47 protein-coding genes and 5 pseudogenes (1 of these 52 running past the window's edge) are annotated in these 57,671 nt (G+C 73.0%); 22 read left to right on the plus strand and 30 right to left on the minus strand.

Annotation, left to right across the window (positions count from 1 at the left end):
• Positions 1-616 (minus strand): maltotransferase domain-containing protein (locus IO33_RS0106005; protein WP_031161038.1); only part of this gene is annotated, 616 nt, incomplete at its 3' end.
• Positions 617-723: 107 nt separating this feature from the next.
• Entirely contained in the window at positions 724-1,023 is a 300-nt protein-coding gene (locus tag IO33_RS0106010) for a DUF5133 domain-containing protein (RefSeq protein ID WP_031161040.1), read from the minus strand.
• A 326-nt stretch (positions 1,024-1,349) separates the two neighbouring features.
• On the opposite strand from IO33_RS0106010, the gene IO33_RS0106015 reads away from it, so the two are divergent.
• Together IO33_RS0106015 and glgX are read left to right on the plus strand one after the other, a co-directional pair.
• Complete coding sequence (locus IO33_RS0106015; protein WP_031161042.1) at positions 1,350-1,862, plus strand: hypothetical protein; 513 nt, start codon at positions 1,350-1,352, stop codon at positions 1,860-1,862.
• On the plus strand, positions 1,859-4,039 hold the full coding sequence (gene glgX, locus IO33_RS0106020) for a glycogen debranching protein GlgX (RefSeq protein WP_107069241.1): 2,181 nt from the start codon (positions 1,859-1,861) through the stop codon (positions 4,037-4,039). Before IO33_RS0106015 ends, glgX begins: the two co-directional genes overlap by 4 nt.
• A gap of 15 nt (positions 4,040-4,054) precedes the next feature.
• Here the strand turns inward: glgX and IO33_RS0106025 are convergent, their stop codons facing one another.
• Positions 4,055-4,864 carry a VOC family protein gene (locus tag IO33_RS0106025; protein WP_031161047.1) on the minus strand — a complete coding sequence of 270 codons (810 nt, stop codon included), beginning with the start codon at positions 4,862-4,864 and terminating at the stop codon, positions 4,055-4,057.
• 128 nt (positions 4,865-4,992) lie between these two features.
• Here IO33_RS0106025 and IO33_RS0106030 point away from each other — a divergent pair, with 128 nt between their 5' ends.
• Entirely contained in the window at positions 4,993-5,307 is a 315-nt protein-coding gene (locus IO33_RS0106030; RefSeq protein ID WP_031161049.1) for an ANTAR domain-containing protein, read from the plus strand.
• Between the two features lie 78 nt (positions 5,308-5,385).
• Here IO33_RS0106030 and IO33_RS0106035 read toward each other — a convergent pair whose 3' ends face one another.
• Positions 5,386-6,177: an RNA polymerase sigma factor SigF gene (locus tag IO33_RS0106035; RefSeq protein ID WP_031161051.1), complete on the minus strand. Its 792-nt coding sequence runs from the start codon at positions 6,175-6,177 to the stop codon at positions 5,386-5,388.
• A 236-nt stretch (positions 6,178-6,413) separates the two neighbouring features.
• On the opposite strand from IO33_RS0106035, the pseudogene IO33_RS49225 reads away from it, so the two are divergent.
• The 3 genes and pseudogenes from IO33_RS49225 to IO33_RS0106045 form a co-directional block, all read left to right on the plus strand.
• A pseudogene (locus IO33_RS49225) lies at positions 6,414-6,533 on the plus strand (ABC transporter ATP-binding protein); the annotation flags it as partial.
• Positions 6,534-6,560: 27 nt separating this feature from the next.
• Positions 6,561-6,698: pseudogene (locus tag IO33_RS52235) on the plus strand (ABC transporter permease); the annotation flags it as partial.
• Positions 6,699-7,021: 323 nt separating this feature from the next.
• Positions 7,022-7,546, plus strand: coding sequence for a hypothetical protein (locus IO33_RS0106045; protein ID WP_031161053.1), 525 nt, complete (start codon positions 7,022-7,024; stop codon positions 7,544-7,546).
• A gap of 44 nt (positions 7,547-7,590) precedes the next feature.
• Here the strand turns inward: IO33_RS0106045 and hemC are convergent, their stop codons facing one another.
• The 3 genes from hemC to IO33_RS0106060 all read right to left on the minus strand — a co-directional run bounded on the left by hemC (position 7,591) and on the right by IO33_RS0106060 (position 10,610).
• Entirely contained in the window at positions 7,591-8,532 is a 942-nt protein-coding gene (gene hemC / locus IO33_RS0106050; protein ID WP_191878602.1) for a hydroxymethylbilane synthase, read from the minus strand.
• 42 nt (positions 8,533-8,574) lie between these two features.
• Positions 8,575-9,555 (minus strand): ATP-dependent DNA ligase, encoded by a 981-nt coding sequence (locus IO33_RS0106055; protein WP_031161058.1) that lies wholly within the window; start codon positions 9,553-9,555, stop codon positions 8,575-8,577.
• 242 nt (positions 9,556-9,797) lie between these two features.
• Positions 9,798-10,610 (minus strand): EamA family transporter, encoded by an 813-nt coding sequence (locus tag IO33_RS0106060; RefSeq protein WP_031161060.1) that lies wholly within the window; start codon positions 10,608-10,610, stop codon positions 9,798-9,800.
• 146 nt (positions 10,611-10,756) lie between these two features.
• On the opposite strand from IO33_RS0106060, the gene IO33_RS0106065 reads away from it, so the two are divergent.
• Positions 10,757-11,614 (plus strand): LysR family transcriptional regulator, encoded by an 858-nt coding sequence (locus tag IO33_RS0106065; RefSeq protein ID WP_031161062.1) that lies wholly within the window; start codon positions 10,757-10,759, stop codon positions 11,612-11,614.
• A gap of 221 nt (positions 11,615-11,835) precedes the next feature.
• Here IO33_RS0106065 and IO33_RS45820 read toward each other — a convergent pair whose 3' ends face one another.
• The gene (locus tag IO33_RS45820) at positions 11,836-12,621 is read right to left on the minus strand and encodes an XRE family transcriptional regulator (protein WP_051926461.1); all 786 of its coding nucleotides are present in this window, start codon (positions 12,619-12,621) and stop codon (positions 11,836-11,838) included.
• A 185-nt stretch (positions 12,622-12,806) separates the two neighbouring features.
• A complete protein-coding gene (locus tag IO33_RS51665; protein WP_051926464.1) occupies positions 12,807-13,382 on the minus strand; it encodes an SH3 domain-containing protein in 576 nt (191 codons plus the stop codon).
• Between the two features lie 292 nt (positions 13,383-13,674).
• Here IO33_RS51665 and IO33_RS0106085 point away from each other — a divergent pair, with 292 nt between their 5' ends.
• The 4 genes from IO33_RS0106085 (at position 13,675) to IO33_RS0106100 (ending at position 17,519) form a co-directional block, all read left to right on the plus strand.
• Positions 13,675-14,184, plus strand: coding sequence for a MarR family winged helix-turn-helix transcriptional regulator (locus IO33_RS0106085; RefSeq protein ID WP_037684992.1), 510 nt, complete (start codon positions 13,675-13,677; stop codon positions 14,182-14,184).
• A gap of 81 nt (positions 14,185-14,265) precedes the next feature.
• Entirely contained in the window at positions 14,266-14,646 is a 381-nt protein-coding gene (locus tag IO33_RS0106090) for a DoxX family protein (RefSeq protein ID WP_031161070.1), read from the plus strand.
• A complete protein-coding gene (locus tag IO33_RS0106095) occupies positions 14,643-15,110 on the plus strand; it encodes a peroxiredoxin (RefSeq protein WP_031161073.1) in 468 nt (155 codons plus the stop codon). The genes IO33_RS0106090 and IO33_RS0106095 overlap by 4 nt, the downstream gene beginning before the upstream one ends.
• Positions 15,111-15,188: 78 nt before the next feature.
• Positions 15,189-17,519, plus strand: coding sequence for an ATP-binding SpoIIE family protein phosphatase (locus IO33_RS0106100; RefSeq protein WP_031161076.1), 2,331 nt, complete (start codon positions 15,189-15,191; stop codon positions 17,517-17,519).
• Positions 17,520-17,629: 110 nt separating this feature from the next.
• Here IO33_RS0106100 and ligD read toward each other — a convergent pair whose 3' ends face one another.
• From ligD to IO33_RS0106115, 3 genes are all read right to left on the minus strand, one after another.
• Entirely contained in the window at positions 17,630-18,553 is a 924-nt protein-coding gene (gene ligD, locus IO33_RS43875) for a non-homologous end-joining DNA ligase (protein ID WP_078963339.1), read from the minus strand.
• Between the two features lie 88 nt (positions 18,554-18,641).
• On the minus strand, positions 18,642-19,247 hold the full coding sequence (locus IO33_RS0106110) for a DNA polymerase ligase N-terminal domain-containing protein (RefSeq protein WP_031161078.1): 606 nt from the start codon (positions 19,245-19,247) through the stop codon (positions 18,642-18,644).
• A 56-nt stretch (positions 19,248-19,303) separates the two neighbouring features.
• On the minus strand, positions 19,304-20,167 hold the full coding sequence (locus IO33_RS0106115) for an oxidoreductase (RefSeq protein ID WP_031161081.1): 864 nt from the start codon (positions 20,165-20,167) through the stop codon (positions 19,304-19,306).
• A 162-nt stretch (positions 20,168-20,329) separates the two neighbouring features.
• Between IO33_RS0106115 and IO33_RS0106120 the strand changes: the two genes are divergently transcribed.
• Positions 20,330-21,214 carry a helix-turn-helix domain-containing protein gene (locus IO33_RS0106120; protein WP_031161083.1) on the plus strand — a complete coding sequence of 295 codons (885 nt, stop codon included), beginning with the start codon at positions 20,330-20,332 and terminating at the stop codon, positions 21,212-21,214.
• A 21-nt stretch (positions 21,215-21,235) separates the two neighbouring features.
• Here IO33_RS0106120 and IO33_RS0106125 read toward each other — a convergent pair whose 3' ends face one another.
• Positions 21,236-22,066, minus strand: coding sequence for an aldo/keto reductase (locus IO33_RS0106125; RefSeq protein ID WP_031161084.1), 831 nt, complete (start codon positions 22,064-22,066; stop codon positions 21,236-21,238).
• Positions 22,067-22,111: 45 nt separating this feature from the next.
• Positions 22,112-23,060: pseudogene (locus tag IO33_RS49235) on the minus strand (glycoside hydrolase family 32 protein); the annotation flags it as partial.
• A gap of 30 nt (positions 23,061-23,090) precedes the next feature.
• Between IO33_RS49235 and IO33_RS43880 the strand changes: the two are divergent.
• Together IO33_RS43880 and IO33_RS0106135 are read left to right on the plus strand one after the other, a co-directional pair.
• A pseudogene (locus IO33_RS43880) lies at positions 23,091-23,997 on the plus strand (GH32 C-terminal domain-containing protein); the annotation flags it as partial.
• Positions 23,998-24,054: 57 nt separating this feature from the next.
• Complete coding sequence (locus IO33_RS0106135; protein ID WP_031161085.1) at positions 24,055-25,050, plus strand: TauD/TfdA dioxygenase family protein; 996 nt, start codon at positions 24,055-24,057, stop codon at positions 25,048-25,050.
• A gap of 12 nt (positions 25,051-25,062) precedes the next feature.
• On the opposite strand, the gene IO33_RS0106140 is transcribed toward IO33_RS0106135, so the two are convergent.
• From IO33_RS0106140 to IO33_RS0106160, 3 genes are all read right to left on the minus strand, one after another.
• Positions 25,063-26,247 (minus strand): WD40 repeat domain-containing protein, encoded by a 1,185-nt coding sequence (locus IO33_RS0106140; protein WP_157857805.1) that lies wholly within the window; start codon positions 26,245-26,247, stop codon positions 25,063-25,065.
• Positions 26,244-27,056 carry a hypothetical protein gene (locus tag IO33_RS45830; protein WP_157857806.1) on the minus strand — a complete coding sequence of 271 codons (813 nt, stop codon included), beginning with the start codon at positions 27,054-27,056 and terminating at the stop codon, positions 26,244-26,246. The genes IO33_RS0106140 and IO33_RS45830 overlap by 4 nt, the downstream gene beginning before the upstream one ends.
• Positions 27,057-27,399: 343 nt before the next feature.
• Positions 27,400-28,455 (minus strand): LLM class flavin-dependent oxidoreductase, encoded by a 1,056-nt coding sequence (locus tag IO33_RS0106160; RefSeq protein WP_031161088.1) that lies wholly within the window; start codon positions 28,453-28,455, stop codon positions 27,400-27,402.
• 381 nt (positions 28,456-28,836) lie between these two features.
• On the opposite strand from IO33_RS0106160, the pseudogene IO33_RS43885 reads away from it, so the two are divergent.
• A pseudogene (locus tag IO33_RS43885) lies at positions 28,837-30,940 on the plus strand (M4 family metallopeptidase).
• A gap of 50 nt (positions 30,941-30,990) precedes the next feature.
• Here IO33_RS43885 and IO33_RS0106170 read toward each other — a convergent pair.
• The 3 genes from IO33_RS0106170 to IO33_RS0106180 all read right to left on the minus strand — a co-directional run bounded on the left by IO33_RS0106170 (position 30,991) and on the right by IO33_RS0106180 (position 33,856).
• Complete coding sequence (locus tag IO33_RS0106170; protein ID WP_031161089.1) at positions 30,991-32,190, minus strand: glycoside hydrolase family 64 protein; 1,200 nt, start codon at positions 32,188-32,190, stop codon at positions 30,991-30,993.
• A gap of 172 nt (positions 32,191-32,362) precedes the next feature.
• A complete protein-coding gene (locus IO33_RS0106175; RefSeq protein ID WP_031161091.1) occupies positions 32,363-33,118 on the minus strand; it encodes a dienelactone hydrolase family protein in 756 nt (251 codons plus the stop codon).
• Between the two features lie 117 nt (positions 33,119-33,235).
• A complete protein-coding gene (locus IO33_RS0106180) occupies positions 33,236-33,856 on the minus strand; it encodes an L-threonylcarbamoyladenylate synthase (protein ID WP_031161094.1) in 621 nt (206 codons plus the stop codon).
• Positions 33,857-34,214: 358 nt separating this feature from the next.
• Here IO33_RS0106180 and IO33_RS0106185 point away from each other — a divergent pair, with 358 nt between their 5' ends.
• The gene (locus IO33_RS0106185; RefSeq protein WP_031161097.1) at positions 34,215-35,756 is read left to right on the plus strand and encodes a helix-turn-helix domain-containing protein; all 1,542 of its coding nucleotides are present in this window, start codon (positions 34,215-34,217) and stop codon (positions 35,754-35,756) included.
• A 120-nt stretch (positions 35,757-35,876) separates the two neighbouring features.
• Here the strand turns inward: IO33_RS0106185 and IO33_RS0106190 are convergent, their stop codons facing one another.
• The 4 genes from IO33_RS0106190 to IO33_RS0106205 all read right to left on the minus strand — a co-directional run bounded on the left by IO33_RS0106190 (position 35,877) and on the right by IO33_RS0106205 (position 41,387).
• Positions 35,877-37,109, minus strand: coding sequence for a cytochrome P450 family protein (locus IO33_RS0106190; protein ID WP_031161099.1), 1,233 nt, complete (start codon positions 37,107-37,109; stop codon positions 35,877-35,879).
• A gap of 119 nt (positions 37,110-37,228) precedes the next feature.
• Positions 37,229-38,476, minus strand: a complete 1,248-nt coding sequence (locus IO33_RS0106195) for a serine hydrolase domain-containing protein (RefSeq protein ID WP_031161101.1) — start codon at positions 38,474-38,476, stop codon at positions 37,229-37,231.
• Between the two features lie 1,094 nt (positions 38,477-39,570).
• Complete coding sequence (locus IO33_RS0106200) at positions 39,571-40,038, minus strand: hypothetical protein (RefSeq protein ID WP_031161103.1); 468 nt, start codon at positions 40,036-40,038, stop codon at positions 39,571-39,573.
• Between the two features lie 251 nt (positions 40,039-40,289).
• Positions 40,290-41,387 carry a PP2C family protein-serine/threonine phosphatase gene (locus IO33_RS0106205; protein ID WP_425347960.1) on the minus strand — a complete coding sequence of 366 codons (1,098 nt, stop codon included), beginning with the start codon at positions 41,385-41,387 and terminating at the stop codon, positions 40,290-40,292.
• A 346-nt stretch (positions 41,388-41,733) separates the two neighbouring features.
• Between IO33_RS0106205 and IO33_RS0106210 the strand changes: the two genes are divergently transcribed.
• The gene (locus IO33_RS0106210; protein WP_031161108.1) at positions 41,734-42,642 is read left to right on the plus strand and encodes a GNAT family N-acetyltransferase; all 909 of its coding nucleotides are present in this window, start codon (positions 41,734-41,736) and stop codon (positions 42,640-42,642) included.
• Positions 42,643-42,769: 127 nt separating this feature from the next.
• Here IO33_RS0106210 and IO33_RS0106215 read toward each other — a convergent pair whose 3' ends face one another.
• Genes IO33_RS0106215 through tgmA form a run of 3 tightly spaced genes read right to left on the minus strand, consistent with a single transcriptional unit; the run spans position 42,770 to position 44,885 of the window.
• Positions 42,770-43,657, minus strand: a complete 888-nt coding sequence (locus tag IO33_RS0106215) for a Gfo/Idh/MocA family protein (RefSeq protein ID WP_031161110.1) — start codon at positions 43,655-43,657, stop codon at positions 42,770-42,772.
• Between the two features lie 35 nt (positions 43,658-43,692).
• Positions 43,693-44,676 carry an ATP-grasp ribosomal peptide maturase gene (tgmB, locus tag IO33_RS0106220; protein WP_031161113.1) on the minus strand — a complete coding sequence of 328 codons (984 nt, stop codon included), beginning with the start codon at positions 44,674-44,676 and terminating at the stop codon, positions 43,693-43,695.
• 17 nt (positions 44,677-44,693) lie between these two features.
• Entirely contained in the window at positions 44,694-44,885 is a 192-nt protein-coding gene (gene tgmA / locus IO33_RS0106225) for a putative ATP-grasp-modified RiPP (RefSeq protein WP_020938095.1), read from the minus strand.
• A gap of 288 nt (positions 44,886-45,173) precedes the next feature.
• On the opposite strand from tgmA, the gene IO33_RS43890 reads away from it, so the two are divergent.
• Entirely contained in the window at positions 45,174-50,090 is a 4,917-nt protein-coding gene (locus IO33_RS43890) for a tetratricopeptide repeat protein (RefSeq protein WP_037684996.1), read from the plus strand.
• A gap of 106 nt (positions 50,091-50,196) precedes the next feature.
• On the opposite strand, the gene IO33_RS0106240 is transcribed toward IO33_RS43890, so the two are convergent.
• Positions 50,197-50,880, minus strand: a complete 684-nt coding sequence (locus tag IO33_RS0106240) for a DUF6338 family protein (RefSeq protein ID WP_031161118.1) — start codon at positions 50,878-50,880, stop codon at positions 50,197-50,199.
• Between the two features lie 727 nt (positions 50,881-51,607).
• Between IO33_RS0106240 and IO33_RS0106245 the strand changes: the two genes are divergently transcribed.
• Positions 51,608-52,318 (plus strand): cyclodityrosine synthase, encoded by a 711-nt coding sequence (locus tag IO33_RS0106245; protein ID WP_245235712.1) that lies wholly within the window; start codon positions 51,608-51,610, stop codon positions 52,316-52,318.
• A complete protein-coding gene (locus IO33_RS0106250; protein WP_051926468.1) occupies positions 52,315-53,526 on the plus strand; it encodes a cytochrome P450 in 1,212 nt (403 codons plus the stop codon). The genes IO33_RS0106245 and IO33_RS0106250 overlap by 4 nt, the downstream gene beginning before the upstream one ends.
• Positions 53,527-53,692: 166 nt before the next feature.
• On the opposite strand, the gene IO33_RS0106255 is transcribed toward IO33_RS0106250, so the two are convergent.
• Both IO33_RS0106255 and IO33_RS0106260 read right to left on the minus strand, forming a co-directional pair.
• Positions 53,693-54,559 (minus strand): SCO6745 family protein, encoded by an 867-nt coding sequence (locus IO33_RS0106255; RefSeq protein ID WP_031161124.1) that lies wholly within the window; start codon positions 54,557-54,559, stop codon positions 53,693-53,695.
• A 112-nt stretch (positions 54,560-54,671) separates the two neighbouring features.
• On the minus strand, positions 54,672-55,670 hold the full coding sequence (locus tag IO33_RS0106260; protein ID WP_051926470.1) for a Vgb family protein: 999 nt from the start codon (positions 55,668-55,670) through the stop codon (positions 54,672-54,674).
• A gap of 499 nt (positions 55,671-56,169) precedes the next feature.
• Between IO33_RS0106260 and IO33_RS0106265 the strand changes: the two genes are divergently transcribed.
• Both IO33_RS0106265 and IO33_RS0106270 read left to right on the plus strand, forming a co-directional pair.
• Complete coding sequence (locus IO33_RS0106265; protein ID WP_031161128.1) at positions 56,170-56,829, plus strand: hypothetical protein; 660 nt, start codon at positions 56,170-56,172, stop codon at positions 56,827-56,829.
• Positions 56,830-57,088: 259 nt separating this feature from the next.
• On the plus strand, positions 57,089-57,671 hold the 5' portion of the coding sequence (locus IO33_RS0106270; protein WP_031161130.1) for a class F sortase. Its footprint extends 89 nt past the window's final position; only the first 583 of its 672 coding nucleotides appear in the window; it begins with the start codon at positions 57,089-57,091; the stop codon falls past the right edge of the window.

Below are 57,671 nucleotides of genomic sequence, written 5' to 3' on the forward strand. Positions count from 1 at the left end.
ACTCGTACCAGGAGCCGAACAGCGCGCGTTCCCGCTCCACCAGCAGCGGCATCGGATCCGAGGCGGTGACCAATTCCCGCAACGGGTACCGGGCCAGGAGCGTCTCAACCTCGGGGGACAGGGCCGCCTTCAGGCGCTCGTGCACCGCGAGGGAGTCGTCGCCGAGAGCCCGGGCGGCGGCGAGGACGTCGTCACGCTCGGTACCCTTCGGCACTCCGGCGGCCGCACGCTCGTACAGCGCCGCGCCCTCCTCCAGCACCAGCCCGATGTCGATCCCGGCCGGCACCTTGACCGAGGCGGTGTGCCGCCAGGTCGCCAGCGGATGACTCCACGCCTCCACCCGGAAGGTCCAGCGGCCCGTGGTGTCCGGAGTGATCTCCGCGCCCCAGCGGTCGCTGCCGGGGGACAGCTCGTGCATCGGTGTCCATGGGCCGCGGCGGCCCTGGGGATCGCGCAGGACCACGTTGGCGCCCACGGCGTCATGCCCTTCACGGAACACGGTGGCCGACACCTGGAACGTCTCCCCGGCCACCGCTTTCGCCGGGCGCCTGCCGCACTCCACGGCCGGCCGGACGTCGCGTACCGGTACACGGCCGATGGCCGGGGTCCTGCGCATGTATCTCACCTCCGCCGTGCGCAAAGCCGGGCACCCGGCCCGGCTTCGCGCTCCGAGACGGGCCGACCGACGTCGGTCCCGTGGGGAACGCCTTGTACGGTGCCAGCTCAGGGGCTTGGCGCCGTGGAACGCCGCTCCGGTGGCGACGCTCTTCTGGCCGCCCGGCGCGACCGCGGCCGTCCGTCCTGCTCGCGCAGGTAGGTGACCAGGTTGGTGCGCAGATACCGCTCGGCGGCGTCCGCGGCCTCGCGGGCGCACCGTTTGCCCATCAGCACGCACAGCGTGTAGCCCGAGTCCTCGAAGGTGCCCCGGACCGTGCGGTCGTGGGGCGAGGCGAGCATCACGCGCTCCCACGCCCGGTAACGCCGCAACGCCCGGGCCACTTCGGCCTTGGCGGGTAGCAGCATTGCCCTCTTCACCCTCCACGCTCTCGACTGGGCGCGTTCCCGACGGTCGGGTGGTGTCCGCGCGCGGAAGGGCACGGCACCGTTACGGCGATCGAGGCTTTCACTTATGGTGCACGCACGACGACGCAGCGTCTTGTTGGACCTTCAACCATGAGTGGTGTCGGGTGCTCATGTTGCACGAATGGCGTAGTGCCCGCACTGTGGATGTGACTCTGAAGCGATCAAGCGCTCACGCTGTGTGTCCGGGTTCTTCTCGGACGAGCATCCGGGATCCCTCCCGGACGGGCGAGGGGAGCGGGAGCTTCGCCGGTGAGGAGCAAGCGACGATGAAGACCGCAGTGCCCTGCTACTACCACCTCGACGTGGAAGTCAGCCCGGAACGGGTGGGACAGGTCAGCCGCATCCTGGCCGCCCACCTCCACTACTGGGACCTGGAGAACCTCACGGCCCCTGTCTGCCGCGGCGCCGAACTGCTGCTGCACGCGATCGACCAGCACGCCACCGACAAACGCACGTCCATCGAGATGTGGTGGAACGGCCAGCACCTCATCACCGCGTTCGGGGACGACGACCCGGATCTGCGCCCCGACCAGGACCTGCGTGCCTGTCTCGCCGACATCGCCGCCATGAGCGACGGCTGGGGCTGCTGCGCCACCGAGAGCGGGAGCAAGATCATCTGGTTCTCGCAGCGTGCCCGCGCCGGCCAGCGCGTCCCCCTGGTGCCGACCGCCCCCGCGCCGACGCTGCGCACGGGCCTCCAAGTACCGCGCACCGAACCGGCCCTGGCGCTGGCCGCGCCGGCGCCCGCCGCCGACGGCGCCCTGGAAGGCAGCCGGTGACCGCCCGCAGACGCAGGAAAGGGCTGCCCGTGTGGAGCGGGCAGCCTTACCCGTTGGGTGCCGCGTTCGACGGTCAGGGCACCAACTTCGCCCTGTTCAGCGAGGTGGCTGAGCGGGTCGAGCTGATCCTCGTCGACGACGCCGGCACCGCGACCCCTGTCCGGCTGCACGAGGTCGACGGCTTCGTCTGGCACGCCTACCTGCCCGGCATCGCGCCCGGCCAGCGCTACGGCTACCGGGTGCGCGGCCCGTGGCAGCCCTCGCTCGGTCACCGGTGCAACCCGGCGAAGCTGCTGCTCGACCCGTACGCCCGGGCCGTGGACGGCCAGATCGACAACCACGCCTCGCTCTACGAGCGGGCCCCGGACGGCCCCGCCCCCGCCGACAGCGCCGGCCACTCCATGCTGGGTGTGGTCACCGACCCGTACTTCGACTGGGGCGACGACCGGCCGCCGCGGACGCCCTACTCGGACTCGGTGATCTACGAGGCCCATGTACGCGGCCTGACCCGCACCCACCCCGAGGTCCCCGAGCGCCTGCGCGGCACCTACGCCGCTCTCGCGCACCCCGCCGTGACCGAGCACCTGACCTCCCTCGGCGTGACGGCGGTGGAGCTGATGCCGGTGCACCAGTTCGTGCAGGACGGTGTGCTCCAGGACCGGGGTCTGTCCAACTACTGGGGTTACAACACGATCGGCTTCTTCGCCCCGCACAACGCCTACGCCGCCTTCGGCACCCGCGGCCAGCAGGTCAACGAGTTCAAGGCCATGGTGAAGGCGCTGCACGCGGCCGGTCTCGAAGTCATCCTCGACGTGGTCTACAACCACACCGCCGAGGGCAACGAGCTGGGCCCGACCCTGTCCTTCCGGGGCATCGACAACGCCTCCTACTACCGTCTGGTCGACGGCGACTGGGCGCACTACTACGACACCACGGGCACCGGCAACAGCCTGCTGATGAGGCATCCGTACGTGCTGCAGCTCATCATGGACTCACTGCGGTACTGGGTCACCGAGATGCACGTCGACGGCTTCCGTTTCGACCTCGCGGCCACGCTGGCCCGGCAGTTCCACGAGGTGGACCGGCTGTCGGCGTTCTTCGACCTGATCCAGCAGGACCCGGTGATCAGCCGCGTCAAGCTGATCGCCGAACCGTGGGACGTGGGGGAGGGCGGCTACCAGGTCGGCAACTTCCCGCCGCTGTGGTCGGAGTGGAACGGCAAGTACCGGGACGCCGTCCGGGACTTCTGGCGGGGCGAGCCCGGCTCGCTCGGTGAGTTCGCCTCCCGGCTGACCGGCTCCTCGGACCTGTACCAGCACAGCAGGCGCCGCCCGCGCGCGAGCGTCAACTTCGTCACCGCGCACGACGGCTTCACGCTGCGCGACCTCGTGTCGTACAACGACAAGCACAACGCGGCCAACGGGGAGGACGACCGGGACGGGGAGAGCCACAACCGGTCCTGGAACTGCGGCGTGGAGGGCGACACCGAGGACCCGGCCGTTCTGGAACTGCGCGCCCGCCAGCAGCGCAACCTGCTGGCCACACTGCTGCTCTCGCAGGGCATCCCGATGCTCTGCCACGGCGACGAACTCGGCCGCAGCCAGCGCGGCAACAACAACGCCTACTGTCAGGACAACGAACTCTCCTGGATCGACTGGGAGCTGACGAATGAACAGCGGGCCCTCACCGACTTCACCCGGCGCCTGATCGCCCTGCGCGCCGCGCACCCCGTCCTGCGCCGCCGCCGCTTCTTCCGCGGCGAGACCGTGACCAACGCCGAACAGCCGCTGCCCGATCTGATGTGGCTCAGGCCCGACGCCCGCGAGATGACCGACCGGGACTGGCAGCGCGACGACGCGCACTCGATGGGCGTGTTCCTCAACGGCGACGCCATCGCCGAGCGCGACCCCTACGGGCGCCGCATGGTCGACGACTCCTTCCTGCTGCTCGTCAACGGCTACTGGGAACCGGTCGACTTCCGCCTGCCCGACCGCTCCTTCGGCGACCGCTGGACGACGCTGATCGACACCGCCGACCCCGACGGCATCCCCGACGAACGCGAACGGAAGGCCGGCACGAGGCTCCGCGCGGAGGCCCGCAGTCTGGTCCTGCTGTCACGTCCGTCGGTGGCGAACCAGCCGTCGCCGGCCCACACGGCACCCCGTCGGCGCGGCTGAGCCCCCTCCGCCGGCTCACCGCCCCCGGCGGGAGGTCACCGTGAACTGCGCGCCGTCGGCATCCCGCAGGATCGCCTCCGTCTCGTCCTCGCTCAGCACGCTGCCCCCGTGCTTCTCCGCCGCCCGGGCACATCCCGGCACATCGCTCACCGCGAAGTGGATCTGCCAGTGCGGCCGTACGGACGGATCCGGTGCCGCCTCCACCGCGCCCGAGTCGATCCGCGCCACGATGTCCCCCTGGCTGCGCAGTACCACCTCGCCGGCCTCGTACTCCACCTCGCAGCAGCCCGGCAGCCCGGACGCCCAGCCGAGGATCTCGCCGTAGAAGATCGCGGAATCGAAGGCGTTGCGGGTGTGCAGCCGCACAAAGGTCGGTGCCGCCCGCCGCCACGCCTCCCAGTTGCCGACCAGTTCCCCCTGCCAGATGCCGAACGTGGCCCCGTCGCGGTCGGCGAGCAGCGCGGCCCGGCCCGGCGGGAAGGACAGCGGTCCGACGGCCGCCGTACCGCCGCGCTCGCGCGCCCGGGCCACCGCCACGTCGGCGTCCGGCACGGCAAAGTACGGCGTCCAGGCGACCGCCATCTGCCACATGGCGGCGACGGCGGCGATCCCCGCCACCGGCACGCCGTCCGCCAGCGCGATACGGAAGTGCTCGCCCAGCTTGGCGCCGCGCCAGCGCCAGCCGAGGACGGCCGAGTAGAAGTCCTGGGTGGCCTCGAGATCCCGGCTGGTCAGGCTCACCCAGCACGGGGCACCGAAGACGGAGTGCGTGGAGACGACGTCTCGCCTGCGCGGTCCACCGCTGACGGGGGCGTTGTGGTTCATGGCAGTCGCGTCCTGCTCTCGGGGCCGGGCGGCCACCGTTCTGGGACCAGTGTCCAACCCGAAGGGGGTGGGGTGCCTGTCGAGTACCCCCACTGGCATCGGGCCAGGCCACCGAGGACGATGGGGGCATGGGAGCGAGCGAGCCGGAACGGATCGTCGAGCTGCAGGCGCAGGTCGACCAGCTGAAGGAGGCCGTGGCCTCCCACGCGGTCGTCGACCAGGCCATCGGGATGATGGTGGCCCTGGGCAGGGTGACCCCGGACGAGGGCTGGGAGGTGCTGAAGGACGTCTCCCAGCACACCAACATCAAGCTGCGCAACGTCGCGGAGCTGATCCTCATCTGGGGCCGGCGCGGGGACATCCCGCCCGAGATCCGCGTCGCGCTGGAGGACGCCCTGGACCGGTACGGCCCCACCCAGGTGCCCGGGGCCTGGGAGCGATGAGTCACGGGTGGGGGCCGAGGCCCCGGGAGTCCCGGGCGGCGGCCGCGGAGACGGTGGCCCCCGTGGGGCCGGCGGGACTCAGCGCACCTCGGCGAGCAGTTCCTCGCGCATCCGCTCGAAGCAGGCACTGAGCAGCCGCGAGACGTGCATCTGCGAGATGCCGAGCTGCTCGGCGATCCGACTCTGTGTCATCCCGCGGAAGAACCGCAGGTACAGGATGGTGCGCTCGCGTTCCGGCAGGGCCTCCAGACACGGCTTGACGGCGGCCCGGTCGACCACGAGGTCGAAGCCGGGGTCGGGCCCGCCGAGCGAGTCACCGAGGGCATAGCCGTCGGTGCCCGCCACCTCGGCGTCCAGGGACAGCGCGGAGAAGCACTCCAGCGCCTCCATGCCGGCGCGCACCTCGTCCTCGCTGAGCCGGGTGTAGGCGGCGATCTCCGCTACGGAGGGCGGGCGGCCTGAGGTGCTCTGGGCGAGCTCCTTCGTGGCCGTGCGGACGCGGTTGCGCAGGTCCTGCACCCGGCGGGGCACGTGCAGGGTCCACATGTGGTCGCGGAAGTGGCGCTTGATCTCACCGGTGATGGTCGGTACCGCGTAGGCCTCGAAGGCGCGACCGCGCTCCGGGTCGTAGTGGTCGACGGCCTTCACCAGGCCGAGGGCAGCCACCTGGTACAGATCCTCCAGGGCCTCCCCACGGCCGCGGAACCGCACGGCGATCCGCTCGGCCATGGGCAGCCACAGCCGGACCAGTTCGTCACGCAGCGCCCGCCGCTCGGGGCCGTCGGGCAGCCGGGCGAGGCGCTCGAAGGACTCCGCCGTGTCGGGAGCGTCATCGTGAGGATGGGGGGACGTGCTGGCGGTGACACGCATCGTGCGCACCCTCTCTCAGGTGCTGGATGGACAGACACCGTGGGAGGGCGCTCGGACCAGGAGGGGAGACCGGGGCCTCCGGCTGTGCCGGTTCCCACGGGATGTGCCTTCTGTCCGAAGCACTGGAGTTCATCTTCCCACTCATGGACATCACAAAACAATTAGGTGCAAATCGGAATGCACGGTGGTGTGACATGTCCGCCGACAGCGGGCTCACCGGCCGGGAGGACGTCGCCGCCCTGCCCACCCTGGAGGACGTCTTCCGCGATGCCGGCGGCAGCGGCCTCGACGACCACTCCGGAGGAGGTTTCCGCGATGTCCGCAGCACCCGCCGTACCGCGCGCCGCGTCGGCTGACGACACCCCGGGCAGCGGCACCCACCTGCTGCTCAGCCCGTCCTGTGGCTGCTGATCTTCGGTCAGACCATCACCCGGATCCGCGCGATACCCCCCGGCGGCATCCCCGGCATCATCGCCCGGTCCGCGATGTTCATCGCGATCTTCTACGGCCTCGTCATCGTCATCGCCGCCCTGCTCGGCGTGGCCCTCCGGTCTCGGTGATGCCGGGCCGGCTGCAGGCCCTCAGCAAGGTCAACCCGCTGAGCGATCGGTCGACGCGCTGTGCGGGCTGCTGCTCGGCCGGCTGGCCCGGTGATCTTGCCGCGGACGTGATGTGCGGCACGCACGCGTCCCCCCGCCGAAGGCGCCGTGAACGGATTCTTCCTGGGCAGCGCTTGATCACCGATCAAAGCGGGCGAACACCCTGGCCACAGCGCATTCTGCTCATTTGACACTGCACTCGGCGCACAGATAGACAGCAGCTCTCGAAGGTCGAGAGGGGCACTGTGTACGAGCCGAACGTGGTCGGGGACTGGCACGAGTACGACGAGCATGCCGGTCTGCGGGTCCGCGTCCACCGTCTGGAGGCGGCCGAGCCGCCTCGCGGACGAGACGACGCCGCCGCCGGGCTGACGTACTTCAGTGTCCGCGTGACGGTCGAGAACCGCGGCGCGCGGCCCCTGGGCATCCACCTGGAGGACGGCCAGATCGACGTCCGGGTCGGCCCCGACGGCGAGGGCGCCTTCATCGACTGGCGCAACTCCCAGTTCATCGAGGGCTTCGACGTCTACCCGCTGCGCCGGGCCACCGCCGTGCTCTACGCCGCCGCCCCCGAGGCCGCCCTGGCCCACGTGGATGTGCAGGTACAGCTGCGGGTGGACGAGGAGTGGGCCGACCGCCGGCTGTGGACCGGCGGTATCGGCGTCCTGGAGGCGACCCCGGCGGCCGCCCCCACGGCCGCCGGACAGGGCAGCCTGGCCCACCAGGTCAGCGCCTTCCTGAAGGACCAGACGGAGCCCGGCACCGCCTGACGCGCGCGGCGGCGCGGCCGTACGGTCAGGGCGCGGCCGTACGGTCAGTGCGGGATGCCGTCGATGATCTCCCGGGCGCCCTGCCGCAGCAGCGCCACCGCGACCGAGGTGCCGAGGGTGGCCGGATCGAGGCGGCCCGCCCACTCGTGGGCGTTCAGCCGGGTCTTGCCGTCCGGCGTGAACACGCAGGCCCGCAGGGACAGTTCCCCGCTGCGGTCCACGCGCGCGTAGCCGGCGATCGGGCTGTTGCAGTGGCCCTGCAGCACATGCAGGAACATCCGCTCGGCCGTCGCCTCCCGGTAGGTGTCCGGGTCGCCGAGCCCGCTGACGGCGTCGATGAGGGCGGCGTCGTCCTCCCGGCACTGCAGGGCCAGGATGCCCGCGCCGATCGGCGGCGTCATCACGTCCGTCGACAGCACCTCGCTGATCACGTCCGTCCGGCCGATCCGCTCCAGACCGGACACCGCCAGCAGCAGTGCGTCCGCCTCCCCGGCGGCCAGCTTCTCCAGCCGGCGGTTGGCGTTCCCGCGGAACGGTACGCACTGAAGGTGCGGGTGCGTGGCGGCCAGCTGGGCCACCCGGCGCACCGAGGAGGTGCCGATCCGGGTGCCGGCGGGCAGCTCGTCCAGGGTGAGCCCGTCCGGGTGCACCAGCGCGTCCCGGATGTCGTCCCGCTTCAGGAACGCGGCGAACACGGTACCGGCGGGCAGTGGCCGGTCGGCGGGCACGTCCTTGACGCAGTGCACCGCGAGATCTGCCTCCCCGGCCAGCAGCGCCGCGTCCACCTCCTTGGTGAACGCCCCCTTGCCCTCGACCTTGGACAGATCGCCGAGCCACTTGTCGCCGGTGGTCTTCACCGGCACCACCTCGGTGCGCACACCCGGGTGCAGCGCGGTCAACTCGGCGCGGACCCGCTCCACTTGGGCCAGGGCCATGGGGGAGTCGCGGGAGACGATACGGATCAGTTCGGGAACCGGCATGCGCACACGATAGACCCACGCGCCCGAGCCGGACTCGACCGCCCGGCCTCAGCCGAGGCCCTCGGGCAGGTCCGCCGCCGACTCCTCGGGCGTCAGATCGGGGCGCAGCCGCAGCCACGAGGGCTGGCGCAGCAGCCCGGCGCGGGTACGGGTGCTGTAGTTGACCTCGCCCACCCACCGCGGCCGTACCCAGCGGGCGCCCGGGACCCGGGGCGCCGGGTCGAAGGGACACCGGCTGCTCGCGGCGTCGCCCAGCAGCCGGGCCAGCTCCCTGCGCTCCGCCTCGCTCCAGCCGGTGCCCACCCCGCCCACGTACCGCAGCCGGCCGGCCGTGTCGCGCTGACCGACCAGCACCGCGCCGGGCAGCCCGCTCAGCCGGCCCTTGCCGGGCAGCCAGCCGCCGACGATCACGTCCTCGGCACGCATGTTCCGGATCTTGATCCAGGCGCGGGAGCGCACCCCGGGCTCGTACACCGAGTCCAGCCGCTTGCACACCAGACCCTCCAGACCGTGCTCCCGGGTCGCCGCGAGCGCCTCGGCACCGTGCCCTGTCACCGCACCCGGCGTCGACCAGTACGGTCCCGCGGGCGCGAGTTCCTCCAGCCGCGCCCGCCGCCGTACGTACGGCAGCCGCACCAGGGATTCCTCCAGGTACGGCACGTCGAACAGCACCAGGTGCACCGGCACCTGCGCGGCCCGGCGGGCCGCCCGCGCGGGGGCGTGCGCGAGGCCCATCCGGCTCTGCAGCAACTGGAAGTCGGCCCGCCCCCGGTCGTCCAGGGCCAGCACCTCGCCGTCCAGCACGACGGGTGTGGTGCCCAGCGCGCCGCCGAGCGGCCGCAGTTCCGGATAGGCGGCCGTGATGTCCTCGCCGGAGCGGGCGCGCAGCAGCACGCTGCCGTCACCGGGCAGATAGACCATCACCCGCTGGCCGTCCTGCTTGGTCTCGTACGCCCACCGCTCGTCCTGGGCGGCGGGCGGCAGGGTGCCGGGGGAGGCGAGCATCGGCGCGATGAGCGGCAGGGGCACGGCGGTCACGGCTGAAGGTCTCGACCGCCCACGGCGGCCTCACGCGCCTTCGGCCGCCGGTTCCCCTGAACGGGCTCCGGTCGGCGGGGCGGTCACGGGTGGCGCAGATGGGCGGGACGGCTGGGCGCGCACCCCCGCGCCGGAGCCGCGCGTCGATGGGCCCCCGCGAACCTGGGCCGGCCCGTGCTCCCGGGCCGGGCCGGCCGGATCGCGGTCCGCGCGCCCCTCGGCCGGCTCCTTGCTCAGGTTCGCGTCGTCGCGATGCTCACCGCGTTGGCCAGCACCACCGCCCCGATGCCCGACCACTCCGCGCCGCCCAGACTCTGCCCGAGCACCACCCAGCCGACCATCGCGGCCAGGACCGGGTTGACGCTCATGAAGAGGCCGAAGGTCTGCGCGGGTACATGGCGCAGCGTCAGCAGGTCGGCGAGGTAGGGCACGGCGGAGGACAGGAGACCGGCCGTCACCGCGCACAGCACCGCACCGGCCGTGGGCGTATGGCGCAGCGCGACGGCGAGGCCCACGGGCAGGAAGGCCAGCGCGGAGACCGTCGCGGCCGCCGCCGCACCCTGCGCCCCGGGGATGCGCCGCCCCACAAGGCGGTTGAGCAGGATGTACGACGCCCAGCAGCACGCGGCGACCAGGCCGAGGGCCATCCCGGTGTAGTCGGCGGCGGGACGCGGCCGCATCAGGACCACGACTCCGGCCGCGGCGAGCAGCGCGCACGCCGCGTCCAGCCGGCGCCTCGACGCGGCCAGCGCGACGGCGAGCGGCCCGAGGAACTCCAGGGTCACCGCGAGGCCCAGACCGATCCGGTCGACGGCGCTGTACAGGGTGAGGTTCATCGTGCCGAACACCCCGGCCAGCAGCAGGACGGGCCACCACTGCCGCCAGGTGAAGCTCCGCAGCCGGGGCCGGCCCACGGCCAGCAGGGTGAGCGCGGCGACGTACTGACGTACCGCCACCACGCCGAGGGGACCGAGGACCGGGAAGGCCAGCGCCCCCACGGCGGCGCCGGTCTGGTTGGACAGTCCGCTGCCGACCATGGCGGCCACCCCGGCTAGCCGCCGGGCCGGGGGCAGAGGAGGGTCCGCGGGCACGGCCGCGGCCGTGCGTTCGAGAGCGCGTCGCATGCCCGCATGGTGTGCCGCCTGCCCTCTTGCGTAAAATGCATACACCATTCGATCTATACGCTTAGCGTATGGATGACATCGACCTGCGGCAGCTGCGCTGTCTCGTCGCCATCGTCGACGAGGGCACCTTCACCGACGCCGCGATCGCCCTGGGTGTCTCCCAGGCCGCCGTCTCCCGTACTCTCGCCTCCCTCGAACGATCCCTGGGCGTACGGCTGTTGCGGCGCTCCTCGCGCGAGGTGACACCGACCGCGACCGGGCTGCGGGTGGTGGTGCAGGCCCGGCGGGTACTGGCGGACGTCGCCGCCCTGGTCCAGGAGGCCGCCTCGGGGCACACCCGGCTGCGGATCGGCTACGCATGGTCGGCGGTCGGCCGCCACACCGTCGCCTTCCAGCGGCGTTGGACCGCCGCCCACCCCGGGGTAGATCTGCATCTCGTCCGTGTCAACACGGCGTCGGCCGGTCTCGGTGAGGGCACCTGCGATCTCGCGGTGGTGCGCCGGCCGCTGGAGGACCGGCGGTTCGACACGGCCATCGTGGGCCTGGAACGCCGGCTGTGCGCGATGGCCGCCGACGATCCGCTGGCCCGGCGCCGGTCCGTACGGCTGGCCGACCTCACCGGGCGGGTCCTCCTCGTGGACCGGCGTACCGGCACCACCACCCCGGAGTTGTGGCCGGCGGACGCCCGTCCCGCCATCGAGGAGACGCACGACGTGGACGACTGGCTCACCGTCATCGCCGCCGGACGCGGCATCGGCGTCACCGCTGAGTCGACCGCCAACCAGTACCCGCGGCCCGGGGTCGTCTACCGCCCGGTGCGCGACGCCGAACCCGTCGCCGTACGGCTCGCCTGGTGGCGTGACGACCCGCCCCCGGCCCTCCAGGCGGTCCTCGAACTGCTCAGTGAGCTGTACCGGACGGCCTGAGCGGCGCGTTCCGCAGCGGCGCGCAAAGCGTGGGGCTTCACCGCCTTCGCCCTGGCCGGAGTGACGTCCATGGTGTGCGTCGGCATCACCGCCCTGCGCTCGGCCCGGTGTCCCGAACGCAGCGGCACCGGGCAGAGGCTTGTCGCCACCGGCTGACCCGCGCCGCGAGCGGCGCCCCACCCTGCCCCCGGGTGCGGTGCGCCGTGCGCGACGGGGAGCCGTCACCCCTGCGCGTCCGGCTCCGCCTCCAGGCCCGTGCACGCCAGCTCCTCGTCCACCTCGGCGCACGCCTCCACGCCCCGCGGCGAGGACACCGAGAGCATGGGGCTGCTGTTCCCGGCGGGGTCGTCCGGCGGGTAGCGGGCCGACAGGACGTCCTGGCCGGCCCGCACCGACACCTCGCGCGCCTTGGCCGACCGCAGCCGCACCTGGGACCAGACGGTGCCGCAGGCCGGCGAGTAGCGCAGCAGGACGGTGTAGGCCGGGCCGCTGACCATGCTCGTGGTCCGCGCGTCCCGCGCGCACGCCGACGCGTCGGGCAACGCACCCTGGCAGGACCGGCCGTGACAGCGCGGCACCGTCGGCAGGTGCTGTGCGGCGGGCGCGCCCCCCGGGCGTTCGGACAGCGTGACGGCGGCGGTCACCGCCGTCGCCGCCCCGAACAGCGCGAGCGCGGACAGCGGCAGCCAGGGCGCGCGCCACGCCGGCAGCCACCCGAACAGCCGCCCGCGGCGCGGCGTTTCGGGCGTGGCCGTGGGCGGGGGCACGTCCGCGGCTTCCCAGAGGGCCAGTACGGCGGCGGGATCGGTGCCGGCGAGGCGGCATAGCGCCTCCACGGCGGGTCTGGGCGGCGGTGCGCCGCCGGACAGATAGCGGTGCCACGCGGACTTGCTGTACGGGGTGCGCGCGGCCAGCGCCGCCAGGCTCAGCCCCGTACGGTCCTTCAGTTCGCGCAGGCCCGCCACCAGTGGCTCGTCCGGCGTGGTCGCTGCTTGGGGGTGCCGCATCGTGCGTCCTCGACTCCCTTTCCGCTATGGGCGTTTTAGCCCCTGTTGCCGGAATGACTTCCCGGAGTGCGGTGACCGCAACACACGGTGAGGTAGGAGGAAGGTGAAGCGCGGACGTACCGAAGGCCCGTTCGGGGGTCGTCGAACGGGCCTTCGGTGATCTGTGGTGCGGTGCTGACGTACCGTCAGCACCAGGGGAGGGCGCGGTCGGCGCGGACGTAGCGCGCCGAGACGTAGCCCCGGTGGTGCGAGAGCCGGTACCAGGTGCGGTTCCCGTGCACCCAGGAGCCGCGCGTCCTGCAGGTGAGCGCCAGGCGCCGGCCCGGGTGCCGGTGGCCGATCACCCGGTAGCCGGTGCCGGGCCCGGAGCGGACGTTGAGCCGGACGTACCGGGTGGTGACGCGCCCGTTGGTGGGTACGACGTGGCGGTACGGCACCCACTGCGCCACGAGGCGGTACCGCAGGCGGTAGGGCGCCGTGAACGGGGCGAAGCGGTAGGCCGAGGTCCGCGGGAGGGAACGGTACGCCACTCCCCGAGGAGTGAGGCGGTGCACGCGGCGCGTGTGGTGCCCGCGGAGTTGGGTGCGGTGGTGGAAGCGGTGTGTGATGTGTGCTCGGTGGTGGGCGTCGTGCTGGACGACGGCGCCGGGCACCGGGTGCTGGGTGGTGGCGTCGGCCGCGGTGGCCCCCGCCGCCGTGGGCAGGAGTGCGAGCACCGCGACCGCGGCCAGCAGCCCGCTCTTGAAGGTCCGTCGGATCATGGAAGCCTCCGGCTGTCGTTCTCGTGACCACGAGCAGTGATCACGACAGCCAGCGTTTCCGCGACCGGCCGCGGCGATGCCGTCCCGCCGTCCCCCGGGACGGCCGGGACGTCCCCTGGGACGGGCCCGCGCGACACAGGCGGCCCATCGGCTCCGCGGCGGGGAGGCGTCCCGCCGTCCGGTCCGTCTCTGCGTACGCCCGGGAATTTACTTGGCTTAAGCAACCAGATGTCAACTCGCGGTATGCCCACGGGATCGCTGTCCGGCATGCCTTGCGCGTCCCCGGAGGTCTATGTCCGGCATGCCTTGCGCGTCCCCGGAGGTCGCCGAGATCGAGCGCGCCCTGACGCGCGTCACCTACCTCAGTACCCGGGCCCGGCAGCACGAGTGGCTGATGGCGCTGGCCGGCGTACCGCTGGACCGGGCCGCGGTGGCCCTGCTGCGACAGATCGCCGACGCCGAACCGCTGCGGCCGGGCGAGCTGGCACAGCGCCTGGGTGGGGAGGCCTCCCACGTCACGCGGACCGTGCAGCAGCCGCAGCGGGCCGGACACGTCACGCGCCTCCCGGACCCCGTCGACCGCCGGGCCCAGCGGATCCAGCTGGCGGACGCGGGCCGGGAGGCCGTCGGCCGGGTGTGCGAGGCGGGGGCCAGGGGCATGCAGCGCGCCCTCGCCGGCTGGCGCTCCGAGGACCTGCGGCAGATGGCGGCTCTCTTCCACCGCATGGTCGACGACTTCCTCGCCTGCACGGTCGACGAGGACTTGGGCCAGGAGGCGGACGGCGCCGTCACCACTTCCTGACGGCCGATCTCCGGGGCGGCAGCGGCACCCCCGCGCCTACCGTCGAGTAATATCCGGCGGCAGGCCACCCCAGGAGGAACCGTGACCCGGTCCGAACGCTCACCCCTGCTGCTCGCCGGCCTGCTGGCCGCGGCCGGGGCCGCCCACTTCGCCGCCCCTCGCCCCTTCGACGCCACCATTCCCCGCCGGCTGCCGGGCCCGCCCAGGGCATGGACGTACGGCAGCGGAGTCCTGGAGCTGGCGCTGGCGGCCGGGATCGCCGTGCCCCGCACGCGCACGGTCGCCGCGAAGGCCGCCGCGGCCTTCTTCGTCGGGGTGTTCCCGGCGAACGTGCAGATGGCCGTGGACTGGCGGCACCGGCCCGCGCCGCTGCGGACGGCCGCCCTCGCCCGGCTGCCCCTGCAGGTACCACTGGTGCTGTGGGCGCGCGGAGTCGCCCGGAGCGAGGAGGGACGGTCATGACGGAACACATCGAGGTCGGGGACAAGGCCGAGGACTTCGCCCTGCCCGACGAGACCGGCACCACCCGCCGGCTCACCGAGCTGCTGACCGAGGGCCCGGTCGTGCTCTTCTTCTACCCGGCCGCGCTCACCCCCGGCTGCACCGCCGAGGCCTGCCACTTCCGCGACCTCGCCGCCGAATTCGCCGCCGTCGGCGCCCGGCCCGTCGGCATCAGCGGGGACAGTGTCGACAAGCAGCAGGAGTTCGCCGGCCGGCACGGCCTCGGCATGCCGCTGCTCTCCGACGCCGACGGCGCGGTCCGTGAGAGGTTCGGCGTCCGGCGCGGCTTCTCCCTCGCTCCCACCAAGCGCGTCACCTTCGTGATCGCCCAGGACCGCACGGTGCTCGAGATCGTCCGCAGCGAACTGCGGATGAACACCCACGCCGACCGGGCCCTCGCCGCTCTGCGCGCCCACAAGGGCTGACCGCTGCGGTCCGGGGCCGGACGCCCCGGGACCGCCCCGCGCTTGATGTGCCGGAGCAATCGGAACATCCTGGAGCATATGGAACATGGCGCCGTCGTGGCGTTCATCGACGCCCTGGGCACGGTGACCGGATGGAGCGAGGGCGCGCGGCGGCTCACCGGCCGCCCGGCCGGGGACGTCGTGGGCCGGCCCGCGGCCGAGCTGCTCGCCGGGCACCTCCCGCCGGACGCGCTCGCCGCGCGTACCGCAACCGTCCGACTGCGCCACCGCGACGGCCACCTCATCGAGGTGGCCCTCACCGCCTGCCCCGTCGCCGGAGCCGACGGGGAGAGCACCGGCTACGTCGTCTCGGCGGACCCGCCCGGCACCCCCCTGGCCGCCGAGGCCTTCGAGCAGGCCTCCATGTCCATGTCGGTCTTCGACCTCCAGCAGCGCTATCTGCGCGTCAACGAGACCGCCGGCAAGGTGATGGGAGTCCCCGAGACCGCACTCACCGGCCGGTTCTTCCCCGAGACCGTGCGGGAGACCGCATACAACCAGGGCTTCCTGAACCATCTCCGCGAGGTCGCCGAGACCGGCCGGCCCATCCGCTACGAGAGCTTCGCCGACGCCCCCGCGCTGAACCGGGAACATCTGTGGAGCATCGAGATGTGGCCGCTGCGCGCCGCCTCCGGCGAGTTGACCGGGGTCGCCATGGCGGCCTTCGACAACACCGAACAATACTGGGCCCGGCGCCGCCTCGCCCTGCTCAACGAGGCGGCGACCGGCATCGGCACCACCCTCGACGTGGTGCGCACCGCCGAGGAACTGATCGACCTCCTCGTCCCGCGGTACGCCGACTTCGCCAGCGTCGGCCTGCTCGACTGGGTGCTCGGCGCGGACGAGCCGCCGATGCTCCCGGCCGGCGGTGTCGTCCTGCACAGGGTCGCCCACGGCTCGACCCGCGAGGGCAACCCCGGCGCGGCCGTCCCCATCGGCGGAACGGATGTCTACGCCCCGGACTCCCCGCCCGCCCGCGCCCTGCGCGAGGGCCACGCCGTGCTCAGCCAGGCCGGAGAGCCCGAGTTCGTCGAATGGCTCCACGAACGCAACACACGCTCACCCGAGGGCCGCCCCTTCCGGCAGGGCGCCCACTCCCTGATCGCGATCCCCCTCCGGGCCCGCGGCACCACTCTGGGCGTCGCGGTCTGCGTCCGCATGGCCCACCCCGACGGCTACGGCCCCGACGACGCCGTCTTCGCCGAGGAACTCGGCAGCCGCGCCGCCGTCTGCATCGACAACGCCCGCCGATTCGCCCGCGAACGCACCACCGCGCTCGCCCTCCAGCACAGCCTGCTGCCGCGCGGCCTGCCCGGGCAGGCCGCGGTCGAAGTGGCCCACCGCTACCTGCCCTGCGGCTCGCTGGCCGGGATCGGCGGCGACTGGTTCGACGTCATCCCGCTCTCCGGCGGCCGGGTCGGACTGGTCGTCGGCGACGTGGTCGGCCACGGCATCCAGTCCTCGGCCACCATGGGCCGGCTGCGGACGGCCGTACGCACCCTCGCCGACGTCGACCTGCCCCCCGACGAACTCCTCACCCACCTGGACGACCTGGTCACCCACCTCACCTCCGACGACAGCGGCGAGGAGGTCGCCGAACTCGGCGCGACCTGCCTGTACGCCGTCTACGACCCCGTCTCCCGCCGGCTCGCCCTGGCCGCCGCCGGCCACCCCGCCCCGGCCGTCGTCCTGCCCGGCGGCACCGCGGAACCCGTCCCCATGACCGCCGGCCCGCCCCTCGGCGTCGGCGGGCTGCCGTTCGAGGCGACGGAACTGGAACTGCCCGAAGGCTCCGTCGTCGCGCTCTACACCGACGGACTCGTCGAGAACCGCGACCGCGACCCCGACGGTGCGCTCGACGAACTGCGCCGGGCCCTCAGCGCGCCCTCCGACTCCCTCGAAGCCCTGTGCGACAGCGTCCTCAAGGCTGTCCTGCCCGACCAGCACGCCGACGACGTCGCCCTGCTGCTGGCGCGCACCCGCGCCCTCGGCGCCGACCGCGTCGCGACCTGGGACGTCCCGCCCGACCCCGCCGAGGTCGCCGTCCTGCGGCAGGCGGCCGGTGCGCAGCTGACCGCGTGGGGGCTGGACGAGGCCGCCTTCGTCACCGAACTCGTCGTCAGCGAACTCGTCACCAACGCCATCCGCTACGGCGAACCGCCCATCCAGCTCCGGCTGATCCGCGACCGCGCGCTCATCTGCGAGGTCTCCGACGCCAGTTCCACCTCACCGCACCTGCGCCGGGCCCACGCCTACGACGAGGGCGGTCGCGGACTGCTCCTGGTCGCGCAGCTCACCCAGCGCTGGGGCAGCCGGCAGACGGGCCGGGGCAAGACGATCTGGGCCGAACAGGCACTGCCCGGCACCTGATCACGGGAACGGGCACCGGGTCCGGCGCGTACTCCGGGAACGGGAGCCGTGCGGCAGGACGCAGAGCACGCCGAGCACGAGCCGGGTACGGCGCAGGAGCGCACCCCGCGTCAGCGCGACGGCCGCTCGCGCACCACGTCCCGGGGCCGTTTGTCCTCGCGCAGCCCCAGGAAGCGCGGATGCCGCAGCATGCCGTCCCTGGTCCACTCGGTGAACGCGATCTGCGCGACCAGCTCCGGCTCCACCCAGCGGGCGCGCGCCTCGCGCACCGCACCCGTGAAGGGCGAGCCGTCCCGGCGCAGCCCGTCCAGCCGCTCCCGCGGCGCCAGCAGCGTCCGCCGGTCGAAACCGGTGCCGGCCTTCCCGGCCCAGCGCAGCAGGTCACCCTCGTAGTGACCGAGGAGCAGCGCCCCCAACCCCACCCGGCTGCCCGCCGGTCCGGTGAAGCCGCCGATCACGAACTCCTGCTCCTGTGCGCACTTGAGCTTCAGCCACTCCGTGGACCGGCTCGTCCGGTACGGCCCGTCGGCCCGCTTGGCGATCAGCCCCTCCCAGCCCCGGGCGCAGGCCCGGTCCAGCAGCTCGGCGCCGCCCGCGTCGCGATGCGGGGTCCGCCGCTGGGGGGTGCGGCAGGACTGCGCCCGGCGCAGCAGCGACTTGCGGACCCGCAACGGGAGGCGACGGGTGTCGGCGCCCTCCAGGCGCAGCAGGTCGAACACGTAGTACGTCATCGCGACCCCGGACGCCTCGATGTCCCGGCGCCGGGTCAGGCCCATCCGCCGCTGCAGCCGGGCGAATTCGGTACGCCCGCCGGTGAACGCGACCACCTCGCCGTCCACCGGGAAGTCGGCACACTCCTGCGCCGCGAGCGCCGCCACGATCTCCGGACAGGTCTCGTCCAGTCGCTGTCCCGTGCGCGACAGCAGCCGTACCCGCTCACCCTCACGCACCGCCAGCAGCCGGACGCCGTCCGGCTTCCGCTCGAACAGCCAGCCCTCGCCGAACTCCCGGCGGTCGCTGAGGGTGGCCGGTATCGGCGCCGCGGCGAGGTCCGGGCGGGGCGGGGCGCAGCAGACGCCGCCGGTCGTCCGGCAGCGTCTCCAGCAGGCCCGGCACCGCGGCTCACTCCCCGTCGGCCGCGACCTGGGCGAGGGTACGTCCGGTGCGCACCGAGCGGGCCCGGCGGGGATCCGGGGTGCCGTGCGCGTCCGACCGGGCCGGCCCCTTGCGCACCAGCAGCCAGGCCTCCTCCTCGTCGGCGCCGCTGCGGAACCGGGTCAGCGCGTACTCGCCGTGCAGTTTGGTCCCGTGCAGCCGGAAGGTGGCGTGCCCGCGTTCCAGGGACTCCGCGAACCCCACCGGGCGCCCCCGGCGGTCGTGGCTGAGCGGCTCGTAGGTGCCGCGGTCCCACACGATGACGGTGCCGCCGCCGTACTCGCCCTTCGGGATCACGCCCTCGAAGTCCTCGTAGTCCAGCGGGTGGTCCTCGGTCGGCACGGCCAGCCGCTTGTCGGCGGGGTCGCTGGACGGGCCCTTGGGGACGGACCAGGACTTCAGGACGTCGTCGACCTGGAGGCGGAAGTCGAAGTGCATCCGCCGCGCGTCGTGGATCTGCACCACGAACCGGGGCTCCTCGCTCCCGGCCCGGGGCTGGTGGCCCGAGGGTTCCCGGGTCCGCTCGAAGTCGCGCTTGCCGCGGTACGTCCGCAGCCGGTCCTCCGCTGCCACGTGCGGCTCCTTCCGTGTGTGCGCCTCCGGGCCCCGGGTACCCCGGGCCGGTCCGTTCAGCCCGCGATGCCGTTCAGCTCGGTGACCGCGTCGCCCGGGAGCACCAGGCCCGCCGCGGCGATGTTCTCGCGCAGGTGCTCCGGCGAGGAGGTGCCGGGGATCAGCGCGATGTTCGGCGACCGGCCCAGCAGCCAGGCCAGCGCGACCTGCTGCGGCGAGGCCCCCAGCCGGGCGGCGACCTTCGCCAGCGTCTCGGACTGCAGCGGGTCGAATCCGCCGAGCGGGAAGTAGGGCACGAAGGCGATGTTCGCGGCCGCCGTGCGCTCCACCAGGGCGTCGTCCTGCCGGTTGGCGAGGTTGTACAGGTTCTGCACGGTCACCACGGGCGCGATCGCGAGGGCCTCGTCCAGCTGCGCCGCGGTCACCGTGCTCAGCCCGAGGTGCCGGATCAGTCCCCGTTCCCGCAGTTCGGCCAGCGCCCCGAACTGCTCGGCCAGCGAGTCGTCGTTCGGCGAGTCCACGTCGCCCACACGCAGATTGACGACGTCCAGGGCCTCCACACCGAGGTTCCGCAGATTGTCGTACACCTGCGCCTTCAGGTCCTCGGGGTGTCGCGACAGGATCCAGCTGCCGTCGGCTCCCCGGCGGGCGCCGACCTTGGTGACGATGTGCAGATCCCCGGGGTAGGGGTGCAGGGCCTGCCGGATGATCTCGTTGACGACCACGGGACCGTAGAAGTCGGCGGTGTCGATGTGCGTGACACCCGCTTCCACGACCGCGCGGAGCACCGCCACCGCGCGGTCCCGGTCCTTCGGCGGGCCGAAGACGTGCGGCCCGGCCAGCTGCATGGCGCCGTAGCCGACCCGGGTCAGGGTCAGGCCGCCGGCCGGGGTGACGGTGCCGCCGAGCTGTGCAGTCATGTCGTACCTCTCAGAATGCTCGGGATGTCCGGGCCACCGCTGTCGGGTCCGGCGGCCTCGGTTCCCACCCTGCGCCGGTGACCCCCCGCCGTTGCAGTACCCCGGCGATCCTGGGAGTGACAGGGCCAGCCACCGCCGCACGGGCGGCCGTACGGTGGGGCCATGGACGGATCGAACGCGCTCGGTGACTTCCTGCGCGCCCGCCGGGCCCTGGTACGGCCGAAGGACGTGGGACTGCCCGGCGGCGGACTGCGCCGGGTGCCGGGACTGCGCCGCGAGGAGGTCGCGATGCTGGCCGGCATCAGCTCCGACTACTACCTCCGGCTGGAGCAGGGCCGCGACCGCAACCCGTCCGTGCAGGTCCTGGAGGCCATCGCCGGCGTGCTGCGGCTCGACGCCGACGCCACCGCCCATTTGGTGGGCCTCGCCCGGGAGCGGCCCGGCTCCCGCGCACGGCCCGGGCACCGCCCCGAGCAGGTCCCGGCGAGCCTGCTGCAGCTCATCGACGGCTGGCCGCGCAACCCCGCCTACATCCAGAACCGCTACACCGACTGCCTGGCCGCCAACGCCCTCGCCACCGCGCTCACCCCGAACTACCGGCCCGGCGTCACCCTCCTGCGTGCCGTCTTCCTCGACCCGGCCGAGCGCGAGCTGCGCCGGGACTGGGAGGACCTCACCGAGGAGGGCGTGGCCGCGCTGCGCTCCGAGGCCGGGGCCGACGCGGACGACCCGCGGCTGCGCGACCTGGTCGGCGAGCTGTCCCTGCGCAGCGAACGCTTCCGTGCCCTGTGGGCCCGGCACGAGGTACGGCCCCGGCGCGGCCGGGTGAGCCGGCTGAGCCATCCGCAGGTCGGCGATCTGGACCTGCAGTCCGACAAGCTGTCCGTGGACGGCACCGACGGACTCACCCTGGTCGTCTTCCACGCCGTGCCCGGCAGCCGCAGCGCCGAACTGCTGGACATCCTCGGCAGCCTCACCGCGCCGCCGAGCGAAGGCGACCGGCACGGGAGCGAGCGGGAACGGCGGGGACGGGCAGAGGAACAGTAGGGCCCAGGCAGGGCGGTCGCCTCAGAACTCCTCGTGCCGCTCCGGGTCCCCGCCCAGCCGGCGCGGCGCGCGGTGCGCTATCGCCGCCAGCTGGCCGGAGTCCAGCTCGAAGCCGAAGACGTCCAGGTTGGCGCGCTGCCGGCCCGGATCGGCCGACTTCGGGACGGGCAGCGCGCCCAGCTGGACGTGCCAGCGCAGCAGCACCTGCGCCGGTGTCACCCCGTGCGCCTCGGCGATCCGCGCCACCGCGGGGTCGTCCAGCAGGTCGCTGCCCCGGCCCAGCGGGCTCCAGCTCTCGGTGACGATGCCCTGGTCCGCGTGGAAGCCGCGCAGCTCCTCCTGCGGGAACAGCGGATGCAGCTCGATCTGGTTCACCGAGGGCAGTACCCCGGTCTCCTTCTCCAGCCGGGTGATGTGCTCCGGGGTGAAGTTGGAAACGCCGATCGAGCGGACCAGCCCGTCCTCGCGCAGCCTGATCATCGCCTTCCAGGAGTCGACGTACCGGCCGACCCGGGGATTCGGCCAGTGGATCAGAAAGAGGTCCACGTACTCGAGGCCGAGCCGCCGACGGGACTCCTCGAAGGACGCGAGGGTCTCCTCGTAACCGTGGTGCCGGCCCGGCAGCTTGGTGGTGACGACCACCTCCTGGCGGGGCACACCGCTGCCCGCTATGCCGCGCCCGACACCCGTCTCGTTGCGGTAGTTCGCCGCGGTGTCCACCAGCCGGTAGCCCAGACCGAGCGCGGAGCGTACGGCCTGCTCGGCCGCCGTGTCGTCCAGCGGCCAGGTACCGAGGCCGATGGCGGGGATCGTCGTGCCGTCGTTGAGCGTGTACGCCGGAATACCGTTCACGATGGGACCTTCCCTCGACTGTGTCGTCCTCCCAGCCTCGCGGACAGGGTGAGCGGTGATCAACCGGACGGGGAGGGTGCCCGCCCAGCCCGCCGTCAGCACCGCCGACGGGTCCCGGGCCTCCCAGGACCAGCCCCACATCAGAGCCCGGTCGGCATCCTGGCGGACCGCGGGCGCGTAGAAGTCCCGGCCGTGGTCCAGCCGGCCGCCGGCCCGGGCCGTGAAGCACAACCCGTCCCGAGCCGCGGTGTCCAGACGGCCCGTCAGATATCCCGTGGAGCAGGGTGCGCCGTCCCACAGGGGACACCACCAGCACCTGCTCGCCGCCGCTCGTCCGGTACAGCTGCGGGCACTCCCAGCCGACCGCCTTGTCGCCCAACGCCTCCGCGGCGACCGGGTCGTGGCCGTCCAGCAGGACACCGGCGAACCGCCACCGGGTCAGCTCCTCGCAGTCGTACAGCAGGACCGACGGGGTGCCGTCGGCGTGGCCCGCGCCGAGCAGCGCCCAGCGCCGGCCGGCGTGGCGGAAGACGAACGGGTCGCGGAACATCACGACGTCCAGCCCGGCGGGCGGCGCCGCGACCACGGGATCGGGCAGCGGGCGCCACTCCACGAGCCGGTCGTCGTCCGGATCGGCCGCGCGGGCCAGGCAGACGGTGCCGAGACCGGCGTGGGCGTGGTCGACGCCCGTGTACACGGCCGTGGGGACGCCGTCGTCGTCCACCACACAGCCCGACCAGCAGCCCGCCTCGTCGGGGCCGCCCGGGGCCGGCGTCAGGGCGACGGGGTCGTGTTCCCAGTGGACCAGGTCAGGGCTGGAGACGTGCCCCCGGTGGACGTTCGTGTGCACCGGCGCGGCGGGGTTGTGCTGGTAGAAGAGGTGGTGGCGGTCGCGCCAGCGGAACGGCCCGTTGGGGTCGTTCATCCAGCCGGCGGGCGGACGGACCCGGAAGCGGGGGGCCGAGGGGTCCGGGGCGGGAGCTGCCAGGCTCAACGGTTGACTCCTGCGGAGGTGATGCCCTCCTGGGCGGACGCAGGCGGTTTCGTCAAGGACGGCATCGGAGTGCTCGAATGCCCCGACCTCTTCCGCATCACCGCCGACGACGGCACCCGGAAGTGGGTGCTGGGCGCGAGCGCGGACGGCACGGGGTCGGGGCAGCCGAACACGTACGCCTGCTGGACCGGCTCCTTCGACGGCAGCGCGTTCACCGCCGACTCCCCGGACCCGCAGTGGCTCGATCACGGCTGGGACTGGTACGCGGCGGTCACCTTCGAGAAGCGGCGCACGGACGGCTCACCGGACCCCGCCGTGCGCTACGCCCTGGGCTGGCTCAACAACTGGGCCTACGCGCACACCACCCCCCACGATCGACGCGGACGGCTTCAACGGCACCGACTCGATCGTCCGCGAGATCACGCTCAAGAAGTCCGTCTCCGGCGGCTACCACCTCGCCTCCGCGCCGGTCGGCGCGCTCGACTCCTACGTCTCCCGCACGGTGCACCTCGGCGACTTGACCGTCGACGGCTCCCGCGTCCTCGACCACACCGGAATCTCCTACGAGCTGACCACCGAGATCACCTGGTCCCAACTCACCGGAGCGGGTGTCCAGTTGCGCCGCTCACCCCACGGCGGGCGGCACATCGACGCCGGGGTCTGGGGGGACTACGCCTTCCTCAACCAGCGCGGCACCGTCAACCCCGACACCAGCGGCGACTGGCAGGAGAGCCGCAGTCCGTTCGACCCGGGTGCCGGCCGGGTGAGGCTGCGCATCCTCGTGGACCGCACCTGTGTCGAGATGTTCGTGGACGACGGCCGGTACGTGCACTCCAGTGAGGTGTTCCCGTACCTGGTGGAGGACCGGCTGGCGCTCTTCGCGGCCGGCGGTACGGCGGTGTTCCGGAACACGGTCGTCCGGGAGTTCGCCGTGTGAGGGCCGGGGTGTCACGATCTTCCGTGGAGGCGGGTTCGGACGAGCACGGGAGCGCGCATGACGACGCACAGGACCACCGCGGATCAGGGGGAGCGGGGCGAGGGAGCGGAGGTGATGGTTCCAGGCGTGGAGGTGAGGCCGGTCGCCGGGCACATCGGCGCCGAGATCACCGGTGTCGATCTGGCCGAGCCGCTGGAAGACGCCGTGGTGGCCCTGATCCGGCAGGCCGTGCTCCGCTGGAAGGTGGTGTTCTTCCGCGGGCAGGAACTGGACCACGCCCGGCATGCCGCCTTCGCCCGCCGCTTCGGTGAGCCGGTCGTGCTGCCGCGCCGCGGTCCGCACTCGCCGCCGGACTTCCCGGAGATCGAGACGACGGCCGACCGGCTGGAACTGGCCGGACGCTACGGCATGGAGCGCGACGAGTGGCTGCACCGCCGTCGGCACACCCTGCTGCGCGGCTGGCACTGCGACTACGGGACCCGCATCGACCCGCCGGCCGCGACCATCCTGCGCGCCGAAACCGTCCCGCCCTACGGCGGCGACACCACCTGGGCCAACCTGGCCGCCGCCTACGCCGGTCTGTCGGCGCCGGTGCGGGCCTTCGTGGACGGACTGCGCGCCGAACACCGGCTGGGCGTGGGCTACCAGGCCCGGCCCGGAGACGACGCCTACGCGCGCCATCTCCTGGACCACCAGGTCGTCTCCGAGCACCCCCTGGTGCGGGTGCACCCGGAGACGGGCGAGCGGGTGCTGTTCGTCAACGGCTACTACGTGGAGGAGATCATCGGCCTCTCCCGTCCGGAGAGCACGGCGATCCTGGAGATGCTGGTGGAGCAGGCGGTACGGCCCGAGTACACCGTCCGCTTCCGCTGGGAGCCGGGCAGCGTCGCCTTCTGGGACAACCGGGCCACCATCCACCTGGCCCCGAGCGACCACACCCATGTCGGCTCGCCCCGGATCATGCACCGGGTGATGCTCGCGGGGGACGTGCCTGTGGGGGTGGACGGCAGGAGGTCCCAGGCCCTCGTGGGCACGCAGGCCGGTCGCTGGTGAGCCGGGCGGAGCTCACGGCGACGGGTAGTCCAGTTCCCAGCGCCGGTACGTCGCATGGCGCCGCCCCTCCTCGGTGCTCCCGTCCATGTTCCGGGGCGGGCAGTAGCCGGAGACCAGCAGTGTCCGGTGGTCCGGGGAGAAGGACGTGGTGAAGCCCGCGGGAGGCCTGGGCTTCACCGCCGACGGGCAGACGGCCGGGAAGGGCAGGGGAACGGCGGTCAGGATCCGGCCGGTGGCAGGCTCCCAGAAGGAGAGCCGTGCGTTCTGCAGGACCGCGGCGACACGGCCGTCGTCGGCCACCGGCTGGATGGGGCTCCGCCGGGTGCTCACGGTCTTGTCGGCGATGACATCGCTGAGTGTCGGATGCGGCTGCCCCGGTGCGGCCTCGGCGCTGGGCAGCGGGCTGGTGTGGCGGTAGTCCAGCAGCAGCGCGTGCTGGAACGAGCCGTAGAGGATGCGGCCGTGGCCGAGCAGGGCGTTGCCCGTGCCGGGGAAGTACACCTGGCGCTCCAGGCGCAGGGTGGCGGTGTTCCACACGTTCGCGCAGGAGTCGAACGAGGCGATCAGCTCGGGGCCGTCGAAGGCCAGGTCGCGGGCGCCGGAGCAGTCGTAGGTGCCTTCGAGCCAGTGCGGTGGGCCGCTGCCGCGCAGGTCGTAGACGCCGATCTCGTCCGTCTGCGCGGCGACCAGGCGGCCGGTGCGATCGATGGCGAGCTGGTCGGGCACGATCCCGGCGACCAGGGGACTGCCGGTCACGATCGTGCGCCGGACGGCGGGAGCGGAGGGATGGGCGGTGTCGACGACGGCGAGTTCGCTGTGGGCGCCGACGGCCGCGAGCCAGCGTCCGCCGGGGTCGAGGGCGAGCTTCGCCACGCGGCTGCCGAGGTGCGTGAGCCGCCGGGGCCCGGAGTGCGCCGACGTGACGTAGACGTCGCCGTTCTGCGTCCCGTAGACCACGCTGCCGGTGCCGGCCGCCACCGCGGTGACCTGTTCCCCGGCCACCGTCCCGGGAAGCGGGCGCAGACGCGGGGCGCTCACCGGTCGGGGTGGCCCGGCGGAACCGGAGCCGTGCGCCGGGCCGTCCCGGCCCAGCCGGAGCACCACCAGACAGAGGAGTACCCCTACGGCCACCGCCGCGGTCAGCACAAGAGCGAGCGCCCGTCCGCTCACGGCGCGCCGAGGGGCCCGCGCCGTCATGACACCCCGCTCGGCTGTCCCGCCGAGCCGTCCCCGCCGGCCGGCCTGTTCCAGCCCCCGCCGTGCGGATCCAGCTCCCAGACGGTCGGGTGGGCGGGGCGGGTCACCGTGGTGAACGGCCGTCCGTCGTCGTCGACGACGATCGTGCGTTTGTGGCCGTCCTCCACGAGGTCGACGGCCAGTTTCCAGTGCGCCGCGCCGTGGCCGATCCGGGCCGTCACGAGGAAGGTCTCCAGGTCTCCGGCGGCCACGGTGAAGTCGGGCGGAAGGCTCTTGCCGTCCTTGTCGTACAGGCCTTGGGGCTGCGGCTGGTCAAGGTCGATGTGCACTGCGTACACCTTCGCCTCGCCCTGGGTGCGGCACTCGGTCTCGACCACGTGGGAGACGGGTCCACGCGACGTCACCTGGGCCCGCATGCCGGTGATCAGCACGGTGCTGGAGCCGCTGTTGGTCACCGTCAGCTGCATGGCCGTCCGGTCCTCGTCCACTCCGCCCCGGGCGCGGGCCCAGCTCCAGAAGCCCGCGCAGCCGTCCTGCGGTTCGCTGTGGTCGAACCGTGCGGCGGGAACGAGCTGGATGAGGTCGCCCTCGGCGTCGAGGCGCATGGGGTCGGTCTCCACCGACAGGGACACCTTCGACTGCGAAGACGCCGGCCACAGGTGCAGCGCGCCCGTGAAGAGGGCGGTGGCCGCCGCGGCTGCCAGGGTGGTGACGGCGGTGGAGGCGGCCAGTCCCGGTACCGTGCGCAGCCAGCCCGCCATGCGTGCGCGGGCCGTCGCCGGTGGTGTTTCGTCGTCGGGCGCGGTCACGGGGGCATCGGGTGTCGGACCGGGCGTCTGATCGGGTGGCTGGACGTCGCCGTCGGTGTCGCCCCCGTCGGATGCGGGTGCCACGGCGTGGTCATCGGGTGGTGGCGCGGCGTCCGGGAGGTCCGGTTCGGCGTCCGGACGACGGTCGCCGTCCTCTCCGGAGCCGCTTCCCCTGTGCGTGTCGTGCTGTCCGGATGTGCCGCCCTCGCCCGCAGCAGCCGGTAATCCTGCCGCCACTCGACCACCCCCTGTGCTGTTCTCCTGATCCGGGCTCACATGCTGCCCGCCTTCCCGTACTTCACTCCCCACTCATACCAGGAAGCGCGGCAGGCCGCCGACCGGATCAGCCGGCCGGCCGCCACCCCAGCGCCGGGCCCAGCTTCGTCGCCATGTCCGTCAGGATCTGCACGTAGTCCTCGTGCTCGAAGGTGAACGGCAGCGCGAACGCCACCTCGTCCACCTCCCGGAACGCGGCGTGCGCGCGCAGCCGTTCGGCGATCTGCTCCGAGCCGCCGACCAGGTCCGGGGCGAACAGCAGCCGGCCCGGACCCTGCGGGGAGGTCGTGCGGGGCAGGCGCTCGTCCGCGTACGCCTCGTACTTGGCGCGCTGCTCCGGGCTCGCGGAGTCGGTGGGGATCACGACCAGGCCCTGCGAGACCCGGGCCGCCTCCCCGTCGGGGTGATGGGCGCGGAACTCCCTGACGAGGGACAGCTGGATCTCGGCGAAGTCCCAGGGGCCGTCCGGCTGTTCCGCCCTGACCACGCTGCTGGTCAGGAAGTTCATGCCGTGCTCGCCCGCCCAGCGTGCGGAGCCGGGACTGCCACCGCCGTACCACATGCGCCTGCCCAGGCCGGGGGAGTGCGGCTGGACCACATCGCTGGTGTATTCGATATGCGGCTGCCGCCGCGTGGCGTCGAATCCCTCGGCCCCGCTGAAGTCGCTCGCGGGCTTGCCGCGCACCAGGTCCAGCAGCCGCCGCACCCGCTCGTAGCCGAACTCCTCCGACTCGGCCGTGTCCGGGTAGAGGGCGCCCTTGACCTGCTCGAAGTGCATCGGCGGGCCCACGCTGACGCCCGGGTTCAGCCGGCCGCCGGACAGGACGTCGACCGTCGCCAGGTCCTCGGCGAGCCGCAGCGGATTCTCCCAGCCGAGCGGCGTCACCGCGGTGCCCAGCTCGATCCGGCGGGTCCGCTGGGAGGCGGCGGCGAGGACGGCGACCGGGGAGGAGATGCCGTACTGCAGATGACGGTGCCTCAGCCACGCGCTGTCGAAGCCGAGCCGCTCGCCCAGCTCGATGATCTCCAGCGTCGACTCGTGGCCCCGCGCCGGATCCGCCGGGTCGAACAGACCGATGGTGAGGAAACCCAGCTTGCGCAGCGGGCGGGCGGTGGACGGCACGGGCTCCTCCAGCGGTCGTACGTCAGTTCCGTCTCCGATTCTGGCAGCCGAGTGTGACAACCGTGTGATCACTTCGGCGGCACGGTGATCTCGTCCATGGCTCCTGCCCGGCGCACCGGCCCGTATAGGGAAAACCCTTGAATGCCCGCACGTGACTGACATGTTCGAGTCAAGGCTGGAATCCTTCCCCCACACCGCACATCCCCGGTGCGTTCACGGATCACGGTTCCGCACAGCTCAGCTCGCCCGGGCAGAAGACCCGTCTGCCCGTCTGTCACCGGTCGCGTCCCGGCGGCCGCAGCAGGAGGAGTACGAGTGAGACGCCTACCCCACAGACCCCTTTCCCCCAGAGGTCACCAGCGCGCCACGGTCGGAGCCGCCCTGGTCTCCACCGCGGCGTTCCTCGCCATCGGCATCCAGGCCACCCCGGCGGCCGCCAAGCCCGCCGCTCCCCACCCCAGCCCGCTGCGCACGGGCGCCCTGGAGACCAAGCTCAGCCCGGCCCAGCACCAGGCGCTGATCAAGAGCGCCCAGCAGAAGACCGCCGCGACCGCCCGCACGCTCGGCCTCGGCGCCAAGGAGAAGCTGGTCGTCAAGGACGTCGTCAAGGACAACGACGGCACCCTGCACACACGGTACGAGCGGACCTACGCCGGGCTCCCCGTCCTCGGCGGCGACCTCGTCGTGCACACCCCGCCCGCCTCCCTGGCCGCGGGCACCGTGAGCACCACCTACAACAACAAGCACCGGATCAAGGTCGCCTCCACCACCGCGGCCTTCACCAAGTCGGCCGCCGAGTCCAAGGCCCTGAAGGCCGCCGAGTCCCTCTCCGCGAAGAAGCCCGCCGCCGACAGCGCCCGCAAGGTGATCTGGGCCGGCACCGGCACCCCGAAGCTCGCCTGGGAGACGGTGATCGGCGGCTTCCAGGACGACGGCACGCCCAGCCGGCTGCACGTCATCACCGACGCCATGACCGGCAAGGAGCTGTACCGGTACCAGGCGATCGAGACCGGCGTCGGCAACACCCGGTACAGCGGCCAGGTGAACCTGACCACGACCCAGTCGGGGTCGACGTACACGCTGACCGACGGGGCGCGCGGCGGTCACAAGACGTACAACCTGAACCACGGCACCTCGGGTACCGGGACGTTGTTCTCGCAGAGCAACGACACCTGGGGCGACGGCACCAACTCCAACGCCGCCACCGCGGGTGCGGACGCCCACTACGGCGCGCAGGAGACCTGGGACTTCTACAAGAACACCTTCGGCCGCAGCGGCATCAAGAACGACGGTGTCGGCGCCTACTCCCGCGTGCACTACGGCAACTCGTACGTGAACGCGTTCTGGGACGACGGCTGCTTCTGCATGACCTACGGCGACGGGTCCGGCAACCGGCTCCGCCGACAGCTGGTACTCGGGCGTCGGCGGCCTGGACGTCCACTACTCGTCGGGTCCGGCGAACCACATGTTCTACCTGCTGTCCGAGGGCAGCGGTACCAAGGTCATCAACGGCGTGACCTACAACAGCCCGACCTCCGACGGTGTCGCCGTCGCCGGCATCGGCCGCGCCGCCGCGCTGCAGATCTGGTACAAGGCGCTGACGTCGTACATGACGTCGAGCACCAACTACGCGGCCGCCCGCACCGCCGCCCTGAACGCGGCGACCGCGCTGTACGGCGCCAACTCGGCCCAGTACGCGGGAGTGGCCAACGCCTTCGCCGGCATCAACGTCGGCAGCCATGTCACCCCGCCCGGCAACGGGGTGACGGTCACCAACCCGGGCAACCAGACCTCCACCGTCGGCACCGCCGTCAGCCTCCAGGTCCAGGCGAGCAGCACCAACAGCGGCGCGCTGACGTACAGCGCCTCCGGGCTGCCGGCCGGCCTGTCCATCAACGGCTCCACCGGTCTGATCACCGGCACACCGACCACGGCGGGGACGTCCAACACCACCGTCACGGTGACCGACTCCACCGGTGCGACCGGCACCGCGAACTTCACCTGGACCGTCAACCCCGGTGGCGGCGGCGGTTGCCCCTCGACGCAGCTGCTGAGCAACCCCGGCTTCGAGTCCGGCAGCTCCGGCTGGACCGCCACCAGCGGCGTCATCACCACCGACAGCGGTGAGGCGGCCCACGGCGGCTCGTACAAGGCCTGGCTGGACGGCTACGGGACCTCGCACACCGACACGCTGTCCCAGTCGGTGGCGATCCCCGCCGGCTGCAAGGCGACCCTGACCTTCTACCTGCACATCGACACCGCGGAGACCACCACCAGCACGCAGTACGACAAGCTGACGGTCACCGCCGGTTCGAAGACCCTGGCGACGTACTCGAACCTCAACAAGGCCTCCGGCTACAGCCAGAAGTCCTTCGACCTGTCCTCGCTGGCGGGTCAGACCGTCACGCTGAAGTTCAACGGCGTGGAGGACGTCTCGCTGCAGACCAGCTTCGTCGTGGACGACACCGCCCTGACGACCAGCTGAGCCACCCCGCTCCGCGGCCCCGCACCCGAGCGGTGCGGGGCCGCGGCATGTCAGCCCATCGGATCCAGCGTCAGATACGCCTGCTGCGGACTGCCGTCGTGGACCAGCGACTCCTGGTTGCCGACGTCGTCGAAGGCGAAGGCGTAGGCCTTGCCGTCGGCCATCTGGGCGTGAACGGCCCGCGCGTACTGGTTCGTCACCCGGTCCTGGTAGAAGCCGGTCGTCGTGCCGTCCGGCTGGCTGGTGTTGATCAGCAGCGTCGAGCGGTTGAAACCGGCGCACAGGGTGCGGGAGATGGGTCCGCGGACGTTGTCGTTGGGCGCGTCGAGCAGCTTGTGACAGCCGAAGACGCTATCGGCGTCGGGCTTCTGGAAGCTGGTGACGACCGCGCCGGAGCCGTTGGTGAAGTTCATGACGTTGCCCGAGACCCGCCCGTAGTACTTGGTGTCGGGCTGGTCGGCGAACGGCGTGACCGTCAGCGTGGACGTCGTGTACTTCTGCCAGACCCGGTTGACGTAGTCGTCCATCACGTTCGCCGGCAGGGCGCCCGTCTCCACGCCGTACAACGGCGACAGCGCGCGCAGCACCGTGCCGTCCGAGCGGGTCTGGACCAGCCCGGCCCAGCCGCCCGACTGGCTCCGCAGGGCGTTGAAGAAGCCCGTGTAGCCACCGGACTTCAGATGCCCGGTGCTGCCCACGCTGCCGTCGGAGCGCTGCACCCCGACCGCGTACGGCGCCGAGAACATGTCCACCTGGGTGCTGTTCAGCCACAGCCCTGAGTCGTTGAGGGTGTACTCGGACCAGTTGAACAGGATGTTCCGGTTGGGGTCGGAGGGGTTCTGCACGGCCGGCTGCACCAGACCGCCCGTGGTCAGCCGGAAGTCGAGCTTCTGGCCGTAGGAGAAGTAGATGCGGCCGGAGAACTTCGGTATCCGGATCGTCTTCGACTGCCCTGGGGCCGGGCCGTCGATCGCCGCGTCCGGAGCGGGCGTCGGGGGGTTGCCGCCCGCCGGCCAGGCGTGGAAGCCGCCGTTCGCGTCGGCCCAGCCCTGCCGCCCGGAGGACAGCTGGGTGCCGAGGTCGTATAGGTAGACCGGTTGGGAACGGCCCGAGTTGTTGGTGATCTTCAGGGGGAGGGTGTCCGGTACGGCTGCACCGGCGCGGTCCGGGGCGCCCACGGCGAGCACACCGCCGACCAGGGCAGCGGCGGCGGCCAAGGGCAGCGCGGGACGGGTGAGTTGATGCGGCACTCTCTTGCCTCCGTGTGGGGTCGGGGTCGTACGGCATTGGTCCGTACCGGGTTGAGAGCGCTCTCAGACTCGCGCCGAGACGCGTGCATGTCAATGAGATGAACGGGATGAGGCGGCACGGGCAGCTCCGGCGCCCGCGGGGAGTTCGACTCGTGCGGGCGCCGGACCCGGCTCAGAAGGTGCGCTCCAGCAGGCCGAGCAGGGCCGCCCAGTGCCGCTCGTCCGCCTCGCGGTCGTACGCGGGGGTGTCCGCCTGGGTGTATCCGTGCTGGGCGCCCGGGTAGACCTCGCAGGTGTGCCGGACCCCGGCCTCGGTCAGAGCCTTCTCGAAACGCTCGATCTGCTCCGGCGGCAGCGAGTGGTCGTTGTCCGCATGGCCGAAGTACAGCTCCGCGGTGACCCGCGGGGCGCCCAGGTGCGGGCTGGTCGGATCGTCGGTGGCGAGCGCACCGCCATGGAACCCGGCCGCGGCCGCCACCCGGTCCGGATGCGCCGCCGCCGTCCAAAGGGAGAGCCGCGCACCCATGCAGTAGCCGGTGATGCCGACCGGGCCGTCCGCGATCAGCGGGCTGTCGGCCATCCAGCGCAGAAAGGCGGCGGAGTCCCGCCCGGCCATGTCCGGGGTCATCGAGAACACGGCCGGGCCGAGCCGCTCCCAGATGGTCGGGTCGGTGCTCGGGTCGATGAACTCGGGCAGGTCGAAGACCGGGGCCCGGCCCAGACGGTAGAACACGTTCGGCACGAGGACCGTGTAGCCGGCCGCTGCCAGCCGGTCGGCCATCGCCTTCAGGTGCGGACGCAACCCGTAGGCGTCCTGGTAGAACAGCACACCCGGACGGGGGCGCCCGTCGGCGGGATGAACGAGGTAGGCGTCGGCGACGCCGTCCTCGGTCGTGATGTCGAGATCGCTTCCCTGGACATCGGTCATGGTGGGCAGGCCCTCCCTCGGGGAATCGGCGTCGGACGGGGGACCGGCTTCGACGCCACGGCTGCGCCCCATGCTGTCATGCAAGATCGACAACGCCGCACCCGGTGTCCGGCGTGCTCATTCGAACCGGCTGGTGTCCCCCGCGCCGCGCCGCACGATCTCCGCCTCGCCGCCGGAGAAGTCCACGACCGTCGTCGGCTCGGTGCCGCACTCGCCGGAGTCGACCACCGCGTCCACCACGTGGTCGAGCCGGTCCTTGATCTCCCAGCCCTGCGTCAGCGGCTCCTCCTCGTCCGGCAGCAGGAGGGTGCTGGACAGCAGCGGCTCGCCCAGCTCCGCCAGCAGTGCCTGGGTGACCACGTGGTCGGGGATACGCACGCCCACGGTCTTCTTCTTCGGGTGCAGCAGCTTGCGCGGCACCTCACGAGTGGCCGGGAGGATGAAGGTGTAGCTGCCGGGCGTGGACGCCTTCACCGCCCGGAACACGTCGTTGTCCACCCGGACGAACTGGCCGAGCTGCGCGAAGTCCCGGCACATCAGGGTGAAGTGGTGCCGGTCGTCCAGATGACGGATGGAGCGGATCCGGTCCATGCCGTCCCGGCTGCCCAGTCGGCAGCCCAGCGCGTAACAGGAGTCGGTCGGGTATGCGATGAGAGCTTCCGAGCGCACCGCGTCGGCGATCTGGCCGATGCTGCGCGGCTGCGGATTCTCGGGGTGCACGTCGAAGTACTTCGCCACCCGTCGAGCTTATGCCGTCCCCGCACGCCACACCCACATCCCCACGCACCCATGCACCGCGCGGGCGATACCCGCGCCGCGCGGCGGGGCGGCCGAACCGGCCGGGCGCCCGCCGGCGAGACGGAGGCGGGCTGCCTTCCGGCCGGCCGCCCGGAAATTGACACGCGTACTTCCCAGCTTCCGGGGCATGCGACCGGTGAGCCGTCCCGGCCCTCCCCCCGGCCCGGGACGCGACGTCTCCGCCGGCGGCCCATCCCCCCGGGCCGCCGGCGGAGCCATGCCCCGCGCGCGAGCGCGGCCTCTGCGGTACCGTGCGGCGCGCAAGCCCAGGTGAACACGGAGATGAGGAGAGGGGCACGTGGCCGGACGACCGGACGACGGGCCGGCGCTCCCGCAGCCGTACGGCGGTGACAGCGCCTGGTCCCGGGAGCTGTTGGACCATCTGCGGCCGGCCGGACGCGATCCCCGCCGGCTCGTCGCCTGGCTCGCCCGGACCGCCGGCGCGGCGGTGTGCCTCCAGGACGCCCGCGGCGGCCTGCTCGCCGGTGAGCGCCTGCCGCTCGACGACGTCGTCGTCGCCGACGTCGCCTCCGGCCGGGTCTCCGCCGCGGCCCTGCAGGACGGCGAACGGCATCTGCGCCTGGTCGGCCTGCGGCAGCCGGGGCCCGGCCCGGCGGCCCGGGCCGTCCTCGCCGTGGCCCGCCCGGCGCCCTTCGACCGGCGCACCGCCGAGATCCTCGGCCACACCGCGGGCGTGCTGGAACTGCTGCTCCGGGAACAGGAGTCGGCGGAATCCGGGCGACGGCTGCGGCGGGCCACCGCCGATCTGCGGCTGGCGATCCTGCAACTGCTCATGGTGGAGGACACCGTCTCCGCCCGCCGGGTCGCCGCCGGACTGTGGCCGGGCCTGCTGGAGGAGGACACCGCGCACGTGTACGTCCTCGAAAGCGCCGCCACCACCCGCGACCGGCTCGCCGACGCGTGCGTGGACGCCACAGCCGGGCGGGCGCTCGTCGTGCGCTGTCCCGCGGTGGACGAACACGTCATCGTCGTCGGCCCGTCCGGCGAGGTGGGGCAGCGGCTGCGGTCCCTCGTCGCCGACCGGCCCGGCACCTACCTCGGCGGCAGCCCGCGCCAGCGCCTCGCGCTGACCGCCACCGCCTACGGGCAGGCCGTCACCGCCCTCGCCGTGGCCCGCTTCCACCCCGACCGCGCCGCCGTGTACGCCGCCCGCACCCGCCCCGCCCAGCTCATGGACCCCGCCGCCCTGCGGGCCTGGGCCACCGTCGTGCTGCGCCCGCTCGACGCGCTGGCGCACCATGTGCGCGCCGAGCTGCTCGCCACCACCCGGCTGGGCCTGGAGTTCACCGCCGTGAACGCGGCCAAGGTACTGGGTGTCGGCCGCAACACGGTCCGCGCCCGGATGGACCGGGTGGCCGCGCTGCTCGGCGCCGACCTCTCCCGGCTGGCCGTCCGCGCCGTCGCCCACGCCGCCCTCGACACCGAGGCCGCCCACGGCCCCTACGACCCCCGCGGCGGCGCATCCGGCCCGCCGGCCGGGACCGGGCTCGCCGCACTGCTCGGCACCGGTGCGCTGCGCTCCTGGGCCGAAGGGCTCCTCGGCCGCCTCGACGCGGACGGCCGCGACCTGCGCGGCACCCTGCGTGCCTGGACCGGCGCCGACGCGCACGCCGAACGCGCCGCCCAGGCGCTCGGCGTACACGCCCAGACCGTACGCGAACACGTCCGGGCGGCCGAACCCGTCCTGGAACGCCGGCTGACGGCCGGCGGCACCGACCTGTACGAGGTGGTCCTCGCCCAGCTCGTCACCGGCGAGCTGCCCGTTCCCACCCTCGGCGCGGCGAACCAGGACCAACCGGACTCGCCCGTGCACCGGTGAGTGCCGCGCGGGCCGCGCCGGGCACCGGTGCACTGTCCCGCGACCGGCGGCGAGCCGTAGGTTCGGCAGACCGCGGGGCACGACCGGCACGGGGGACCGGTCGCGGCCCCGCGCCCCGGCTCAGGCTTCCAGGAGGACCGGGATCTCCTGCCAGCCGTGCGCGATGAAGGACGGCACGTGCCGCAGTTCGCCGGCGTCCACCGCGAGCCGCACGTCCGGGAAGCGGGCGAACAACGCGGGCAGCGCCGTGAGCGCCTCCAGCCGGGCCAGCGGAGCGCCGATGCAGCGGTGCACACCGATCCCGAACGCCAGATGGTCCTCGGCGTCCCGGGCCGCGTCGAAGACGGCCGCGTCCGCACCGTAGTGCGCCGAGTCCAGGCCCGCGGCCGCGTACGTCGTGATGATCGCGTCACCGGCCGGGATCGTCACGCCCCCCACCTTCAGATCCTCGACCGCGAACCGCAGCGGCAGCGCCGCGATCGACGGATGCACCCGCAGTGTCTCGTCGACCACCGCGCCCCAGGTCACCGCCCCGCAGCGCACCGCCGCAAGCTGCGCCGGACCGCTCAGCAGCGCGACCACCGCGTTGCCGATGAGATTCACGGTGGTCTCGAACCCGGCCCCGACCACCAGCAGCAGCGTGTGCAGCAACTCCGCGTCCGAGAGCCGGTCGCCGTCCTCGTCCCGGACCCGGATCAGCTCCGTGGTGACGTCGTCGCCCGGATGCGTCCGCCGGTGCTCGATCAACGCGCCGAACACCGAGCCGATCCGCTCCTGCACGGACGCGGCGACCTCGGGGCTCGGGTCGGAGGTGTCCATGATGTCGGCGATCAGCCGCGCCGCGTCGGGCCGCAACTCCTCGGGCACGCCCAGCAGTTCGCAGATGATCCGCATCGGCAGCGGATGCGCCAGCCCGGCCCGCAGGTCGACCACGCGGCCGTCGGCCCCCTCGGCCGCCAGCGCCTCCAGCAGTTCCGTGGTCAGGGCCGCCACGCGCGGCCGCATCGCCTCGGTGCGCCGGTGGGTGAAGCTCGGCGCGACCAGCTTGCGCAGCCGGGCGTGGTCGGCGCCGTAGGTGGAGAGCATGTTGACCACCCCCACCCAGGTCGCCATCCAGCTCCAGGACGGATGCCGTGGCAGCTCCGGCCACAGCCGCCAGTGCAGGCGCGCGTCCTTGCTGACCCGGGGGTCGAGGATCAGCTCCTTGAGGGAGTCGTAGCCGGTGGGGGCCCAGGCGGGGATGCCGCCGGGCAGTTCGACGGGAACGACGGGACCGAGCGCGCGCAGCCGGGCGCTCTGCGCGACGATGTCCGAGCCGAAGGGGTCGAGGGCGGTGCGGTCGGTGACGGTCACGTGTGATCTCCTGGGCGAGGGGGCTCACTTGCGAGGCGGGCGCCCTCAGTAGACGACGTCATCGCCGGCGAGCACACCGTACGCGCTCACCGGGGGAGGAAACCAGCCGTTCCTGCGCCTCAACCGGTGCGCGAGACTGGCAGGTTGTAGACGTTCGCCGGGGAGATGATCTTCGTGATCGCCTCGCCGAGCACCGTGCTCGGCTCCTGGGAGCGGTAGTCGGTGTCGCTGTTGAGGAGCGCCACGAGCGTCGTCCGCGACGACGGCAGGTAGATGGTCAGCGACTCATAGCCGGGCAGCGAGCCGTTGTGGCCGACCCATCCGTACACGTCGAAGATGCCGAGACCGTATCCGGCGCCCTTGACCGAGCTGGTCTGCGGCGTGATCAGACGCTGCTTCTGGGCGGCGGTACTGACCATCCGCGTCCCGTCCGGGAACTCGCCCGTGGCGACCGTACGCGCCCAGGTGTGCAGATCGCCGAGCGTCGAGATCATCGCGCCGGCCGCCCAGCCCCAGGACGGATTCCAGTCGGCCGAGTCGGCCTCCTTGCCGTTCGCCGTCTGCAGGGTGTACCCGTGCGCGTGCGGGGCGGGGAACTCGTCGCCCGTCGGGAACAGCGTGTGCTTCATGCCGGCCGGGTCGAGGATGTGCCGCGTGATGTAGTCCCCGAGGCGCTGCCCGCTCTGCTTCTCCACCACCAGACCGAGCAGGATGAGGTTGGTGTTGCAGTAGAAGAACCGCTGTCCCGGCTGGAACATCACCGGGTGCTTGAAGGAGTAGGCCAGCAACTGCTGGGGCGTGAAGGGCCGTCGCGGGTCGGAGGTGAAGGCCTTGAAGAAGCCCGGGTCCTCGGAGTAGTTGAACAGCCCGCTGCGCATCTCGGCGAGCTGACGCAGCGTGATCTTGTCCCCGTTGGGTACGCCGTCGACGTACTTGCCGATCGGGTCGTCCAGACCGGCCTTCTTCTGGTCCACCAGCTGCAGCAGCGCGGTCACGGTGAACGTCTTGGTCTCGCTGCCGATGCGCATGTACAGGTCCGTTGTCATCTTCTGGCCCGTGCTCTTGTCGGCGACCCCGAACGAGCGCACGTAGTCCGGCTGTCCCGGGGTCCAGATCCCGACGGCCGCACCGGGCACGATCGCCTTGCGCAGCACCGTCCGTACGGCGGCGTCGAGTTGGCGTGCCACGCGCGGGGTGAGGTCACGGACGGCCGGTCCGGACGGCGTCGGGCCGGGCTGCCCGGTGGCGAGGGCGGCCGGCACGGAGACCGGTGACGCCCAGACGGGTCCGGCGGCCGACGGCGCCACCAGCGTCCCCACCGCGACGGCGACCGCGGCCCCCCTCGGGAGACGGCGGGATTGCGGCATGGTCTGACTCCAAGCACGTGAGAGCCGAACGCGCGGTGAGCGGGGCGTCGGGGCCCGGACTTTCCCAGCATAGGAGCGCCCATCCGGCCCCGCCCATCGGAGGGAGGGCCGGGGCGGCCGGGGTGGTCCGGGTTCGAGTGGGCCTCGTTCGGCGGGGTCTGGATCTGGTTTCGGGATTGGCCCGGGTGGTCTGGGTTTGAGGGGGCTTCGCGGGACGGGGTCTGGATCCGGTTGCGACACCGGCCCGGGTGGACCGGATTCGAGCGGGACCCGTGCGACCGGGGCCGGAACCGGCTCCGGGACCGGCCCGGGTGGACCGGATTCGAGTGGGGCCCGTGCGACCGGAGCCGGACCCGGTTCCGGATGCGACCGGGGTGGACCGGATTCGAGTGGACCTCATCCGACCGGACCTGGACCCGGTTCCGGATCCGACCGGGGTGGACCGGATTCGAGTGGGCCCGTGCGACCGGGGCCCGACCCGCCTGGACCCGACCCGACTGGGCCCGGACCGATCGGACCCGGATCGATCGGACCCGGATCGACCGGACCCCGATCGACCGGACCCAGCTCCGGACTGACCGGAGCCGACCCGAGCCCGCCCCGACCGGCCTGGCCCGCCTGAGCGGCCGGTCAGGGTCGGCGTGGCCCCGGCCGGCACCACGGCATCGGCCGTCCGGACCTGGCGAAGCGCTTGGACCGGCCCGGCCGGACCGAGTGCGTGGAGGGGATGCGCTGTGTGGGCCGGGTCGAGTGCGGGGCTGGGATCAGTCGCTCGGGCTGGGCCGCAGGTGTGGACGGGACCGGTCGCGGGGACCGGGACCGGAGCAGGCGCCTGGACCGGGCCATGTCCTGGATTGGATCATGCGACTGGATCGGATCACGCGCCTGCGCTGGATCTGGCGCCTGGGACGGATCGACTCCCTGGAACGGGTGCTGGGCCAGTCGGCCGGCCCGCGTGGACGGATCGGGTCGGGGAACCGCCCCGCGTTCGCGTCGTCGCCGAGTGCCGGGACGCGCGGAAGCTCCGTGCCCGCGCGCCACGGGCCGTTCGCCCCCGGCGGTCGCTCCGGGTGCGTGCGGTCCCCGCCCGGTCCTCACTGCCCGCCCAGCGGTCCGAGGACGGCGAGAGAGCCGTTCGCCTGCCGCAGCGCGTCCTCGAGTGCGCCGGGCGAGTGGAGCCTGCCGGTCCCGTCGGGCGGCACGAGCCACTCCAGGAAGCGCGTGGGCCGGTACGGCGGCGGAACGGCGACCCAGGCCCCCTTGGTCGCGTACCGCAGACCGGCCCCCACCCAGCCCCCGCAGGGGTCCGGCGGCAGGAAGAACCCGACCCGGCCCACCGCCGTGTCGACCAGTGTCGGCCCCGGCGCGGGCACCCCGGGCCGCCACAGCAGGTCCAGTGTGAGCAGACCCAGCCGGTCGGGGACACTCAGCAGATCCCAGAAGCGGCCGGCCTCCAGCAGCGCGACGCCCTCGCCGTGATCCCACTCCCGTTTGCAGGAGCGCGGGTCCGCCGCGGCCGCGGCCAGCCACTCCACGCCCCGCATCCACATCGTGTTCGTCATGCACTGCTCCGGGTCTCCTCGCGCGCCCGCGCTCGACGCGGGAAACGGCCGTGACCGGGCACTCCGTGCGCCTGCACACCAACCCGGCATATGCATGCTCGTAGATATTTCTACGTGGCGGAAGGGGTGGCGCACCCTGGCGTTTGAGCTGGGACGTTCGAACTCCGATGGTGGGTTCGCCGGTTGGGGTGAGGCAGGGGAGGCGGGGTACGTGTGCCCCGCCGGATCGCCGTACCCGGTGCGCCGCCTCGCTAGGCGGCCGGCGGAGCGGGTGCCAGCACCAGCATCGTGACGTCGTCCCGCACCGTGTAGCGCAGCTGTACGAGGTCCGCCCAGACCGCTCCGGGCAGCTCGGCGGGCGGTGTGCGGGCCAGGGCGGCGAGGCGCGCGGGCAGCGGGTAGAAGGTGTCGTCGGCGTCCCGTGCCTCCCACACCCCGTCCGAGGCCAGGAACAGCCGGTCGTCCGGACCGAGCGGCACCGTGACCTCCTTCGGCGGGTCGACGCCGACGAGCCCGAGTCCCAGCGGGGGTCCGGGCGCCACCGTCAGCTCCCGGGCGTGCTCCCCGTGCAGCAGGACGGGCGCCGGATGACCGCAGGCCACCACCCGCACGACACGTCTGTCGGGGGAGAACTCCAGCAGCACCCCGGTGGCGAACAGTTCCGCATGCCGCACGCCCGCCGAGTCCACCGCCAGCCTGCGGTCCATCCGCGCGGCCACCGCCTCCAGGTCCGGCTGGTCCAGCACCGCCTCCCGGAAGGCGCCCAGCAGTGACACCACCGTCGCGAGCGCCGACAGCCCGTGCCCCTGTACGTCGCCCACCACCGCACGCACCCCGTACGGCCCGTCGCGCACGTCGAAGAAGTCCCCGCCCACCAGCGTCCCGTCCTGCGCCGCCCGGTAGAAACCCGTGCACCCCACGCCCGCGACCCGCTTCGGAAGCGGCGGCATCACGGCACGCTGCACGGCCTCGCCGATCGCCCGCTCCGTGTCCAGCTGGGCGTCCCGGCGACTGCGCACATACGACACGAACACGCTCAGCGCGGCCACGAACACGATGGTGAGCAGATCGGTGTTGCCGGGGCGGTTCAGATGCGTGGCGGGCACGTTCAGCACCACGATGACCGCGAGGCCGAGGAGCGCGGTGGCCAGAGGGCCGTACGACAGCACGGCCAGCGGCGGGATGGCCCCGAGCAGGAAGCCGAGATCGCGCGCATGCGGGGTGAGCAGCGTGGCCGTGCTGACGGCGACGAGCAGCAGCACGGGCAGCACCCGCACCCACCACGGCGGCGGCGCGCCCCGCAGCCAGCCGCGATCCTCCCGGTCCCCGCGCGACGACACGCCGCGCACCCATCGCACACCCCCAAGCTACGCCGCCCTTCCCGCCGGGGCCTCCGGCCCCTGCGGCACCGGGGTCCCACCGGGCCTCGCGCCCGCCACGGCACCGGGCCGCGCCGTGGTCCTGCCCCCTCGCGCGGTGCCTCCGGGCGGGCCGCCGGCCACCGGCGCTGCGATAACCGGTGGACGCCCCGGACGCGGCACTCCTAGGCTGTGCCGGCACGCCCGAGACGGACGGAAGGAGGCGAGCGTCATGGCCACTGTCATCCCGCGCTCCCCCCTCCCCGTCACCCGGGTGTGCCACGCCTGACCGGGAGCGCGTCCACGCCGTACCGCGGCACGCACCCCGGAGGAATCCATGACCACCCCGGTCATTCGTACGCTCGACGAGAGCAGCGCGCACCTCTTCGACACCATGCCCGACCCGCTGGGGTTCCGGGACAGGCACCGGCAGACCCGCTACCGCCCCGACTGGCAGCGCATCGCCGTCCGCGACGGCCGTACCGTGGCCCGCGCCGCCTGGTGGGGCCGGCCCGAGGACCCCGAGCCGCTCCTGATCAACTGGTTCGACGTGGCCGAGGGCGAGGAGGAGGCCGGCGCCGCACTCCTGCGCACGGCGCCCTGGCCGACCGACGAACTCGAACTGGACCTGCCCGCCGGCTGGCGCTCCGAGGCCCGGCAGCGGGCCGCCACCGACGTCCGCGCCGCCGCCGCCCGCGCGGCCGGATACACCCCTCTGGTGGAGCGTTTCGTGTACCGCTGGACCGCGGACCGGGGCGTGCCCGAGCGGCCCGGGCGCCTTCTCTTCACCGCCGAGCCGGACGACACGGTCTTCTTCGACCTGCTGCGCCGAATCCACTCCGTCACCCTCGACGCACACGCCCGCCGGGCCATCGAGCAGGGCGGACCGGACCGGGCGGCACAGCAGGAACTGGACGTCTTCCACTGGTTCCCGTCCCCGCGCGCGTGGTGGCAGATCGCCCGCACGCCCGAGGGCGAGACGGTCGGCGTCCACATCCCCGCACACAATCCGTCCGGGCCCTGTGTCGGTTTCATCGGCGTCGTGCCCGAACAGCGCGGTCGCGGCTACGCCTACGACCTGCTCGCGGAATGTACCCACTTCCTGGTGGCGCAGGGCGCCGAGTTCATCGCCGCCGCCACCGACCGGACCAACCTCCCCATGGCCGCCCACTTCACCGCGGCCGGCTACCCCGTCGTACGGGAGCGCATCAACTTCTGGTCCGGCGGCGGTGTCAGTGCCGGGTGAGGGTTGACAGGGCCCACCGTTCGGAGCCGCGACCGCCCTGCCGGTGGATCGTCGACTCCAGCCCCCTGCCCGCGCCGCCACCGAAGGGAACCGGGGCCGCGCGGGCAGGGGCGGGTGGGGGCCGGGGTCAGTCCCTGGCGGCTGTGAGGCGGGACTCCGCCGTGGCGAGGATCTCGGTGACGCGGAGGCCGAACGCGGCGTCGCAGGCGTGCGGGCGGCCCGTGCGGGCGGCCCGGAGCAGGGCGTCGGTGGCGCGCGTGAGCGCGGGGATCGCTCCCTCGGAACTCCCCGGCATCAGCGCCACGCCCTCCTCGCCCCGCAGTTCCACTTCGGCCCCGGCAGCCGCGGGCGGCGCCGTCAGGCTCAGCGTGAGCGTGCTCGACGCGCCGGTGGCGTGGTCGAGGACGAGGTGGACGGTGTCCGCCGGGCCGTGTGCCGCCGCCACCACGTGCCGTACGTCGCCGAGGACGGGCAGCAGGACCGACAGCGCGTGCGGGCCGACGTCCCACAGCGCGCCCTTCTCCCGCCGCCACGGCGAGGCCGCGAACGGGCTGGCGGAGGTGAAGACCGCCCCCAGCCACTGCGCACGGGCCGTGAACCAGCCCGCCACGGCCGCCTGTTCGTCGATCCAGGCCTCCGGTTCCTTCTGGAAACGCGCGGTGAGGAACACCACCGAGGCCACCCCGGCCCGCTCCGCCGCGGTCACGACGGCGCGCCCCTGGTCGACCGACACGGCGAGCGGCTTGTCCAGCAGCAGATGCCGGGCCGCCCGTGCCGCACGCACCGCCAACTCGGCCTGCACCGACGGCGGCAGGGCCACGGCCACCGCGTCCACGTCGGCCAGCAGCGCGTCCACGTCGTCGTACACGGGGACGTCGTACGGCTCGGCCAGCGTCGCGGCCGCCTCCGGCCGGCGCCCCCACACCCCGGCGAACTCCACGCCGGGGTGCCCGGCGAGTGCGGGGGCGTATGCCGCCTGGGCCCACGGGCCCGTTCCCAGCAGTCCGATACGCATGTGGCGTTCCTTTCTCCGAGCCGCTCCCCGCACCCTCAAGAGGCTGCGCTCCGGTCGTCCTCCGCACACCCGCGGTCCCGGTCCCCGCCCCCGGCGAGCCACCTGGCGATCGTGGCGGCGATGGGCTGACCTGTGTCCATCTCGACGAAACCGAACTGGCCCGACTGGTTGCACTCCAGGAACCACCAGATCCCGTCGGCGTCCTCGGCGAAGTCGAATGCGCCGTAGGCCAGTTCCGCGCCCCGCATGTACCGCCGTACGCCCTCGGCGACGCGCGGCGGCACCTCCGCGGGCAGCCAGGGGGAGACCGACGGGGCGAACCGGACGTCCACGTCGTCCGGGTGGGCGTCGGGGTCGGTGGGTTTGCGCGCGGCCAGCAGCGTGTCGCCGACGGCGGTGAGCCGGATGTCGGCCCGCTTGCCGACCCGCCGCTGCAGCAGCGTCGGACCGAAGGCCACCGCGGAGAAGTCGGTGTCCGGCGCGACCCGGCTGGTCGGTACCGCACGCGGCGGCTCCTGCGGATGCGCGCCGGACACCGGTTTGACCACCAGGTCCGGGAAGCGCGCCGCGAACTCCCGGGCCGCCTGCGGGAACGTCGTGATCAGCGTGGCCGGCACCGCGAGGCCGCTGTTCTGGGCGAGGCGCAGCTGCCAGGGCTTGTGACGGGCGCGCCGGGCCGCGTCCGGATGGTTCATCCAGCGCGCGTCGGTGGTGCGCAGCATGCCGTACAGCGCCTGCGACGACTCCTCCGTCAGCCAGGCCGACGGGTGGGCGGCGCGGGCGGCGGCATCCCCGGGTCTGCGCACCCAGATGGAGCGCAGGCCGTTCATACTCACCAGGCGCCCGCCGGCGGACAGATGCCCGCGACAGGCGCCCTGGACGTACTCGCCCGACAGCGCCACCCCGTTGGTGAGGTCGGCGGGGTCCAGCCGGACGACGGGCACGCCGGCCTCGCCCAGTCGCAGGACCACCATGTCGGCCGTCACGTCTTCTTCACTGGTCAGGATGAGCACGGTCATCTTCCAGGGCCCGCGGCTCAGTCGTCGAAGTGCGTCTTGGAACCGGCGGTCGACGTCGTGGTCCCGAGTGCCCTGAGAGTCGCGTGGTCGGTGGCGGCGATCCGCCCGTCCGGGAGGACGTTCAACTGCAGTCCGGAGTCGTACGCGTACGGAGTGGTGACGTCCAACTGCACAGCAGGGCGTGCGTAGTTGAGCGTGAACGGTTGCATGGTCTCTCCCTGATTCGGCTTTCACGTCCTTATACGATTCGAACGGGTGATTGGTTTCCTTACGCTGCGTAACCGCAGGTGGGGCAGGCAGGCCGGAAAGGCCTTCTGGCATGGGAGGTTGGGGAAGAGGCGGGCGGGCGGAGTGAGCGGGACCACACCGCCGCGACGGTCGGATCGGCGCCCGGGGCGCGGGGGAGTGGCGGGCGGCACCTCTGTGTGCTTCGGGCCGGTCGCCTCCCCCGCAGGAATTCTCCCCCAGGGACGGCGTGCGGTTCATAAGCTTTTGGGATGCGGGACGATGCGCTCGTCGGCCCGGTGCCGGCCTGGACTCGGCAGGAGTCGCTGGCATACCTGGCACCGGTGACCGGGATCATGGAACTTCGCGAAGCGGAGGAACTGGCCGCCGAACTCGCGGATTCACCCCCTGCCCTTCGACTGGCCCGGGCCTGCCTGGAGAGGCGTCAGCTTCCGCTCGGCGCCTATCTCCGGCGGGTCCGCAAGGGCCCGAAGCGTCCGAACCGCCTGGTGACCGGGATCGTCTACCGCGACCGTGCGACCAGAGCCGTGCTGCGTGCGGCCGTGCCCGCCCAGGTGGTACCGGTGGCGGCGGCACTGTCCGCCATGAAGGGCGAACTGCTGGCCCGGCCCGGCGCATACGGGCTGATGAGCCTGTTGGCGTTCCTCGCCCCCGCGCGGCTCGACCTGCGGCTGCTGTTCGGCCACGACATGGACCTGGGCTTCCTGCCGCCATCGCTGCGCGATCCGGACGGGTACGCCACGGCCGGCGCCGCCCTAGCCGAGTTCGGGCTGGTCAAGATCGCGCCAGACGGATCCGAGCTCAGAATGCACTCCGTGGTGCAGGCTGCGGCCCGCACCCTGGTGATGCGGCCGTACTGGGCCGGTGCGGCCCTGCTCGTGTGTGCCGAGGCACTCGACGCGGTCGGCCTCCCCTCCGACGCCGACCGGCTCGCGAGCCACGCCGAGCACGCCGTCGCGCACGTGCGCGAAATGAATCGGCTGCAGCCGCTCTGCGTGCGGGTGCTGCGCGACCTGGGCATGGCCGCGGGCCGGCGGGGACGGACCGAGCAGGCGAAACGGCTGCTGAGGGACTCCCTGGAAATCTCGCGCTCGATCCGGCGCGGCGACCGGGCCGACTTGGCGGAGGCGTACTACCAGTACGGCCATGCCCTCTCGGAGGACGGCGACCCGGCCGAGGGACGTGCCCGGATCGACCAGGCGATCGCCCTGGCGACGGAAGTCCGCGGACCGGACGCCCCGCAGGTCGCGCGCTACCGGCACACGCTGTCGGCGGTCCTGCGCGAGCTCGGCGAGCCCGCGGCCGCCAAGGCGGAGCTGCTGGCCGCCCTGGCGATCGGGGAGAGGCGTCTCGAAGCGGGCAGCCCGGACCTCGCCGTCGGCCGGCAGTCACTGGGCGTGTTCCTGCACGAGGAAGGAGACCTGAGCGGTGCCCGGCGCGAGATGGAACAGGCCCTGGCCCGGCTGCTGGCCTCGGTGGGGGAGAACGACCACAGGGTGACCGCCTGCCGGTCCACGCTCTCCCGGGTGCTGCGCGATCTGGGTGAGCTGGAGGAGGCACGGAACCAGCTGGCCGCGGCGGTGGCCGCCGGAGAGGCCATCGACGGCCCGGCTCACCCCCACGTGGTCGCGGACCGCTCGGACCTGGAGCGGGTCGAGCGCGAACTCGCCGGGAACGCCGAAGAGGAGGAGTCGGCCGCCGTCGAGGAGGCACCTTTCCCTCCACTGGATCCGTCCCGTCTGATCCTCTCGGCGGACGCCGTTTCCGACGCCGCCGCCCCGGTCGAATGGACCTGGAGGCTGACCCGGGCCGACGGAACCGTGCTGGCCGAGCACGAGGTGCGGCTCGACCCCGCGGACGCGTCCTTCGCCGCCTTCTGCGACCTGCACGCCTGGCTGCGCTGGCGGACCTCACCGGACCGGCGCCGCAGCGACGAGCTCCGGCTGATGGACGGGCTCGGCCGGTGGATCGGCGCGGAGGTCCTCGGCCCCGTCGGCGGGATCCTCGGCGAGGACCGCGCCGAACCCGCAGTCGTGCGCGTCCAGGTTCCCCAGGGCGCGGCCTGGCTCCTCGACCGACCGTGGGAGCTGGCCCGGCTCGGCGACGGCGTCCGCCTCGCGGAGAGACCGGTGAGCCTGGTCTTCGAGACCGCGGCGGCCGCGACGGGCAAGACGAAGCCGTCGACGGCCCTGCGGATCCTCGCGGTGTTCAGCCTGCCGTCCGACGCCGCCGCGCTGGGGCTACGGCGCGAGTTGATGGCCCTTGAGCGGATCGTCAAGGAGGTCTCGGACGGCGGCCGTGCCATCGAGCTGCACGTCCTGCACTACGGAGTCACACGACAGCGCCTGAGTGAGCGGCTCCCCGACCCCGAAGGCTGGGACATCGTGCACCTGGCCGGGCACGGACGCCCCGGAGAGCTGTTCACCGACGACGGCCACGGGCGGAGCGAGACCGTGACGGCCGACGAGATCACCGGGATGCTGAACCCGTCGGCACGGCGACTGAAGCTGATCGTGCTGTCCTGGTGCGATTCCGGCGGGGACGCCACGGCCGACTGGGACGAGGAGGAGGACCTCGAGCCGGCGCCCGCGCTGCCGATCCGGCTGGCCTCGACGATGAGCTGCGCGGTCCTGGCCATGCGCTACCCCCTCGCCGACGAGTTCGCCGTCGAGTTCACCCGGGAGTTCTATCTGCGCCTGCTGTCCGGCGGCGCGGTGTCCACCGCCGCTCGTGAGGCGATGACCGGCTTGAGGCGGCGCAGCGACGCCGCGGGACGGGCCTGGCGTCCGCTGTGGTCGGCGACACCGGTACTGCTCAGCGCGGGAACGGCCGACCTGATGCCGGTCATACCCCCGCCCGGCCCGAGGCCGAGCGTGCCGGGTGTCTCGGCGGAACTCCCGGAGCGGCCGCAGGTGTTCGTCGGCCGAGCCGCGCTGGTCGGCCGTCTGGCGGCAACCGGCCCGGTGCTGCTGACCGGGATGCCGGGCATCGGCAAGTCCACGACCGCCCTGGAGTTCGCACACGCCTACGCGGATGCCTACGACCGCGTCCTGTGGTGCCAAGGAGCAGTCCCCGCGACGACCGACGGCCTCGACGAGCGGACTCTGATCGTCCTGGACGGCATGGACGGCGTCTGGCACGACGAGCGGTGGCGGGAGCACGCGGAACGCACCGGCGGACCCAAGGTCGTCCTCACCTCGCGGCTCGTCCCGGCGGACCCGCCCGGGAACCTGAGGATCGAGCCGGTCCACCCGCTCTCGCCGGCGGACTGCGCGCTGCTCGCCCGCGAAGTCCCCGGCGTGGACGCCTCGCTGGTGCGCGGCGGTGAGAGGCACCCTCTGCTGCTGGCCGGGCGGACCGGTCACCGCGCCCTGATCGCCGCCTGGGCCGAGGACGCGGCCTCCGCCCTGCCGCAGGAGGCCCGGATCCTCTTCCGGTTCCTGTGTTCGCTGGAAGACGCGGACCGCGAGGCGGCGCCCGTCGTCACCTCCGTCTGGGAGGACGTGTGGGAGGCGTTCGGCGGGCAGGGCGAGGCGCCTGACGTGGATCCCGTGCTCGATGCCCTGGCCCGCTGCGGCCTGGCGGACGTCGTCCGCGATCCGGCGGTCGAGAACGCCGTCCGCTCCGTCCTGATGCATCCGATCACGGTCGAGGTGGGCCGCGGCCTGCTCACCGGCGAGGAGTACGCGGCGGTGACCGGTGTCGTCGCTGCGTTCTGGTGGTTCTGCATCCAGGAGAGCCGCCGCGAGGAGAACAGCCACATGGCCGTCTTCTACGCCGGCCGTGCCGTCCCGTACCTGCTGGCCCTGGAGCGCCCGCGCGAGGCCCTTGAGGTGCTCAGCGTGATCACCGGGCGCGACATGTCGGCCGAGACGATCGACGCCGTACACGCCTGGCTCGCCGAGCTGGACGAGCTCGCCCGAGGCACCGACGTCGAGCCGGACGTGGGCAAGCTCCGGACCGACCTGCTGGTCCGGAGCCGGAACGTCTCGGCCGGGGCCGAGCTGCGGACGTCCCTGGAGAGCGCGGTCGAGGCCGGGGACCACCAGGCCGCGGCGCTCGCCGGCGGCCATCTGGCCAATGTGCTGATCTTGATGGGCCGCGCGGAGGAGGCCCTGCACGTCGCCGAACTGGCGGAGGAGCACGCCCGTCGCGCGGGGCCGGATCCGTGGCGGCGGCTGACCGCGCAGCTGCAGGTGGTGCAGGCCCTGGTGGCCGCGGGGCGCTACGAGGACGCCCTTCCGCGCGTGCGGCGGCTGGCGCGCCGACTCGGGAAGCTGGGCGAGGACGAGTCAGGGGAACACGACCGGTGGCACGTCCTGGAGGTCCTGCTCAACGCGGGCTTGCGGGCGGCGATGAAGCTCCGCCGATGGGAGGAGGCCCTGGAGTTCGGCGACGGCATCATCGTGAGCATGGCGCGGCGCGGCGCACCAGAACTGGAGATCGCCCAGGCCGAGTACAACAACGCGTTCCTGCTGCGCGAGTTCGGCCAGTCGACCCGGGCCCGCGAGGTCCTGCGCCGCTGCCAGGCCGTCTTCGAGCGGGAGCGGGCCCTGGCCCGGCTCGCCGGCGTCCGGCAGTCGCTGGCCGAACTCGAGGCGCGCGAGGGGCGGTACACCGAGGCGGCCGAACTGATGCGGGACGCCCTGCGGTTGCTCTACGGCGTCCGGGACACCCTCGACCCGGAAGCGATCAGGGACGCCCACGCGACCCTCGCGGCGCATCTGACGAACGGCGGCACGATCGGCGCCGAGGCCTTCCACCACCTGCTCGCCGTGTCGATCACCGACCGGCTGACCGGCTCGCCCCGGCTTGAGGAGACCATCGACCGGCTGCGCTGGGTGGCGACTCGCTACGACGACCTGCCCGCCTCGCTCGACGACCTCATCGAGGCGGTCGACGCCGTGCCGGGAGTGCGCTTCACGGCGCTGCTCGCCGTGCTGCCCGGGGGAAGGACAGCCGCCGAGCACGTCCTCACGGAGCTTCGCCCGGTGGTGCGCTACGCGGCCGAGGCCCTGATGCTCGACCTCTTGGAAGCGGCCGGGCTCAAGGTGGGGACCATCGATCTCGATGCCGTCCCGGAGGAGCGGGGGCTAGGCGGACGCCTCGTCGACCGGTTCGGCCCCCTCGTCCGGGGGCGGAGTCTGAGGCGGGGCCGGAGCGGGTGACCGGCGGGCCGGGCGCTTGGGCGGCAGCGGCCTGCGCATCGGAGCCGCCTGCCAACCGCGGTGAGGGTCGTCGTCCCAGTCGGGCTCCCAGTCCTCGGGAGGATCGTCAGGCCGGGTCATCGGGATCCGCCTCCCTGCCGTCGAAGAACTCGATCGACACGATGGAACTTCCATTCAACCAAATCCCCCTGCTGCCGGGATACGGCTCGGCGAACCAGTCGTCCTCGTCCGTCCACCGCTGTTGCAGGTACAGGTCCCGGTGCGCGGGGTCGGACGAGGCGAACGAACGGTCGGCGTACAGCCCGTAGACGACCCGGCCCTCGGTGAGCCTGACCCGGACGTAGGCCGGGAACCCCCGGCTGAAGACCCAGTCCCAGGCCTCGGAGACCCTGGTCACCGAGGACAGGCCGATCCGGACCAGCAGCCGGTGCAGCCAGGCCGGGCGGCGGACGTCGGCGAGGAACGACAGCCCGGCTCCCAGGGCCACGGGGACGACCAGCAGGACGATCATCGTCCAGGCCGCGATCTGGCCGGCGTCCCGTCCCGGACCGTGCTGGACGACGTCGGAGGCGAGCGGGGCCGTCCACCACAACATCATGAGGTGCACCACGAGGGATCCGACGGCCACATGGGCGACGAACGCCCGTTCGCTGACGGCCGGGCCCTGCCGGCCGCGGTCCATGGTCGTGCCCAACAGGTAGCCCGGCATGAGGAACAGGACGGTCGCGCCGATCCCGGTCAGCAGGAACCCGATCACGTTCTTGGCCAGCTCGGTCGTCTCCACCGCCATGGGCCTCCTCCGCTCGTGCTCCCGCCGAGCGATGATTCCAGCGCGGCGGCCTTCGTGGACGAACTTCGGCGATTGGCCGACCGCGCCGCGTACCTCCGGCAACACGCGGTGCCCGGCGTACCAGCCGGGCCGGTCGGCGCCGGGTGTGTGGCGCATGGGGGGAGGCCGACGAACGCGTCCTCGGGGCCGTCGGGCGGTGGCGCTCCGAAATCCGAAGCACCCGAGGCATGCAGCGTGGCCGGGGCCTGGCCGAAATGCAGCGTTTCCATCAGGACAGGTCGCCCGGTGGGGACCCACTCCGCCGCCATCGACCGCTCGTCGCACCCGGGTACCGCCGGCCCCCGGACCGCGTCCGCGGCGGCCGGCCGGCGCCGTGCCGCCACTTCGGCGCGGAGCTCCCCGAGAGTATCGCCGCGCTTGGTCATCACCGCAGTTCAGCTGCCCAAGGTCACCTCGGCCGGCGGCCCGGCAGTCGTTGGGGCACCCGTGGCCGGGCGTCCGGTGAGCCGGCACTCCACCGGCCCCGGATGTCGACCACGGCCGGCGGTGTACAACCGCCAACCGGGAGTGGTAGCGCGGGCCTTCAACTATTGCTACGACTGTTTTCAGCCAAACCCCGGCGGTAACTACCCGTGCTGATTCCGTACGGCTAGCGTGAGGGCGCCGCGCAGCCACACCAGGGGCACAGGGCCCCGCCGGGACTAGCGCGCGGCGGAGGATTTCCCTCTTGACCACAGCATCCGTGCTGATGGCCGACGTCTTCGAAGTCCAGCCGTACACCTCCCACTGCGAAGTCATCCTGGGCGAGGGCGCCCATGCGGTGATCGGTGTGTCCCCGGGCAACAGTTACTTCTCCGCGCGTCGCCTGCACGACCTCGCCCGCTGGGGGCTGGACCACTTCGACCGGGTCGACTTCGTCTACACCGACCTGTACGTCGCCGAGATGTACGAGGCCTCCGGCTACCCTCCGGACGAGGCCCGGCGCAAGGCGGTGAAGAACCTGCGCGGGGTGCGCGCCAAGGTCCGTGACGCGGTGTCGGCGGCCGACCCGGACGGCCTGCGGCTTGACTGGCACCCGATGTCGGAGTTCCGCACCAACCCCGCGTACCAGGAAATCCACCGGCACCTGCAGGCGCGCCTGGCCTCCGACGGGGCCTTCCGGGCCGTGTGCGAGGCCTTGGTGAATCGTTTCCTCAGCGCCCGGGGTGAGGCACCGACCGAGCGGCAGCGCGCCGTGTGCCTGGAGTACGTCTGCGCCGAGGCCCCGCTCTTCCTGGACACCCCCGCCATCCTCAAAGTGCCCTCCTCCCTCAACTGCTACCACCAACTGCTGCCGATGGCCGAGCTGTTGTACTCCCGCGGCGCCGGCCTGCGCGCCTCCCGCAACCAGGGCCACGCCATCGTCACCCCCATCGCCCTGGAAGGAGCCGTGGCATGACCACCGCCCCCGACACCCGCACCGACCACCCGCCCCTGCTCGACTTCCCGTTCTCCTGGAACGGCACCGAGGTCCCCGCCGAGGTCGAGGAGCTACGCGCCGCCACCCCCGTACGGCGCGTGCGCACCCTCGCCGGTGACGAGGCCTGGCTGGTGTCGTCGTACGACCTGTGCGCACAGGTGCTGAAGGACGACCGGTTCTCCCTGAAGGACACCTCCGCCCCCGGAGCGCCCCGGCAGTACGCGCTCACGATCCCGCCCGAGGTCGTGAACAACATGGGCAACATCACCGGCGCCGGGCTGCGCAGGGCGGTGCTGAAGGCACTCAACCCGAAGTCCCCGGGTCTGCTGGAGTGGCTGCGCGAGGAGGCGCACCGGCTGGTGGACCGCATGGTGGCCGACGGCCCGACGGCCGACCTGCGCGACGCGTTCTGCGAGCCCTACTCGGCCGGCATGCACTGCCGTATCCTCGGCATCCCGCAGACCGAGGCCCCGGCCTTCCTGCGCAGCCTCGACATCGCCTTCATGAACTCGCCGTGCCCGATCACCGGCGCGAAGATCAACTGGGACCGGGACATCTCCCGGATGACGGCCCTGCTCGACGACCCGGCGACGCACGGCCTGATGGGCGAACTAGCCGCCCTGCGCGACGACCCCGACTACGCCCACCTCAGCGACGAGATGCTGGCCACGGTCGGTGTCACGATGTTCGGCGCGGGCGTCATCTCCACCGCGGGCTTCCTCGCCATGGCCCTGGTGTACCTGCTCACCCACCCCATCGCCCGCGACCTCCTGCGGGACAGGCCGGACTTGATCGGCCCGGGTGTGGAGGAGCTGCTGCGGGTCAACCTCTCCATCGGTGACGCCCTGCCCCGCCTCGCCCTGGAGGACGTCCGGCTCGGCGACGTCGACATCCGCGCGGGCGAGCTCGCCCTGGTGCTGGTGGAGGGTGCCAACCTCGACCCGGAGAAGTTCCCCGACCCGCACCGCTTCGACATCCACCGCGAGAACACGGCCGACCACCTCTCCTTCGGCGGCGGCGCCCACTACTGCCCCGCGACCGCGCTCGGCCGCGCGCACGCCCGGATCGCCCTGGAGGTCCTCCTCGACCGCCTCCCGGACCTCGCGCTCGCCGTACCGCCCGGCCAACTGGTGTGGCGCACGGGCTTCATGAAGCGGATCCCCGAGCGGCTCCCGGTCGCCTGGTAGCCCGCGGCACCCCGCCCTCCGCACGCGGTCCCCGCCCCGGCACCCCCGCCGGGGCACCGACGGGACCGACTGCTGGAGGGCGGGCGTCGGCGCCGGCATTCCCGGCCGGCCGGCGTCGGGTACCCCGGCGCGCCGGACCGGCACGGGCGGCTCTCCCGGAGTGCGGTCAGCGGGCGACGCGGGTCAGGCCCACCGGATTGCCCGGTGGCAGCAGGCCCGAACCCTCGACCGCGCGGGCCAGCGGGTTCAGCAACTCGGCGAGACGTGCGGTGCGCTCGGTGCCCAGCGCGGTCCACGGTCCTTCCGCCGCCGCGTCCGTCAGCGCCTCCACCTCGGCGCGGACGGCCATCCCGGCCGCGTCGAGCGAGCCGTCGGCGGCAAGCAGCCCGCGCTCGCGCAGCCGCGTCGTGGCCGCCTCCCAGTCGGACTGCTCCCACCTGCGCGTCTCCCGCAGCAGCGCCCCGTCGGACTCACCGGCCGCGGCCTTGAGCACCATGGCCTCGACGGGCCCGAGCCCCTGGCTCACCAGCACCGCGACATGCGAGTCGCCGCGGTGCTCGCGCAGGGTTGTCAGGGCCTGCCACAGCCGCGCGGTGGGGCGGCCAGGGCACTCCAGTGCCTGATTCGCGGCGGCCAGCACCCGGCCCGTGGTGTCCGCCGCCGCGGTGGCCTCCCAGGCGAGATCGGCGGTCTCGGCGAACTCGGCCGAGCGCACGGTGTCCGCTCCGAACAGGCCGTCCATCGCCGCGTCCAGGGCGTCCTGACGCGCGGCCAGCACCTCGGCGGGAGTCGCGTACGTCCAGGCGTCGGGCAGCGCCCGGGCCACCCGGTCAGCGTGGAAGACGTAGAAGCAGCTCGTCACGACGGACGGCGGAACGCTGCCGAGCGGTGCGGCGCGCAGCGCGAAGTACCCCATCCAGAACCCGCGCATCCCGAGCGCGTCCGTGGCCCGGCGCACCTCCGGCGCGAAGTACACGAGATCGTGCACCGGCTCGTAGCGCTCCCACAGCTGCCGTGCCATCCCGTCCGCCACCGCTTCCTCCCACCGCGTCGACGTGTGCCGTCGGGACCAGCCTGCTTTATGACGGCTGTCATAACAAGAGGGGCGGGTATCGGGAGCGCCGTTCGCCCGGCGCTGCCGGACCTCAGCCGGGCGGCGTCCGGACCCGGCCCACGGCGTTGCCGATCAGTTCGGTGAACCACACGGTCCGGTCGGGGCCCGTGGTCAGCCGGAAGGGCACTCGGGCGGCGCCGTCCGGCACCGGGAAGGTGGTGATCGCGCCCTCAGCGGTGATCCGGCCGATCCGGCCGGACCGGTCGGCGTACCAGACGTGCCCGTCGGGCCCGCGGGTGATGCCGCGCGGCCCGGCCCCCGGGCCCGGCAGCGCGAAACGGGTGACGTCGCCGTCGTAGCCGATGCGTTCGACCGCGTTCGAGCCCGAAGTGGTGAGCCACATTCCGCCGGGTCCGGCGGCGATGTCCTCAGGATGGCCGTCGGCGCGTGGCAGCGGATATTCCGTGATCCGGCCAGAGGGGGTGATCCGGCCGACCTTCCCGGTGGCCGGCTCGGTGAACCACAGCGCCCCGTCGTCACCCTGCGCGATGGAGTGCGGGGAGGCGCCCGCGGTGGGGAGCCGGTACTCGCTGATCCGTCCGGAGGCGGTGATCCGGCCGATCCCGTCCGTGTTCGCCTCGGTGAACCACAGGGCCCCGTCCGGCCCGAGCGCGATCCCGGCCGGTCCGCTGTCGGCCGTGGGGACCGGGAACTCCGTGAGACGGCCGGAGGTGGTGACGCGGCCGATCTTGTCGGCGCCGGTCTCCGCGAACCACAGGGCTCCGTCGGGCCCCTCGGTGATCGCGGTGGGACCGGTGTCCGGATCGGAGGTGGGGAAGTCGGTCATGGTGCCGTCGGGCGCGATCCGCCCGATCCTTCCGACACCGCTCTCCGTGAACCACATGGCCTGGTCCGGACCCGCGGCGATGCCGGAGGGAGCGCTGTAGGCGGCGGTGGTCACCGGAAACTCCGTCACATCCCCGCCGTCGGCCCGGGCGGGGACGGCGATCATGGCGACACCGGTCAGCGCACCCAGCGCCGCTGCGGACAGCCGGACGCCTCCTCGTCTCGACAGGTGGGTCCCGGCCATGGGGCGGCTCCTTCTCGGCGGGCCGGCGGCAGGGGAGCCGCCGGAAGGTGAGGGAGTGTCGGACTCAGGCTAGGAGCGCGCGCACCACCGTACGAGCCGGTCGATCCGCCGGGAGTACCCCCGCTCCGGCCGGAACCCGTGCGGCTGCGGGCCGGGAAGCGGGTTCCACGCGTTCCCCGACCGTTGCCGGGGTCGACCGCACGGCCTCCCTCCGAACGGTCCAGCGCACCGCCGACGGGGGGAGGCGTTCAGGGACGAGGGGGCCGCGGACAGGAACTTGCTTATCGCCTCTCTTCAACGAGAGCAAAATGTGCGCGACAGCTGTGGTCGCAGGGGGCCTGTCGAGTGGGACCACTGGGGCAGACGGGTGGCGCAGTGACACGGCTGGGCGGCCCGGATGGTGGGAGCCGGGGCCCTCACTGACGGTGGTTCATGTCGAGGCCGGGTCTGTCCAGCTGATGAGGTATCCGCTGCCCGACCCCGGCGGAAGGACATCACTATGCGTTCTGCACGCATGCTTCTGGCGACGGCTGCCGCCACGGCCGCCCTCGCCTTCGCCGCTCCCGGTGCCGCGTTCGCGGTGCCCGCGGCCGACGGCGGAGGCCGTGACGGCTCCTCGCACAGCCAGGGGCGCGACCATGACTCCGGCGACGACCACGGTCGCGACCAGGACGACTCGGGTCGCGGCCACGACAATGATCGCGGCGACGACCACGGCAGCGGCCGCGGACACGACGAGCCGCGCGGTGGAATGCACACGGGTGGCGGAGCGCTCGCCCTGGTGCAGGGCAACGACTGGGGCTCGGACTCGGGGAGTGACGACAGCCGGTTCGATCCAGAGAGCTACCGGGACGGGGGCAAGAGCGGCGACCGGGACGGCGGTCGCGGCGATGACGAGCGAGGCGACGAGGGGCGGGGCAACGACGAGCGCGGCGGCAACGACGAGCGGGGCGGCAACGACGAGCGGGGCGGCAACGACGAGCGCGGCGGCGAGCGGGGCGGCGGCGACGGCCGCGAAAAGCCGCGCGGCGGTATGCACACCGGCGGCGGCGCGCTTGCCACTCCGAGTGTCACCGCGGGCGGTCTCGCCGTGCTGGGCGTGGGCGCCGCCGGCATGTACGCGATGCGTCGCAAGAAGGCCGGCCAGCCGGCCGTCTGACCCGACGACTCGTCACCCGAGGCTGCGGCCGCCGCCGACGCGCGCACCGCGTCGGCGGCCCGCACTCGCGGCGGCCGGTCCGCGGCCCCGCCTGCGCGCCGGTGACCGCAGCGAACGCCCGTACGCCCCCCGACGACCGAGCCTGGCGCTCCGGCGCCCCGCTCGCTGACGCTCCTGGACGTCCCCCCCGCGCCGGGCATGTGCACCGGCACCCCTGTTCTGATCCCCGTGCTGCCGCGACCGAGTGAGGTGGTGTCCGATGGCAGCAGATCCCTCCTCCTCGCCCCCCGCCCAACCGCCGGCGGACGGGCAGAGTCCGGGCCGCGGCGGGCGGCTGACACTGTGGGGCGTGGCGCTCACGCTCCTCGCCGTCACCCTGTTCGGCGGACACCACGACTCCGACGACGCGTCACGGGCGTCCCGTGCCGCGGGCGCGAGCGCCGCCGCGGGGGCCGACCCCCAGCAGTCCGGGAAGGCGCTGCCCCGGTCCGCTCCGACCCGTCTGGTCATCCCGAAGATTTCCGTGGACGCCCCCTTCACCACGCTGGACATCGGCGCCTCCGGCCAGCTGGAGCCCCCGCCGGCGGGCGACACCAACCTCGTCGGCTGGTACGCCAAGGGAGTCTCGCCCGGTGAGCGGGGCACCGCCGTCATCGCCGGGCACGTCGACACGACGACCTCCGCCGCCGTCTTCGCCGGCCTCGACGACCTGCGGCGCGGTGACCGCTTCACCGTGCAGCGCGCCGACGGGAGCGACGCCGAGTTCGTCGTGGACAGTGCCGAGACCTTCGCCAAGGACGACTTCCCCAGCCAGCGGGTCTACGCAGACGCCCAGCGCCCCG

The sequence above is a fragment of the Streptomyces durhamensis genome, assembly GCF_000725475.1.
GTDB lineage: Bacteria > Actinomycetota > Actinomycetes > Streptomycetales > Streptomycetaceae > Streptomyces > Streptomyces filipinensis.

Excerpts from the sequence above, each read along its gene's own strand:
- IO33_RS0106010 (WP_031161040.1), bottom strand. The coding sequence starts at position 1,023 with ATGCTGCTACCCGCCAAGGCCGAAGTGGCCCGGGCGTTGCGGCGTTAC.
- IO33_RS0106015 (WP_031161042.1), top strand. The coding sequence starts at position 1,350 with ATGAAGACCGCAGTGCCCTGCTACTACCACCTCGACGTGGAAGTCAGC.
- IO33_RS0106025 (WP_031161047.1), bottom strand. The coding sequence starts at position 4,864 with ATGAACCACAACGCCCCCGTCAGCGGTGGACCGCGCAGGCGAGACGTC.
- IO33_RS0106030 (WP_031161049.1), top strand. The coding sequence starts at position 4,993 with ATGGGAGCGAGCGAGCCGGAACGGATCGTCGAGCTGCAGGCGCAGGTC.
- IO33_RS0106035 (WP_031161051.1), bottom strand. The coding sequence starts at position 6,177 with ATGCGTGTCACCGCCAGCACGTCCCCCCATCCTCACGATGACGCTCCC.
- IO33_RS0106065 (WP_031161062.1), top strand. The coding sequence starts at position 10,757 with ATGGATGACATCGACCTGCGGCAGCTGCGCTGTCTCGTCGCCATCGTC.
- IO33_RS45820 (WP_051926461.1), bottom strand. The coding sequence starts at position 12,621 with ATGCGGCACCCCCAAGCAGCGACCACGCCGGACGAGCCACTGGTGGCG.
- IO33_RS51665 (WP_051926464.1), bottom strand. The coding sequence starts at position 13,382 with ATGATCCGACGGACCTTCAAGAGCGGGCTGCTGGCCGCGGTCGCGGTG.
- IO33_RS0106085 (WP_037684992.1), top strand. The coding sequence starts at position 13,675 with ATGTCCGGCATGCCTTGCGCGTCCCCGGAGGTCGCCGAGATCGAGCGC.
- IO33_RS0106095 (WP_031161073.1), top strand. The coding sequence starts at position 14,643 with ATGACGGAACACATCGAGGTCGGGGACAAGGCCGAGGACTTCGCCCTG.
- IO33_RS0106100 (WP_031161076.1), top strand. The coding sequence starts at position 15,189 with ATGGAACATGGCGCCGTCGTGGCGTTCATCGACGCCCTGGGCACGGTG.
- IO33_RS0106115 (WP_031161081.1), bottom strand. The coding sequence starts at position 20,167 with ATGACTGCACAGCTCGGCGGCACCGTCACCCCGGCCGGCGGCCTGACC.
- IO33_RS0106120 (WP_031161083.1), top strand. The coding sequence starts at position 20,330 with ATGGACGGATCGAACGCGCTCGGTGACTTCCTGCGCGCCCGCCGGGCC.
- IO33_RS0106135 (WP_031161085.1), top strand. The coding sequence starts at position 24,055 with ATGACGACGCACAGGACCACCGCGGATCAGGGGGAGCGGGGCGAGGGA.
- IO33_RS0106140 (WP_157857805.1), bottom strand. The coding sequence starts at position 26,247 with ATGACGGCGCGGGCCCCTCGGCGCGCCGTGAGCGGACGGGCGCTCGCT.
- IO33_RS0106175 (WP_031161091.1), bottom strand. The coding sequence starts at position 33,118 with ATGACCGATGTCCAGGGAAGCGATCTCGACATCACGACCGAGGACGGC.
- IO33_RS0106195 (WP_031161101.1), bottom strand. The coding sequence starts at position 38,476 with ATGCCGCAATCCCGCCGTCTCCCGAGGGGGGCCGCGGTCGCCGTCGCG.
- IO33_RS0106200 (WP_031161103.1), bottom strand. The coding sequence starts at position 40,038 with ATGACGAACACGATGTGGATGCGGGGCGTGGAGTGGCTGGCCGCGGCC.
- IO33_RS0106210 (WP_031161108.1), top strand. The coding sequence starts at position 41,734 with ATGACCACCCCGGTCATTCGTACGCTCGACGAGAGCAGCGCGCACCTC.
- IO33_RS0106215 (WP_031161110.1), bottom strand. The coding sequence starts at position 43,657 with ATGCGTATCGGACTGCTGGGAACGGGCCCGTGGGCCCAGGCGGCATAC.
- tgmB (WP_031161113.1), bottom strand. The coding sequence starts at position 44,676 with ATGACCGTGCTCATCCTGACCAGTGAAGAAGACGTGACGGCCGACATG.
- tgmA (WP_020938095.1), bottom strand. The coding sequence starts at position 44,885 with ATGCAACCGTTCACGCTCAACTACGCACGCCCTGCTGTGCAGTTGGAC.
- IO33_RS43890 (WP_037684996.1), top strand. The coding sequence starts at position 45,174 with ATGCGGGACGATGCGCTCGTCGGCCCGGTGCCGGCCTGGACTCGGCAG.
- IO33_RS0106240 (WP_031161118.1), bottom strand. The coding sequence starts at position 50,880 with ATGGCGGTGGAGACGACCGAGCTGGCCAAGAACGTGATCGGGTTCCTG.
- IO33_RS0106250 (WP_051926468.1), top strand. The coding sequence starts at position 52,315 with ATGACCACCGCCCCCGACACCCGCACCGACCACCCGCCCCTGCTCGAC.
- IO33_RS0106260 (WP_051926470.1), bottom strand. The coding sequence starts at position 55,670 with ATGGCCGGGACCCACCTGTCGAGACGAGGAGGCGTCCGGCTGTCCGCA.
- IO33_RS0106265 (WP_031161128.1), top strand. The coding sequence starts at position 56,170 with ATGCGTTCTGCACGCATGCTTCTGGCGACGGCTGCCGCCACGGCCGCC.